Source organism: Mycobacterium persicum, from assembly GCF_002086915.1.
GTDB classification, from domain to species: domain Bacteria; phylum Actinomycetota; class Actinomycetes; order Mycobacteriales; family Mycobacteriaceae; genus Mycobacterium; species Mycobacterium persicum.
The window spans coordinates 2,330,542-2,388,212 of the sequence record NZ_MWQA01000001.1 but is presented as its reverse complement, the minus strand read 5'-3'; the positions used below and the strand labels follow the sequence as shown (position 1 = coordinate 2,388,212).

Here is a 57,671-nt window from a genome sequence, read left to right as displayed (position 1 = left end):
CGAAGCGGAGGGGTATGGCGCCGCGTGGGTTTATGACCACATGTCGGGTGCGGTGCTATCGAGTCCCCGAATGCTGGAATGCTTCTCGCTGGCCGGTGCCTTGGCGGCAGCCACGTCCGTGATAGGTATCGGCACCCTGGTGGTGAATGCCGCCAACCGGCCCCCAGGGGTGACGGTCGCTGCGGCAGCCTCAGTGCAAGAGATCAGCGGCGGCCGCTTCATGTTCGGCCTTGGCGCCGGCGCCGCCCCGGGTAGTCCCTGGGCGGTAGAGCATGAGCTGCTCGATTTCCCGCTGCACCATTCGATGCGGGAGCGCCACGATCACCTTTGCGGTGTGCTGGATCTTTGCGACGTCCTGTGGGACCCGCATCGAGCCGACAAATGGGCAGGCTTTCCGTTGCCGTCGCCCCGCCCGCCGGTGCTGCTCGGAGTCAATAGCGTCGCCCTGGCCTCGGTAGCCGGTGCGCGATGCGATGGCGTCAACGTACGCCTTGATCACCCGCGGATCGGGCAGTTCTTCGACGCGGCGCGTCGGGCCCGGGCCGGGTCCGCCAATGCCGGTGCGCCCTTCGATATCAGCGCGACGACGCCCATGAGCGAAGCCGCCCGCGATCCCGACGGGCAGGCGCAACGCCGGCTGGCAGAGCTGGGTGGCCACCGGCTCATCCTGGTTTCCTGAACGGAATTGACGCTTACTTATCGGGGCGCTGCCGCGCCTCGTATCGACGTGCATCTAGTATCACTGCGTTGATTTCGACTGCACTATCGAAAAGGTCATCCCCGCGTATCGATGATCGGAGGTAACTGGCGTTTTAATTCGCCGACTGCACGTTTCAGGCATGCCGGAGGTTATTCGCATTGACGTACCGGCCCCCGATTGAATCAAACAACTTGCGCCCCTGCGCATCCCATGGAAGGAATCAGTGAGCAAGTTATGCCGTACACCATCAAACAAACATTCCGGGTTGAAATAGGCCACCGCACCTGGAGCCATCACATGCCCACCAGTAGAGGGGGCAGTGAGTTTTACACACCGGATTTGATAGCCAATAAATGTGCAAACATTCACGGCCACACGATCTTTGTTTCCGTGACTCTGGTCGGGGACAGTCTTGACGAGCAGTATTTCCTCCTGGACACCGACCTGCTGGAGCAGGCATTCCGGCCGATCCTGGACGAGTTCGACTTCGCTTTCGTGGTCGACCGGCACGACCCGCTCTATGAGGACATCGCCGCGGTGGTGCACAAGGGGGGCCTCAAGCTATGCACGGTGGACTTTTCGCCCACATTCGAAGGTCTGGTGCGGCACTTTTATGACCGCTTGCAGGCCGTTATCGCGGAAAAGGGGTTGGCCGACCAGCTCCGAATCAAGGAAATGAAGGTGCTCGGCGAACTGACGGTGGAGGCCACCTACAGCGGCGAAGGCGAATAGTCCAGCGCACCCGGCGCGGCGCCGGCGGCGATCGTCGCTGGCGCGAGAATCCCCGTCGGACAACAGGTTTCGCCAAAACGTGAAACCAGTTCGGCGGCATATATCACGGCGCGAAGATGCTACCGGCTGGGTGCCCCCGGTATTGCCGCAGGGTGCGGCAGCAGCAGGGCAGGCGGCGGCGTGCCCAGCCTTATGGCAGTGCCGTGGCAAAAGAATTCAACTTAGTGACTGTTCCGCAGTGCCGCGGCGACGCCGCTCGCGGCGCCGCCGCGCCAACAGCCGCACTGCAGATCAGTAGCGCTCTGAGTGGCTGTTGAGATTCCGTTATGTGCCATCGACGTAAAGCATAATAGAACTCAAAAATGTGTCTCATTGAATTTAATGGTGACATGTGGCGGGGCTCCGGGGCGCTTATCGCGCATTCGCCGCAACATCAAACGAGCTGCCCAGAATCGAGCTACGATCCCGTCCTACTGATACGGATTGCATCGATGATGCCGGGCGCGGCTGCGAGGCGCCGGATGTCGCACGTACTTGTCGTGCCCCAGATCGTGGCGGCGGCGGCCGTCGATGTTGGGCGGATAGGCGCCTCGTTGGCCGCGCGGAACGCGGCAGCCGCAGCTTCGACGACTGCGCTGGTCAGTGCGGCCGGCGACCAGGTTTCGGCGGCCATCGCCGCCCTGTTTTCCCGGCACGGCCAGGGCTATCAGGCATTGGCGAAACAGGTCGCAGCGTTCCAAAACCAGTTTGTGCAAACCCTCAGCGCCGGTGCTGGCTCGTATGCCGCCGCCGAGGTCGCGAGCGCGTCGCCGCTGGAGACGCTGCTGTCTCGCCCGCTGATTGGCAACGGCGCCAACGCCACCACGCCGGGCGGCAACGGCTCCGACGGCGGCTGGTTGTTCGGCAGCGGCGGCGACGGCGCGCCCGGCGCCCCGGGCCAGCCCGGCGCCCCGGGCCAGCCCGGTGGCAACGGTGGGTCAGCCGGACTCTGGGGCAACGGCGGTCTAGGCGGCGCGGGCGGCAGCGGCGGGGCCCGGGGCGGCAACGGAGTCGGTACCGGCGGGACGGCAGGCGCCAGCGGCGTCGCGTGAGGTTGAGCCGCGAGCGCCCGCACTATCGCTGGGGGGCATGGCGGTCGAGGGCTCGACTTGGGGCCGTCGCGGGCGGTGGTCGCCGGGACCTACGTCGAGCCCGGTGTTGTGCTGTGGCACAACGCAATCGGTCGACCAGCCAGTGGTGGACGGGCACGACCGACTCCGACCACCAGGAATCGACAGTAATAGCTGGGCAGAGCGGCGGCATAGTTATGCCTCGACCCCAAATCAAGATCAAATATTCAACGGGACACGCCACTCGGGTCTATCGGTGGATTGTGGCAAACCAAATCAAGATCAAAAATTTAACCGGCACACACCCCGCGGCTCCAACGGTGGATTCAGGCTAAACCACGAAGTCAAGAATCACGGGATGCCCTGCCGCGCCACGTCGATGGATTTGACCCAAGGTCTTGGCCTTACCTGGAAGGGGATCTAATATTCACTCCGTGACGCTGACGGGAGGTCGTTTCACAGCTCGACAATCCTAGCTACGTCTTAGCTTGCGCTCCGGAGGTGTCGAACCATGAGCCATACGATCGAGAAGACTTTTAGGTTCGATGCGGGCCATCGTTCTCTAGGCTTCAACTACAAAAAAGAAGAAACCATCCACGGCCATACCTGGCAGCTAAGACTGGTCCTTGAATATGGGGACCAGTTGGATGATATGAAGACCGTTTTCGATACCAATGAGCTAGCCGTCATAGTCGAGCCGATAATCAACGACCTGGACCATTCCTTCATTATCTGGGACCAAGACCCGATATACGACGACTTCCTCAAGGTCTGTGAGCTGGCAGACGTTGCGGACAAGGTGTATACGGTCGATTTCAATCCCACTATCGAGGGGCTCGTCGAGCATATCTATCAAAGGGTGAACAGCCAGCTCAGACTTTCGGGTTGCGTCTTGAGACGGGTGGAACTCCAATGCGCGTCGACACTCAAGGCCAGCTACGGTCTCAATTAGCCAAGTCATGCGTCGATCACAGCCAGGGAGTAGTTTATGCCGTATACGATCAAACAAACCATCCGTCTGGAAATGGGTCACCGCACCTGGACTCACGACATGCGTACCAGCCGAGGCGGCAGTGAGCTTTACACTCCCGAATTGGTGGCGAACAAATGTGCCAACCTGCACGGACATACGATCTTTGTCTCGGTGACCCTCACCGGAGACAGTCTTGACGAACAATACTTCCTCCTGGACACCGATCTACTCGAGAATGCATTCCGGCCGATCCTCGACGAGGTCGACCACGCGTTCGTGGTGGACAGGAAGGACCCGCTATACGAGGACATCGCCGCGGTGGCCCGCAAGGGCGGGCTGAAATTGTGCACGGTGGACTTTTCGCCCACCTTCGAAGCGCTGGTACGGCACTTCTACGATCGCCTGCAATCGGTCATTGAGGAAAAGGGGTTGGCCGACCAGCTCCGAATCAAAGAAATGAAGGTTCTCGGCGAGCAGACGGTCGAGGCCACGTACTGCGGGGAGTAGCCTCAGCGCGCCTGGGACACGGCGCGGCAGCTGCCGCCGGTAGAGTTGGGCCCGAGCAATCGGATCTGAGGAGGAGCGCCGGTGGCGCGGGTGGTCGTGCATGTCATGCCCAAGGCGGAGATTCTCGATCCGCAGGGTCAGGCAATCGTTGGTGCGTTGCGCCGGCTCGGTCATGCCGGAATCTCGGATGTGCGGCAGGGCAAGAGGTTCGAACTCGAGGTCGACGATTCCGTCGACGACTCCACGCTGGCCGAAATCGCCGAATCGCTGCTGGCGAACACGGTCATCGAGGATTGGACGATCAGCCGGGACCCGCAGTGACAGCTCGGATCGGGGTCATCACGTTTCCGGGCACGCTCGACGACGTGGACGCCGCGCGCGCGGTACGGCAGGTGGGCGCCGAGGCCGTGAGCCTCTGGCACGCGGACGCCGACCTCAAGGGAGTCGACGCGGTCGTGGTTCCCGGCGGCTTCTCCTACGGCGATTATCTGCGCGCGGGTGCGATCGCCAGTTTCGCACCGGTGATGGGCGAGGTGGTGGCCGCTGCCGCGGGCGGTATGCCGGTTTTGGGTATTTGCAACGGATTTCAGGTGCTCTGTGAGGCGGGGTTGCTGCCGGGCGCCCTCACCCGCAATGTGGGGTTGCACTTCGTCTGCCGTGACGTGTGGCTGCGGGTCGCGTCGACGTCGACGGCCTGGACATCGCGTTTCGAACCGGATGCCGACGTACTGGTGCCGCTGAAGTCCGGTGAGGGCCGATATGTGGCACCCGAGGCAGTGCTGGACGAATTGGAAGGTGAGGGGCGGGTAGTGTTTCGGTACCACGACAACGTCAACGGCTCACTGCGCGACATTGCCGGCATCAGCTCGGCCAACGGTCGGGTGGTCGGGTTGATGCCCCACCCTGAACACGCGATCGAGGCGTTGACCGGTCCGTCCGACGACGGTCTGGGTCTGTTCTATTCGGTGCTGGACGCGGTGCTGGTGGCCTGACACCCAGGCTGAGATGCCGGCGTGCACGACGCACCTGAACCTGTTGTTGTGCATAGTGGTCCGGTCACACGACACATGCCGGCCGAAACCGAGCACGCACTGCCCGACTTGGCTCGAGCTCAAGTCGGCGGGGACCTTGATGAGGGCCCGGGTATCGGGTCGGCGGCCGTGCGGGCTTGGCCAGCCGGGGTTGATAACCCAGGTCCGGTAGCAGCGGTCAGCGCAAACTAAAGGCGTTTCCGCACCGTACGCGAGCGCACCGAAAACAGACGAATAATCGCAATAATTGACAAGTTCCCACGATCCATGAGCCTCAGCCGGTATCGAGCAGCAACGGCGGGATGGGTTCCAGCTCGCCGAAAAGATCCACCGCCGAATCCAGGACGCGGTCGACGGAATCCGCGAACTCGTTGAACCGGATAAGACCTGGAATCCATTGGGAATTAACGGCGGTCACGCCGACGCGCTGCGGATCGGAAGACGCGTGCATGGTTGCGGTCACTGCGCGATTCCGGTCGTTCCACAGGTGTGCGAACCGCGCCAGCCGGGCCTGGTCTGCGGCCGGGAAAAAGTATGCGGGAGTGACCCGGATGGTGAATACGTCCGGATGCTCGTGCGAGATCTCCAGGTGGATGTGCAATCTTCGCGGGTAAGCGTTTGCGACGAAGAAGAACTCACCGTCATGCCGGCCGCGGAAGTACCGCTTGCCGCGGCTGTACAGATAGCGTTCGATCACGCTCGTGGACAGTGGCTCACCCAGCGACGACGTCATGATGCCCATGTTGAGGCGGCTGGGTACGGAAATTCTTTGAATCAGCCCAGGCGGTTGCGAAGAATCAGTTGAGAATTCGCTGAGCGACGCTGGCAGGCGTGCCCGCGAACGCAACCAGCCGACGGTGAAAGCCGCCCGCCAAACCTTCGTGGCAAATGTCGATCGAAGATTACCCGCTGCTGCGGAGCAACAACAACTACTGCCGATGGCGGACTTTTCAACCGGGTGGCTAAGGCCTCGACGGTGGCGGCGTCATAGACGTCGGTGCGGTACTACACGACTCCACTGATGCCGGCGGGCTCACCGGCGGTGCTGAAGCTCTCATTGACGGGTTGGTGGCCTGGCCCTTCGGCGCGGCCCAGGCGACCGGTAGCCGAATCGGAAGACACCCGCCCCGGCCGCAATACCTGCGCATCGATGCGTTAGATCGTGGTGTCGGTCGGACCGTATGCGTTGATCATTGGCCGCTCGGCTGCCCACCGGTCCACCAGCTCGGCCGTGCCAAAGCCGCCGCAGCTGCAGGGGTCGGGTTCAAGACATTGACGCGTTCGGTGGTGAGCAGCGGTACGCAGTGGAGCAAGGCGCCCCATATCTCCCATAACGATATGTAGAAGCCGTTGGAATGGCAGTGGGCCACCGCTTGTCCGGCGGTGGAGTCGACAACTGTTGGTGCGCTGAGTAGATGGGCAACACTGTGGGTGGCTGGAGGCCATGTCCTTGGGCATTCCTGCGAAGGCAACGCACCAGCTCCGTTGCGTCGTACCAGCGTGCTGGTGGTCTATGCCATGTGCGCTGCAGGATCCGCAATGTCACCCGCATTCCTCCTTGAGGCGAACGTTAATCAGCATCGGAAAAAGGGTAGCACTGGTCAACACCATGTGGAGAGCGTAATCTACCGCGCCCTATCGGGTTTCGAGACGCTCCAGAAGTAGTGAACACCAGCTACGGAGTCGTTGCCAGGGTTAAACCAGCTCAACTAATCCGCTCCTACGAGGCAAAGCGCCCCGGATGATCAGCTGCGGTTGCGTGCTGTGTGCACCTATTCCCATGTCGCCGCGACACTGCGACAATCTGCATCAGTGTCCGGAGGTGCGTTGTGACGCCGCAACGACCCAGGCCCGCTCCGTGAATATCCCGCCGCCCGTGTGTATCGCCGGCAGTGTCGGCAGCGGAGCGTAACCCGTTGGTTCCTAAAAGATGTTGGTGATATTGAAGGGGAATGCGGCTCTAGAGGTCTGCCAGGAGCCCGGGACACCAGTTATGCGTGATCTGAATCTCGCCTGCGCTTGCTCGAGGAGCTGTCAAGCGCACCACGTCAGGTATCGCGTTGCGCTACAACAAATTTAATCTTGGCCAGACCCCTGTGTCGTTCGGTCTGACCATGGAACGAGCAGGTCTCAGGTTGATGACAGACGAACAACGGCTCGGGCCGCAGGGCCGAAGATGTCGGTAGCGTGTGCCTGCCCGTCCGCGGGATGTATGAGTCGTCAAGCTAGGAAAGGCGTTCGGTGAAAGACGGACTGCGTGGGGAACTCTCGCGTCGGCAATTCTCGATTGGCGCAGGGTTGTTCGGTGGTGTTGGATTTCTCGCGCCGTGGGCTACGCCGCTGATGAACACCGCCCATGCGACCGGGCCGGATTCCGGTATTGTCAACGGTTTTGATCCGCGATTTGCTCTGGACGTGCCGCTACCCTTGTGCTTGGCCGCCTACTCGGTAACAGACTGCAACAACGTGCCCCTTCCGCCGGGATTTGTTCAGACTGCGTTGATCAAGGTCGACGCCATTACCGCTGGAAAGAAAGCCGCAAAGCAACCCGAGGTGACGCAGTTGGCCTTCAATGCCAACATATTTGGGCTGATAGGCCGCAATGCATCAACCCGTACCGCCTTCGTGGCCTTCCGCGGTACCATCACGTTTGACGACGTGATCACCGACTTGGGCGCAATACCTGAACCTTACGAACCGGTAGACGGGTTCGGGTATGTACATTCGGGCTTTCAGACTGTCTACCAGCTGGTTCGCGAAAGCGTCGTCAACAACATCGCCAACGCGGCTACGGGCTGCGACAAGATTCTCGTTACGGGGCACAGCCTTGGCGCAGCGCTTGCGGTGCTTGCTGCGCCCGATATCTTCCACAACATGACGCCCAACATAAGACCCAACGCCATGACCTTCGCAGGACCTATCGCAGGGTTGCGTGACTTCGCAAAGGCTTTCAATCAGGCAGTCACGAGCTGCTATCGGGTGGTGAACTTCCTTGATCTGGTGCCATACCTGCCGCCGTTGTTCTACAAACACGTGGGCCGGGCGATTGAGGTCGACAGCGGTGGGTCGATCGACCCACTGTGGCGTCATAGTCTGTTCGCCTATAAGGCTGGGCTGGAAAGGATTATCCAAGCGAATGGCTGACTTGTGCCACGAGTCAGTGAACTATCCCGTGGTGCAACCCCAGAAGTGGCCGGATACGTGCAGCGAGGTGTGGCGCGGTTACGCTTGGTACGTATTGGGATTGCCGAGCCATCGCTGCCGGAGTCGTGGCAGGGTTCCGCTCGCCTCCAGCGCGGCCTGCGCGGCGGCGATCCGCTCAAGAAGGTCCTGATCTGCCTTGGGGACCGCGATCGCAATCTTTTCTACCGATATGCCCGTGCGCTGGACGACCTCGACGCCTGGCACCGGCTTGACCAGCTCGGTCAGCACTGGGGCTAGTTTCATGAAGGCGTCGCAGCCGCCAGTGGTCAAGTCGGTTATCGCTGAACGGACAGCGCCGTAGTCGTAGACCCGCACGGCGCCGGCTCGACCTTCGGCGACAAGGCGATTGGCGATTGGCTGGCTGGTGTTGCCCTGCTGGACGCCGATTGTCAGTCCAGACAGGTCGTCAATGGAGTGCACGTTGGGCAGCCGGGCGCTGTCGACGGCCAGTGACTGCCCCGAGATCAGGTACGGCGCAACGAATGCCGCTTGCTTCTCACGTTCGGGTGTCACGGTGGTCCCGGCCGCGACGCAGTCGTACTCACCGCCGTTGAGCGCACCGAAGATGCCGTTGAAGTCGGTACCGTCGTAGCGGATGAAGCTGGCTTCAGCGCCGAGGGCTCGGGCAATCTCGGTCATCAGGTCGATGTCGAAACCGCCACCTAGGGGCATGCCGTTGAAGGGCGGATCAGGAAACGCCGCTCCCACCCGTAGGGTCCGCTTATCGTCGGACCGACGGCCCGCGACGTCGCATCCCGCCAATCCTGCGGCGGCCGTCATGGCCACGCCGGCAACCAGAAGCTGCCGCCGCCGAGTCGACATCAAACCCGTCTCCTTCAGTTGATCATTTTGGTGTCGTCATGCGCCCGATGCCTGCCGTCGGGAGCTCGATGGCTTTCGTTAGCTGATTGAATCCCATTCGACTTCGCACCGCAGGTGGATCGGCGAGCAGGGTCGAACCGCAGCTTTCAACCGTCGCTTCGACCTGATGTGCCAAATCGATGTTCTCGGTCAACGCGGTATCGCCGTTAGGCTAGGTGTAGGGGGTACCCGCCGACCCGCACCTGATGACACCGACGTCGCTGTCAGGTTGGGCTGCGTAGCAAGCGAGACGCTCCAGCGACCCGCGTACCGTCCTTTGCGGCTGCTCCCCATGCCGATCGATAGTCTCACCGTCCTTCAGTTCAGGTGGGCTGTCGGCAAAACTTGGCGGCATGCCTGGAACCCGGTCTTGAATGCCATGGCCTACCGCCACAGAAGAATCATGCCCTGCCTGGTAATGGCGACGGCGGGCGCTGATATCAAATAGTGTGACATCCTCTTTGGCCAACTGCCCGATCTCCGCTTTAGTTGCTTGTTCCCGCGTGAAGCGACGGCGGAGCCGAGAATAAGTTGTGGCGGCATGATTAAAGTTGCCGCCCCTTGTCTCGACGCCGTTTTGTGCTTGGGCCTTACGGCCGCCTGCGCTCACGACCATGCGGCTGCAACCAGTCTGAATGGATCCACTACGCGTATGTCGACGTGTATTTCCATTCTCCCGCGTGGCGGGACATCTCGGTCGGCCGTAGCGTCAGCGGACCTTCGGTTTATTCCCGCTAAGAGCGGAATAAGCCATCGCAGGTGCCCGGACAATTCGTTGTTGTGCTGGACGCGGCACGGTTCCGCCGTCGCGCAGACACCCATTGCCGGTCTCGGGGCTGTCGTTCGTATGCGGCGTGGGCATCCATGGGCATCCATGGCTCCGTCATCTCCATGTCGATCGCTGGACGCGCCTATACCCGTAACCCCCCAAATTACCGACATGTTTACACGCGGAATGTGTGACTGGTCCAGGTTGAGGTAGCGGACGTTGCAGAAATCACATGCGTCGCAACGAACCGCGGAGCGTGGTGCAGGCTGCTGTGTAAAATGCATTGACAAATGAACGAGCGCTCACTACAGGCTCATGGGCTCTATGGACCTGCATTAGCCCTCGCGGGCCGGTCATATGGCGTCACTAATTTGCCGAATGTAATGTGGCACTCTGTCACGATCTCGGATCTCGCGGTGCAAGTTCTACACCCGTAGAAGCGAGGTATACATGAGCTGTGGGCACGTTGTCTCACATTGGCGCAGCGAATGGGTCGATTTGACTCTGGCGCGCGCCACCGGCGTGCTGTTTATTCGATGAGAAGGCGAGCGTCGACGTGGTACAGCGACCTGGATGACGTGAATCGACCGCATCAACGATCTCGTCGGGGATTGTCATCTTCCGGCAGGATCGGCAGCATCGAGGAAAGCGTGTGACCATGGCAAAAGATCCCAGACCTGATGGCTGTAACGGCCACTCGCAGGCAGGGACCGGGCTTGGTGGCGAGGGCTGCTCATTTGCCCTGAAGATCTGCGACGGCATAACAACACCTACTGCGCCTCGGGTGCTGAACCCGCCGACAGCGGAATTCTGTGGGCAACAGCCTGTGTCGGCTGGATCGGTGTCTGGACGTTGGCGATGCGCCGGCCGACGAGGCGGTGTCAGGCGTCCCGGGCGGATCATCCGGGGCCGGCTCCACGAGGCCGACGGGTGGGAGACGGGAAGTCGCTCGCGCCAGTGCACGCGCCTCGGTTGCCTCACTACGTATCGCCGGGTCCAAAGGCGGTACTGCGGCGAACCCCGGCGCCGTTCATTGGGCACGCCTGCTGCCTTTGGCGGCCAGCCGCCACGGCCGAGGCCCGAACAGGTGGACCGGCGTTCGTTTCAACGACTCTCACGGCATAAGCGGCGCCTGGGTACGCCGGCCGCTCCCATCACCGCGAAGTCATCGCGGACGAGCGCGCAAGAACACGTTCATGACGAAATCGTCGTGCCGGTCTCGGTTGACACCCTAGCGGCCAATCCCGTATCCACGTCGGCGCACAACCCGACGGCCGTTCGCTGACAGCCGGCAAGTCACGACTAACCGGACGGTCAGGCGCTGTTGGATGTTCGCGGCGATATTGACGGAAGGGTTGGCGCGCTCAAAGCCGGTGGGAACGCGGCCGGCCCGGTCGCGATAGCGCTTCAAAAGCGTTGCTGACCAACGCCTTCGGTACGTCCCGGGCGTATCAGGGGCGAGGAGGGCTCAGCGTTGATCCGTAGCGCAACCTGCAACCTGGAAATCCATTGAGAGCCATTGTCTTTGCGTGTAGATCGCGCCGACTGCGTCCTGCCTCGTCGCAGCGCCCCGCTCTTCGGTTGGTCTGACAGCCATCCAGATTCAGATCGAATTGCCACTCATACAGGCTGTGGCAATGTCCAGACGGTGTACATTTCCGATGCATATAGTTCGGACGGCGCATGAATGTCAAAATGCCCTACACCTAATGGCGACGTAATAGCCGTGTAACGAGGACATAATTGCAAAATAACGTAGCATTGTGCTATAGTTTTATCCAGAGGTTATTGCCGCACCGTATTATCTCGGTACGCAGTGACCCGGGTGGACCGTCGACGACGACGGTGGTCGTCTCGGATGCCTGATTCCCAATCTCTCGGAGGTTTTCCTCATGGTGATTCGTGTGCTCATCGACCATTGTAGCGGTGTATAGGAAAACAATTTCTAACGGCCCTAAAGGTCCAGCACCGCGGACCATGACTGCAGCGCAAAGGCGCGCCACTCGCGCTGGTGAGCATTGTTCCGCATGTAACCAGCTGAGCATCGCAATCAGCAAAGTCCGTAGTCGGTGTGGCAAATAGTTGTGCGCAATGTGGAAGGCGTTAGGTATGACTGCGTTCGCTCGGGTATCCGGCTCATCAGAAGAGGCTGCTTCGCCGCTTCATGGTGCCGCGGCGCGTCCGGTCGCGGTATGTGAGGTGCCGGCCGGCGACGGGTTTCCCGTCGAGGTGGTCGAGGCGGGGCCCAGTATTGCGGCGCGGTTGGTGGCGCTGGCGTCGCGCATGACGATCAGGCCGATGCTGACAGTGGTGGGCTTTTTCCCGCATCTTCCGCTGCCGCTGCGCCTCATCGACCCTGTCTGCGGGTTCCTGATCCCGCCTCAGCCGGGTACCACCCGGACCACAATCCGGTTGCCTAACGCCACGGCGCAGTTTGTCTGCGCGCCGGGGGTGCGGCCTACCGGGAACCCGCGCCGGGTGGTCCTGTATCTGCACGGCGGCGCCTTCGTGACCTGCGGCGCTAATTCGCATGGCGGGATCGTCAAGTCACTTTCGAGACATGGCGACGCGCCCGTCCTGGTGGTCAACTATCGGCTGCTGCCCGAGCACTCGATCGCCATGGCGCTCGACGACTGTCATGATGCCTACCGGTGGTTGCGAGCAACCGGTTATCGGTCGCAAGAGATCGTGTTGGCCGGCGATTCGGCGGGCGGCTACCTCGCACTCGCGCTCGCGCAGCGGCTGCAGCAGGACGATGAGAAGCCGGCGGCGTTGGTCGCGATGTCCCCGCTGCTGCAGCTGGCCAAGGGGCCCAAGCAGTCGCATCCCAACATCAGAACCGACGCAGTGCTTACGGCGAAGGCATTTGATGCGCTTTCTGCTTTTGTCGGCAGGTCCGCCGCAAAGCAAACGGTCGACGGCCGGCGCGAAGAACCCTATGAGCCGTTAGATCATATTCAACCAGAGTTGCCGCCCGTGCTTTTGCACGTCTCCGGTTCGGAGGTGCTGCTTTACGACGCACAGCTGGCCGCCGGCAAACTAGCGGCGGCCGGAGTGCCGGCCGAAGTACGCGTGTGGCCGGGTCAAGTTCACGTTTTCCAGCTGGCTGCGCCGCTAGTGCCAGAAGCGAACCGCTCATTGCGTCAGATTGGACGCTACATCCGCGCAATCACCGGTCATTCTAACGGATCCAGTGAATAGCAGCTGACGAACTTCGCACGGCCGTGATGCCGTTCTGAAAAGCATATTTATCGGGAGTACCATGAGACGTCTTGGACGCATATCCAGCGAGTGCACGCCGCCAATTTCTGAGTGCCATCGGCTGACTGCCACGGCCCTGTTAGCCACCTCGCGTGGGCCGCAGGGTGAACATCGCTGCATAGATTACGAATCGCCGCGCGAAAGTGTTCAACTCAACGCTGCGAAATCCGCGGGCACCGACCCAGCGGCGGTTATGCCGCGCAAATCACCCGATTCGCTTCGACGATGCGGCAACGCTTGTTGTGGCGGCACCGAGTCGTTGCTGGCTCAGGCATCGTTCTGCGGAAGGTATTCATATGGTCCACGTTGATGTTCATCCGGAGGTTGAAAGACCAAGCGCTGCAGAGCCCCAGCGCGACAACGGTCCTACGCCACGGCGACCCCGGTTAGTCCGGACGGGCAAGCGAGTCGTTGACGCTGTCCTGACACACGGCGAGAGCCAGTTCTTCGGAACCGTAGCGGGTTTCGCCGCCAGACACGCCTGGCTGGTTATCGGATGTTGGGTGTTGTTGCTGGGAGTGTTGAATCTTTCGATACCGCAACTGGAAGTGACGGTTGCCGAGGACTCCGCGCCGTTCATGCCGGCCCATCTCCGCGCAGCGCAAACGCTTCAGGATATGTCGGCCGATTTCGGCGTCCCACAATCATCAGCCATTGGCAGCATCGTGGTCGTCGACGAAGCGGGTCTGAACGAGGCGGACAAGACGTTCGCCGGTCGGCTGATCGAGGCGCTGCGGGCTGACAAGGACGATGTCGCTTATGTCCTCGATACTTTCTCCAACGCGAACCTACGCGATATCTCCATTAGTCCTGACGGCAAGGCGATCAACCTGTTCGTAGCCAGCACGGGCAAGGTTGGTTCGGCCAAGGCTAAGGCAAACATCGTCGACGTTCGCAGGATGGTGGCATCGCTACCGAAACCTCCTGGCGTACATGTCTATTACACCGGTTTTGCGCCAACACTGGCGGACCTGTTCGACGAGATTGACCGATCACTTCTGGTTATCACCGCGGTATCGATCGTGTTGATCGGGGTGCTGCTGCTGGTGGTGTATCGGTCGGTGGTGTTGGCAACGATCCCGTTATTGACGGTCGGGGTTTCGCTGGGCGTGGCTCGCCCCATCGTCTCGGTGCTCGGTCTAACGGGCAGCATGACGGTCTCCAATTTCACCATCGCCTTGATGACCGCGATGGTACTTGGTGTCGGTACGGACTATGCCATCTTCATCCTCGCGAGCTATCACGAAGGCCGGAGAGGCAAACTCCCCGTGACCCACGCGATAACCCGTTCCGGGCGGAGGATTTCGGGAATTCTGATCGCCTCCGCCGTCACGATCGCGGTCGCCTTTTCGGCGATGGTACTCACCAAGATCGGCTTGTTCCGAGCGGCGGGTCCACCCGTTGCCATCGCTGTGGCGATCACGCTCGCAGTATCGATCAGCTTGCCTTACGCTCTGCTGTCGATCGCGGGCCGACGCGGCTATGCAGAGCCGCGTGCTATCAACGAGTTTCGTTGGCGTCGCATCGGCGCTCGAATCGTCCGACGCTCCGGCTGGCTCACGGCTACATCGCTGGTTGTGCTGATATCGCTCGCCTTGGTGTTGGCGACGATCAAGATCAACTTCGACGAGAACTCGATGCAACTTCGGGAAACCGAAAGCCGCATCGGATATGAAAAGGTCGCTGCGCATTGGGGTCATAATGAAGCCGCGCCGGAGTTCGTGGTCATACGATCAGATCACGATATGCGGGACACAGACGATCTGGCTGCACTCGAGGTGGTCGCTACAAACATCGCCCGACTTCCCGACGTGGCCTTCGTACGATCGATTACCCGGCCGCTCGGAACGCCTTCCCAGCAGACCGCGATCGGCTATCAGGTCGGTCTGGTCAGCGATCGGCTTGGTGATGCTTCGCGGCGCATCGGCCAATCGGCCCCCGATCTCGATCGGCTTGGGCAGGGGGTAATGCAGTTGCTCAACGGTGCTGAGTCAGCAAAGAGCCAGTTACCGCAATTGGTCTCGGGGGTAGCGGAGGTTTCGCGGATGGCTCGCAGCATGCTGAACAGTTATGGTGCCGCCAGCTCTGCCCTGGCCACGATGACGGATGGCCGCATGGCGGTGCCCGCAGCAATCGGCGATTTGAATTCGTCGCTGCATCTGTTGGATCTGGTCTTGGATGGGTTGAGTAAGGATGATCTGGCTGTGGCGGCCATCGGTTCAGCGAACGCGGCTCTGGGCCCGATGCTGACGCCTCAGCCGACCCCGGAGTGCACCGGCAACCCGCTGTGCATGCGCGGGCGCGCCGACCTGGCGGATCTGAACGAGCTGACGAATGGCGCCGTGGGCCGAGCTCTGACCATCTTGCAAGCGGCGGCTGCGGTGCCACGCGAGGCTATCGAGAAGGTCCGGGCCTCATTGCCATTGCTCAAGACTATGTTGGGACAGCTGCAGTCGATGGCGGCGCAAGTTGGCGGTGAATCGCCGGCTGAGCTCAGCGCACGGCTAACCGCGCTATCGCAGGGCGCTGAACGGCTATCCGGCGGAATGGCCCAGCTGGTCACGGGACTGGATCAGGTCAAGACCGGGGTGGACATGGTGAGCAGCCTCACCGGTCAGCTCGGGGCAGGTTTGAAGGACGCCTCCGACTACCTCGGCGGCCTCAGCATGCATACGTCAGCCGGCAGCGGGAATGGCTTTTATCTTCCCCCGCAGGGGTTTACCGACGCTGCATTCAATGCAGGAGAGAACCTGCTGTTCTCGGCCGACGGGAAGGTCGCCCGAATGGTGGTGGTATGGAAGACGAACCCTTACGGCTCTCAGGCGCGCGACACGGCAAGGATTTTGGCGTACACGGCACAGCACGCCGCCGTCGGGACCCCGCTGCAACATGCCCGGTTCGCTACAACGGGTATCGCCTCCATATCGGCCGACATGGGTGATCAAGTGTGGCATGACTTCGCGGTCTTTGGATTCGCAGCGATCGTGGGGGTGCTGCTGGTGCTGATGGTCCTGCTGCGAAGCATCCTCGCCCCGGTCCTGCTGGTGGCCATGGTGACGTTGTCATTCACATCCGCAGCGGGACTGAGCGTGTTGGTGTGGCAGCACATCATTGGGATCGATCTCGACTTCTCCGTACTACCCGTGGCGTTCATGGCACTGATCGCGGTCTGTGCCGACTACAGCATGCTTTTCGCTTCACGGATTCGGGAAGAGTCTCGAGAGGGGATGATACGCGGGATCATTCGCGGATTTGGGAAGACCGGCAGTGTAATCACCACAGCAGGCATAGTGTTCGCACTCACCATGTTCGCGCTCATGAGCGGCAGTGTCATCCAGCTGGTACAGATCGGGTTTACAATCGGTGCTGGCCTTCTGATCGATATCTGCGTCGTCCGCTCCGTGCTGGCTCCGGCCACGATGGCCCTCATCGGTAATCGGATCTGGTGGCCCGGCAGCGCTGAACCGACGCCGCTGGAATAAGACGGCGCATACCCGCCGCTCCCACGGTGAGCCAGTGTGTCCTGATTGCCGATCGCCGGTCGTTTCCGACCGGCGTTGGTACTCTTGCCGGCTGTGTGGGCACCGACGATGTTGCCGGGCAGTGGTTTTGGGGCGCTGGAGCCCTGGTAGTTGGGTACGTGATGTGGGGGATGTGCGCATTGTCAGTGCAAGGTCATCACGTCACCGGCCCCAATCGTTACCGCCGGACTTCGATCCGACAATGTATGGCCGACCGGGCACGCGGTGATCCGCACGCTTCGGCTATCTCATTGTGGTCCCGCTTGAGCTCACCGCCCCGGCGTGCGAGCGCCCGAATCCCGTCGCAGTCGCGCGAAATCAGCGGTCGCGCCGCATCACCGCGGGCTAGTGTGGTTGCCGTACCACTCCAGCGCCTCGAGGGCCACGGCCACATGGACGTAGGACTGGGGAAGGGGACGGGGGAGCATGCGTGCGGCTGCCTCGAGTCGCCGTAACAGTGTATTGCGGTGGCTGTAGAGCAGCTTGGCGGCGCGGGACACGTTGCATTGTTGGCGAATGTAAGTCAGGAGAGTCGCGCGCAGCTCGGGACTAGCTGAGGCGAAGTCGCCTAGCGTACTGGTGATGAAATCGTCTGCTGCAGCGGCATCCTGAGTGATCAGATTGACGAGCTGAATGTCGGCGAAGAGTGCGATTCGCCGGGGTGACTGCAGGCGCGTCACCATTCGCTGCGTGGCCAGCGCGTCAAGATGGCTGCGGCGGAAGCCTTCGATCCCGGGTGCATTGGGACCGATGGCAATACGGGCTCCCGGACAGGTGGTCAGCGCTTTTTCGATGGCGTCGACATCAACGTCAACCGCGTCGGCCACCCATATCCAGCGGGTGGCAGCGGTGGCGGTCACGGTAAGCGCCCGGGTTGAACCGAGAGCGTAACCGACCGCAACGGCGGCTCCGTCGAGGAAGATGTGGTCGCCCTCGAAATCGTCGCTCCACAGAATGGCAGCGGTGTGTGGCTGATCCAGTGAGTAGCCTAATCGCGCTTCAGCATGCTCCTGACCAATCGCCGCGCCATCAAGTATGAACTCGATGATCTCACGGCGTTCAGCATGGGTGCCGCAGGCCAACTCGTTCTGCTCCAGTTTCAACTGTGCGGCGATACCCGCGAGGGTAGCACTGATGAAGTCACTGATCGACGACGATGAGACGACGAGAACTTCACGCAGCTCGTCCGGGTCGGCGGTGAGGCCGAACACGATCTCGATCCAGTGCCGCCACGCGACATCCTGCCCGACCCGGTAGATCTCGAGTGCGGTCGAATCGAGTCCGCGGCGCACCAAGTCTCGAGCAAGGGCAAGTGGCTCGGGCCCGAGGTTGGCTGCAACGGGTGCACCCGGATCACGTACGTTTGCCGCCGCCCAATGCAACAGGTTTGCGCGGCTCGCACGCCGAACGGCCGTCGCAAGGACCGGGTCTTCGGCGATGATTGCATTATTGCCGAGGGTCGCTTTGTCGAGGCTATCAAGCCACTCCTGGTTGGGATCGAGGGCGATTCGCGCACCCGCACGGATCAATTCGCGCGTCCGTGCGGATGGCCAGTCTTGCGGCGCCGAGTCGGCGGTATAGGGCTGATTGCGTGTGAGCTGGGACATTCATGTTCTCCTGCAAAGCTTTTAGCGAGGACCGAGTCGGTCTATGCTCGACGCCCACGTGAAGGCGACGAATCAACTGCGATTGGTTGGGCACCGAAACCAATTGGCACGTGGCATCGTTACGCTGCGGACGGTGCGGCCAGGCAACATCGAGCCGGGCGGTGGATCGGTCGTCGCGAAGTTGGCGCTCCTGGGACCGATGCAGCCGCTGTCCAATGGAGCCCATCCGCGCCCACCATCGATGCGACAGCGGGCCCCAAGGTTTGCGACATGCCCTTACATCCTCATCGCGAAGAATCCACGTTGGCTGGGCCGGCGCAACTCGCGATATTCGCGACCGGCCCCGGTTGAAAATCGCTGCCCGGCAAGCACTCGGCTAGGGATGTTGCCGCAGAAGCCTTGTGGGCGAAAGCATCATTGGGGCAGCACCTCATCGTATCCAACCCGCCTGAACCATTGTGCACCAGTTGGGGATACCCCGGTATCGTACGGATGGTGGACCGCGCGGGGCGAAATGCTTCCCCCAGTCGCGGGAATCGCTTGTACGCCGAATGGGGGACAGCATGGTATCGACGCAACCGCAATGGGTCGCGGTCGGGCGATACGGCCGCAGGCCCACTGGATACTTGGCGTTGCGCTTGCGTTTCAGTGCTGATGGTGGTCTCGGCCCGGTGGCGGTGCGCACTGTCAACGCTCGGATCGAAAGATGTTATCCGCGTGGCGTACTGATTCGCAGTTCGGCGATGCTGCGGCAATCTTATTTGTAGTGCCTTCGGCGCGAATATCGGTCCAGCTCTTGTAGTGGCTCTCCGGAATGCATCGGGAGGATCCGGACCGGAGACTGCCTGGCCAGGATGCGGCGACATCGGCGAAAGTTGACCACAGCCAGTACTGCTTCCTGCGGTTGACCAATGACGAGAATGCAGCACCCTCGTTGTCAAAAGGATTGACACACATGTTGTTACCCCTAGCATGATGGCGTCGCCGCATGAACCGGTATCGGTATTGCACCGCCGGCCCGTAGCGCAGATTGCCCCCGGAGGGCTGTCTGAACATCGTCGACGTCGCCCCGTTGATGATTAGAGCGAAATTATGACCGCAACGGGGCTCATCCCCACGAACAATCGCGAGGGCCAACAGCTGCTGCCTCGGTGCGAGATTCAAATCGGAATGAGCTGAACGGTTTATCGATCCGACCGGCGCGACGTTGAGCTTGTAGATCCACCTTGACAGTCGTGTGACGCTACCCAGCAGAAAGATCCGTTGGTGATGCACCGTGAGGTGGTGCATTGTGGCGAATAGTCAACTCATTGCGCGGCATTTTGTACTTGTCGCTTCCGCTGTGGCGGATCCTGGTCGCAGTTTGACCCGTTTCGAACCACTGATTGGGATGCCTTGCCCCTGGTAACTTCGGCGCCGCCGGCCATGATTGTCCATGGATCGTGGTTGCGGTGCAGTTCCGCACGAGGATGCTGATCCACAAAGTTACTGCGGCGGGCTTGGTCGGGGTCTGGCGGGCGTCGGTCCGTTAAAAGGAGGAATGCGCGTGACATTGCCAGTGGTGCCTGAACGCTCGGCGCAGCCAGCGCGCGCGTGGCAGCACTGACCGCTCGGCTGGCTGCCTCACATGATTCGAGAGTCGGCTGGATGCGCTACCTTCGGCCACAGCTCGAGATAGTCGCGCTGATCCTCGTAACCAGCAGTTTCTCAGACCGCAAGCCGGGCTCAGCTAACTCACTTTCGGCGGGCGGATGGACACAGGTGAGCACGGTGGGCCCAAGCTTGCGTTGACCGCTGGGGCCGGCGCGACCGAATTCCCGACGGCGGTCGCGGAAAGACCACCGATATCAGGAGTTACGGCGCCGAATAACAATTACGGGTGCCACTCGAGGGCTTGCAGCCCGCCCTCATCCTGGCGCGCGTTATATGTCCAGTCGTTTTACATCGCAACCACTGATCAAAAATATCAGATCGGCGTCCAAAGATTTTACACGGCTCTGCGTGCAACCTAAACACCAGGTCACGCCGTATAAGGACAGGCTACAACGTCGAAATTCAGTCAAGTCCGAACTAAATCGGCTGGTTGATCAAACCAATCAGGGGAACCCAAAATCGGGCGATCGGGGGATATATCGAATTCGGGCGACCAAGGTAACCTGGGAGCAGAAACGTGGCCGGGCGTAGTCCGATGGCGCGCCAGACAATTGAGAAGGAAATTTCGGCTTGTCCGACCGGTGCATGAGATGAATGACATTAAGGAAGTCGGTTACGAACCGGTTGGAGGTGCTTGTCTGCCCAATCCGCACGGTGGTCGGCAGGGGGGCGTCTCCGGGTTGCGGGGCATTGACGCGGCCGAGCGAGCTTGGCGACTGCGGATTCGGACGCGGCGACACGGCCCGCCGCTTCCCGGCCAGCGATGCGCTCCGGGCCGCCGCGAGCGTCTGGCCCACCATTGCCGGCAGTCGGCCGAGGCCGGACTTCCCGCCGCGTCTGGCGGGTTGGGTTGGCGTCTTTTCCTTATCGGTGGATCCGCGGGGACCCTCTTCGGATACTCCATCGCGGTCAGCAACGACGCCATCGGGCCAATCCGGCAGCAATACTCACTGTCCGGATTAGCCGTCGGAACGGTTGTCAGCAGCCTGATCGCCGGCGCTTTGGTCGGGTGCCTCATCGCCGGTGGCGCCGTCGAACGCAACGGTCACCGGCTCGTTCTCGGGGTCGCTGGGGTCGTCGCAGCGTTCGGTTCGGTCATAGCAGCAACAGCGAACGGCACCCCGATGATAGTGATTGGACGATTCATTCTCGGTGTCGCAGTGGGCGTAACAACTGCGGTCACGCCCGGCTACATTGGGGAACTAGCTAACGTTGACAAGCGGGGGCCGATGATGGCCGCCTACCAATTCTCCATCGCCAGCGGCTTTCTGTTGGCGTTCACGGTGGGCGCCCTGCTTAGCTTTGGTGGCCACGAGTGGCGAATCATGTTTCTTGCCAACGCAATACCGGCAACCGTGCAAACCGTGACGATGACCAGAGTTCCATCCAGCCCGTACTCGCTAGTTGCCCGTGGCCGACTACACCAGGCGCGCGACGTCCTGATGGCGATTCGCCGTCGCGACGAGGTCGCCGCCGAGTTGCGCAGCATCATTGCTGCGCATCGAGAACGGGACCGGCCCGCCTCAGTCATCGGCGATCCGTCACTGTTTCGGCCCATCATGCTAGCCATGGGGGCGTCGTTGATGGATGTGCTCGTTGGCATCTGCGCTGTTGTCTACTACTCCACTGCGGTGTTCGCCATGGCTGGCATTGGTGGCCATGCTGGCGCCGAAGTTGCTTCATTTTCAGTTGGATTGATTGACGTCGTCTTTACCGTGATAGCGGTGAGCCTGATCAACAGGCATGGCCGGCGCCCGCTACTTACGGTTGGGCTGACGGGAATGATTCTGGCGCTCACCGCGACAAGCTTCGGGCTGCGGTCACCGTCCGCGGTATCCGGTGCGATAACGATCGCCGCAATGCTTGCCTTTACGGCTTGCCATGCGTTCTCAGCCGGACCAATTGGGTGGCTACTGGTAGCCGAAGTGCTGCCTACCCGCATCAGGTCTCGTGGGAGCGCAGTCGCAATCGCGCTCAACTGGCTAGCCAACTTGGTAGTAGCCCTGCTGTTTCCGATTCTGGTGGGCAGTCCCGGCCAACCATCGCGTGCCGCGATCGGATTTTTGATCTTCGCTGGAATCTCCCTTGGGTTTCTGGTATTCGTCCGCGTCTGCGTCCCGGAAACCAAGGGTCTGACCCTCGCCGAAGTGGAAGCGAGGCTGACCGGTCGCAACATCAATGTGAGGCACGATGATCCGCACGCAGATTGACGATGCCCCGTCCGCAATGAGTTGGGTGAAGGCCGGTCCCATCGCCCCTGGTTCAGAGCTCCGCCACCGGACCGGCCCAATCCGGGAACCGCAAGAGATTGTGGAGATGGCGTCAGAGGTGCCAGCGGCGGGCGGCGGTAACTCGGGTAACAGGACGGCGGTTACCGCCGGTGATCTCGTCTTGTTCGACCGGTTGCCTGCGGTGCTGGCGATTGATCCGCTGCGGATGAGCGGATATGTCAATGCCGGCAAGCGATACGGCGAACCGACGTCGAAGTTGTACCGCAGTAGCTTGGCCGTCGAGAAGCTCAGCTCGACGACATACATCTCGGTGGCCGACGCATTCTTCAGCGGAGTGCATGAACCAGGAAACCGTGATGAATTGCTGTCCGGCGCGGTCACCTCCGTTGCGGCGGTGCACAGTTCGGTTACAGCGGAGAAGGGGGAATTGCGATGCAATCTCTGACGATAGAGCCGGGCCGCAAGGGATCAATGCAAGTGGTCGATCTGCCCGAGCCCATCGCGGCTGCCGAAGAACTCTTGGTCGACGGGTTGGCGCTGGGTGTCTGCGGCACAGACAAGGAACTTGCCGCCGGCGATATCGGATTGCCCCCGAGTGGGTCATCGTGGATGGTGCTCGGTCATGAATCGCTCGGCCGGGTGCGGCAGGCGCCGCCAGGCAGTAGCTTCTCGGCCGGTGATCTGGTGGTGGGTGTGGTACGTCGGCCCGATCCGGTGCCCTGTGGGGCATGCGCCCGCGCCGAATTCGACAACTGCCGCAACGGCCGCTACACGGAACGCGGCATCAAGGAACTACACGGCTACGGCAGCCAAACGTGGTGCGTTGAAGAAAAATACGCGGTGCGGCTGGACCCGGCACTGAAGCATGTTGGTGTCTTGACTGAGCCCACGTCGGTCGTAGTCAAGGCGTGGGAGCAGATAGACCGGATCGGTGCTCGGGGCTGGTTCGAGCCGGAGCGAGTGTTGGTCACCGGCGCCGGGCCGATCGGATTGCTGGCCGCCTTGACGGCTACCCAGCGGGGCCTGGAAACCCATGTGGTGGATCGGGTGACCAGTGGCCCCAAGCCCGAAGCGGTGCGGGCGCTGGGCGCCACTTATTACCACGACGACGTCGAGTCTGTCGCGAAGAAGATTCGTCCGGACGTGGTAATCGAGGCCACCGGGGTAGGCGCCGTGGTTGTCGATGCGATCCGCAATACCAACTTTTACGCAATCACCTGCCTACTCGGCCTGCTGTCTAGCGGGCACCACGTCGACGTCGACGCCGGCACCCTGAACCGAGACATTGTGCTGAAAAACGACGTGGTCGTCGGGTCGGTCAACTCCAACATGCGTCACTTTCGAGGGGCTGCTGACGTTCTGGCCCGTGCTGATGAAGCTTGGCTGCAACGGCTGATCACCCGCCGCATTCCGCTTGCAAGGGCCGGCGAGGCCTTCGAACACCGCGAGGCAGATATCAAGGTGGTCATCGATCTCGACGAGGCCGGATGATCAGTCCTTGGTACCAGTTGGTTTCTGCGAGCCCTACCGATACCAATACGGGGTATATCGACTACGAATCACGGGCTGTCGTGAGAGGCGGTACCAGTTCCACGGTTCATTGAAGTCGGTTCGGTGGCAGTTAGTTTAGTTCATTGCTGAAATCAGCCGCGCGCATTGCGCCCATGTGAGATACACCATTACGGGGTATATGACCAGCCGCGGTACGGTATTAGCACGGCAGCTGGAAGGGGGGCTGCTCGGCCACCGCATCACGCATGGACGCACCGGTAGCGAGGTCGCGCCGACTCGGTTGCCACGCAACGGCGGGATTGGGGACACGTGATGAAGCAGCGATGATTGGAGCAACGAGCTTGAAGACACGGCGACGCGCAGACCAGATTTCGGACTCACGGTGTTTGTCTGCCGACCGTGAGCCGGCGGCCAGGGAATTCCAAATTGATGTCAGCCGTCACGGGGTTAATTTGGATGTTTTTGGCGCCCAGCGGTATCGATGGAATGGGCGTGCATCATGACCGCCAGAATGTGGTTCCACAATGTCTTCGTGCCGCGGGACAACAAGCCCATCACCCGGCCGGTGTTACTCGGTGTCGTCACGATGGCCAATCTTATGGGTATCGGTGTGGTGTTGCTGCTGGTGACCGTCGCGATCCCAGCACCCAATGTGTTCGATCCGCACGTTGTGTGGATTTCGGAAGAGGTTGTCCCACTTTATGTTGCCGCTTCGATTGGGCTGGGCTGGGTTTGGGTTACCAAACGCATCCTTGACCAACTGCGTTGGAAGAACGACGACCGGCCGTTGACGGCCAAAGATCAACGCAACGCCTTCCTGGCGCCATGGCGGTTGGCGTTGGTTCCGATGGTGCTGTGGACGATCGGTGCCGTCTTGTTCGCGCTGCTCTACGGAAGTGTGAGCCCAGGTTATATCCCAAAGTTTGTCTTTGGCTTTAGCTTCAGCGGAATCGTATTGTCGGTGAGCTGCTACTTTTTTGCCGAGTTGATGCTTCGGCCCGCGGCTGCGGTCGCCCTTGAAGCGGGACGCCCAGCGCGGCGTCTTTCCCCTGGTGTGATGGGTCGGGCCACAGCATCGTGGTTGTTTGGTTCCGGTGTTCCATTGATCGCCATCATCTTGGCGGTGGCGTTCGCGCTGCTGGAAAGAAACATGAACGTCACCGAGCTCGGCGCTGCAGTGCTATTGCTGACGATGACAGCCTTTGTCTTCGGTTTGGCGTCGAACCTCATCGCTGCATGGCTCACCGCAACGTCGGTGCGAGATGTGCATTCTGCATTGCAACGCGTGGAGGCCGGCGACCTCGAATGCCAGCTTGAGGTGTTCGACGGAACGGAACTCGGCGAGCTGCAGCGCGGGTTCAATGCAATGGTCGAGGGCCTTCGGCAACGCGAGCGCATCCGTGATCTGTTCGGCCGCCATGTGGGACGCGACGTGGCGGCTGCTGCCGAAGGACAACAGATCGAACTCGGTGGTGAAGAGCGCTATGTGGCGGTACTTTTCGTGGATATCATCGGCTCCACCCGTTTGGTAACGGCCCGGCCGGCGGCCGAGGTCGTCCGACTGCTCAACTGTTTTTTCGCCGTCATTGTGGAGGAAGTCGGCCGCCGCCACGGCCTGATAAACAAGTTCCAGGGCGACGGTACCTTGGTGGTCTTTGGCGCACCGGCGGGTGTCTGTTCACCGGAAACCGACGCGCTGGCCACCGCACGAGCCATTGCACACCGACTCGCCGCCGAAGTACCCGAATGCCAGGCCGGTATCGGCGTGGCCGCCGGAATAGTCCTGGCGGGCAACGTAGGTGCCTACGAACGATTCGAATACACCGTCATCGGCGAGCCAGTCAACATCGCTGCCCGCCTGTGTGAATTGGCAAAAACTGAGCCGCACGGCATCCTGGCTTCAGCCCACATTGTGCAGGCCAGTGAGCCCTACGAACAGACAATGTGGGATCTGGGCAGGCAGGTAGTGCTGCGCGGCCACGGCAAGCGGACCAGATTGGCCAGGCCAAGGCGGGCGCCGCACGACCGGGTCGCAGCGCTATGTGCCGGGACAAACCGAAAATGATCGGATCGTCTTGGTCATCAGTCAATCCGCTGTGCGGCAGCGCTAGCTGAAATTGTCGAGCATCGCCGCAACGGGCTCTCACTTCGAAGGTCTGGCAAACCTGACCAGGCTTCACCATGATGGCAGAAATCGTGAAGAGCCAGGCAATTTTGCTTCGTTAGTCGCCGCGCGATCATAGTGCGCCAAAGGGTGGCACCGACGTTGGGTGTCGGGCATTTAACGAGCGTACGATCGCGCCTTCAATTTAGATGTGCGTAAGGGTTCACGCTTCACCGAACCGGTGCTACGAAAGATGCGGTGATCGACAACTGATTCGAATGGTACGAACGCGCCAGTGCACTCATATCTGGAGTTTTCTTGAGCATCCCAGCAGCGCTCACCGGGCATGCGGGATGCACCTTGCTGGGTGCTAACAAGCAACCGTAGCAACGAAACTCGTGCGTCTATGGCCGGCTGGTTGCTGTTACGCTCGATGCAATGCTTAAACGGTGCAACTGTTCAGGTCAACAGTATGCACAAGAACATCGATCTAGGAAAGGTTGCGAATGGGTTCAGGAACTGAGCTCTGCGACAAGACGACGAAATTCATTTCTGGGATACTCTTGTCCATGGGACCGGGAGTTCCCGACCCTGGTGACATCTTCACCACTGGATCGTCTTTGTTGAGGCAAGTCAGCGACAAGATGGGATTAGCCATACCTGGTGCCAACTGGATTGGCGCGTCGGCGGCAGCATATTCGAGTCAAAACCTCGCTCAGCAACTCCGCACGAAGGCGATGAGCGATATCGATAAGCTGGCGGGCAATCTGGTCTCGAACCAGGCCAGGCACATCCGCGATGCACGTAAGGTTTTGTCAGCAATGATCACTATGGTCAATGGTGTGCGAAAGGCCTGCAAGAAGCTTGAAAAGGTTCCGCTTGTCGGCAAAGGCTTATCGCTCGCGCTCGCGGTACCACCATGCGGCACTGCGATGTCTGTGGTCGGTGGGGCGCTGCTCTATCTGACGCTCGCGACGATGAACAACGTGATGAACCTCAAGGGATTGCTTGGCAAGCTGATCGAGATACTGACCGCGCTGCCGAAGTTCGCCGGGCTACCGACGCTACCGATCCCGGGTCTGCCGGAGGTTGCGTGGCCGCCGAAACTGCCCGAAATTCCGATCCCCGGCCCTCCGAGCATCCCGGGGCTTCCCGAGTTCAACTGGCCACCAATCCCAGGCGCTCCCGACTTCACGTTGCCGATCCCTGGGCTGCCCGAATTCCAATGGCCGTCTATGCCAGGTTTTCCCCAGTTCAACTGGCCGCGCCCCGGACTTCCTATCCCCGGGTTTCCGAAGTTACCCGGGCTTCCGACGATTCCCGATATCTTCCCCGGACTGCCGGGGTTGGACGACTTGCTCTCGGGCGTCGGAATTTTGGGCAAGTTGCCCAGCTGGGTGGAGGTGGCTAGCTTGCCAGAATTTCTGGCCGGCTTCCCCGGTCTGCCCAGCTTGGATTTTGGCGAGCTGCAGAGTTTTGCGCAACTGCCCACAGTGGGTCAGCTCACGGAAACCATGAATCAGCTGGCTCAGCTGGCTTCGGCCGGTGGCCACCCCAGCAATATCGCCAACTCGGCAGGTCGACAAATACCGATGATCTCGTCGCTGGCGCGGCAAAGCGGGCCACCGCAGCACATGCCGGTCGTCGATACCGATAACAAAGTCGGAAGCGATGTCGCCTCTGTAAGCCCGCCGGAACTATCGCCACAGGCGTGAATCGATCGACGCCCAGCTGACGATCGTGTTCGCCGCGACGGCCCTGATGCACTGGATCCGGCACAGCGGTTTGGCTAGGGAAGGAGGTGTCCATGCCCCTTGACGTTCCGCTTCGCTAGGAAGGGGGTCGGCGTACTCGGGTCCGTTCTTCACTGCTGGTCGCATCGCGAAGCGAGCGTTATTCCGGGCTGCCGGCCTTGAGGGTCGTCTGGTGACGTAACGGCTGATTCGGTGGGGGGCTCCAGATTGTCGCTCAGCTCGAGGCGCTGAGGATCTTGATCGCGAAGATGAGCGTGTCGCCCGGCCGGATTCCAGCGCTGGGCTGCCCGTTGGGGTAGCCGTCCGCGGATGTCATTGCGACGGCCACGGTGGAACCCACGGTTTGCCCCGCAATGGCCTTCTGGAAGCCCGGTACGACTCCGCCAAGCGGGAAGTCGACCGGGGCGCCCCGTTCATAGCTGCTGTCGAACACGGACCCGTCACGTCCATTGACGCCCATGTAGCAAACGGAAACCTTGGCCGTGCCCGGGACCACCGGTCCGTCTCCGGCGTGGAGCGTGTGCACCTGCGTCTGGGTCACGCTGAACGGTGTCGTCACTTTCACTTGCGGAGCTGCATCCATGGATCCGGTGACCGCGATGCTGCCGGTGGTCCCAGCCAGCGTCCGGTCCGGTGCTGCGCTGTTCGGCGGTGCGGCGGTTGGACACGATGCGGCTGCGGTTGCCTTGCCCGATGCACTGATCGTCAGGGTCATTGCCGCAACACAGGCCGCCAGCGCGACCGCGGAATTCACCAAGGAGGACTTCACCGGTGTCACACTACAGCCACTGACACAGCCGCCGATCCCATCCCAGACTACCGACATCGCCGCCGTTGGTACCGCATACCCGTACGTGGTATTCATGCCCCATGGGTTGCAACCGAACATTGTGCACGTAGCTGACACTACTTCTGGCAACGAAGCATGGATATTGCCCAACTGCCAAGCTACGGCTACTTACTCCAGCGGGTGGCGGCCGGCCGACTCCGCCTCGTTCTGCTCCTATCGCCGCCGCGGACCGGCTCGACGGTGCTCGCCAACGCGCTAGCACGGCACTATCAGGTTGATGCGGTGCTGACCGAGCCAGCGGGGCAATACCATCTGCTGGCCGACACCCGGGTGGCCGAGACATTCGGGCTCATCGCCGACGCGGTTGCCGCGGCTAGCCCACGCCCAACCTCCCGGCCGGCGGTAGTGCTGATCAAGGAGACTGCCCAACACATCGGGCCCGATCGCGAGTGGCAGGCATGGTGCGCGATCATCGATCGGACTCTGGTGTTGGTACGCCAGCCCGCATTGGCCTTGGAGTCGCTGATCCTGATGACACTCGGCCTGGCGGAGCTGTTGTCGGGCGGTGCCGAGGCCAGCCCCCAGCTGTGGATGACCGCCTCGGCGCAGGCGGGCTGCCCGCCCGCCGCGTTGGCATCCTGGGATGCCTTCTTGGCCGATCTGCGTGAGGAACGCGACTTCAGCGGACTCGACGAATGCCGTCTGCATGCCCATTGGCATAAGAGCGCGCTGTTCGGTATGCCCAGTCTGCAGCGCGAAGTCTGGGCCAACGAGGCTCGTCAGAACAGGCTGGGCGGCATCGGTGACTTCGGGCCTTACCTGGGCACCCCGCCCTGCGCCCTTGCCGCGCTGCCGGAGGCACTGGCGCGGCCGTTCAGCGATCGTCACTTCGCGTGGTCCGCGCTGGACGACCTACGGAACAACACCCTGGCCGGCGACGAAGGGATGGCCCTGGTCGATTTTGCTGCGGTGCAGGCCGATCCGGCCGCCCGGCTTGGCGCGCTCGGCGCGTTTCTCGGGCTATCCCCTCGCGATCCCGGCGCCGCGCCTGCTATCGCGCGCTCAGGCTACGACACTCGTTGTCCGAAACTGCATGATGTGTTGTTCCGCGAGGCCCGGGCGCGGCCAGATATTGCGCCGCACCAACGTCAGCCGCTATCGATCGAACGCTTTCCTACCTCCCTGCACCGCCAGTTGCGCAGGGCACAGACGATTTATGAGAATCTTCGTCGAGATCTACGCCAGCCGTGAGCATGCGGATCGCTGCGTTGCGTCAGATCGTAACCGAGCAACGTCGCATGCGTTCGGACGAGCCACGCAGGTTCTCGGATAGGGTCACCGCAAATAACTGCCGCACAGCCGCTTTCGAAAAATGAGCAGGGAACTCAAAGACAGTAGCGGCGATCCGAACGGGCTTCGTCAACAGCATGGCTGACAGGCTCATTTCCATCCGCAACAGCGAGTCGATGATAGTGCAGATTACCCGCAACGTGGTGCGAAATGCTATGTACCATCATACATTAGGTCACTAGAGTGGTCATCGTGAGGTATCAGTCGTATCAACATACCTGGCAACGCAAGGTGTTCCCAGGCTTTTTGCGAGATCCACCGCACATGAAGGTATGACGCGCAGACTGAGGACGAGGCGCCGTTTGTTGCAGACGAGCAGGTTTCCATGGACATCGGTGGTCGCTGAACCGATAACGCGATATTGCCGACGACCTCCTCGATCGGTGGGCCGGGTTCTCGAAGTTTCGGCCGCTCCTGAGTTCACCGGCTCCACGGATCTCGTCAGTGTTCTGAATCGTGGCCGTCATCAGGCATTCCGCCCGTAGCGATCTCCCCTCGGCGATGGCGACGAAGATTGGTTGTTCGATTCGACAGGCAATAAATACCCCTGGGGCAAGGCATTTATGCAGATCGGCACATGATGGCGTCCGGACACACTCGCCGTACGACGGTGTCGCGAGTTTGCAGATGATGGCGAAACTGATTCTGCCCAGGCGGATTCGTTTGCCGGACCGGTGTTAGAAAAGGAGGTGATCCCATGTCATACGAACTTCTGTTCACCGAGCAGGAGGCTTCCTACTCGGCCTATATGCCCGCCATGTTCAGTTCAGACAACTTCGACCAGTAAAACCAGTCGTTCGGCGGGGCTTCATTAGACGATATAACTCTAGTCGTGAGGCCCCGCCGACCCGTGGCAAGGAGCATTGTGGCCGTGGCGCCGTCGGGTGGTTCCGACGCGGGAAACGTGTTGGGTCCGGATTGGTCTTATTGGCCGGTAAGGGTATTGGGTCATGCCGACCCGACGACCATTGGGCATCGGGCAGGTACTCACCGGATCATCTCTCCCGAGCAGACCTGGCGAGCTCTGCAACCGGTGTATGAGCGGGCCGGTATCACCCGGGTTGCCGATCTAACCTGGCTGGATGATCTCGGAATCCCGACCGTGCAGGCGGTGCGCCCGGCGTCTTTGACGTTGTCGGTCAGTCAGGGAAAGGCCGCCACCTACCGCGCGGCCCAAGTCTCTGCCGTCATGGAATCCCTGGAGAATTGGCACGCCGAGAATGTCACACCCGATTTGTTCGCCACGACCACTACGGGTTTACCGTCCGCTCTGACGTACGATCCGGCGCAGCTACGTCGTCCAGCTGGCAGCCTCTACCATCCTGGAGCCAACCTTGATTGGATGATCGCTACCACGTTGTTGACTGGCCGCCGGACCTGGGTTCCCTGGTTATCCGTGGTTGTGAACGTCGCGGTTGCCGATAGCTGGGATCCGCCGATGTTCTCAATGGAGACTACGGGATTGGCGTCGGGCAACAGTTATTACGAAGCGTGTCTGCATGGGTTGTACGAGATCATGGAACGACACGCCCTGGCTACCGCTGAACCGGGACTGACGTTGTTCGAGGTGCCTCTCGACGCCGTTTTGATGAGCTCGGATTGCGCCGAGCTGGTCGAGAAGATTTGCCGAGCCGGAAGTCAAGTGCAGATCGCCATGGTTACCACGTGGGACGACTTTTACTGTTTCAGCGCTGATTTGAGGTCGCCTTTGGCCGAATTGCCATTCAGTGGTTACGGGTTGCATCACGACCCCAATGTTGCGTTGTCACGGGCGATTACGGAAGCCGCGCAATCGCGCCTGACGGCCATCAGCGGTGCCCGTGAGGATCTGCCCGCCGCCATCTACCATCGCTTCGCCAGGGTGCACACCTACGCACCGATGCAGCGATCGAAGCGGCGCCTACCTCCTACCGGCCCAATATCGTGGGATGTCTCCGGCACCGCCGCGCTTGAGACGTTGGTGTCCTCGGCGGCAACAGCTGTGGCGGCGGCAGCCGGCTACGAGCCGTTGGCGGTGGTCTGCGATTTCGCCGACGCCTGCGTTCCCGTGGTGAAGGTGATAGCTCCCGGGCTTAAGGCGTCGATTGCCTCGCCGATCCGCGTTCCATTGCAGGAGCCGGCATGACAACCAGCCCACGTATCGTGGTCACAGCCGGGCCCACCATAGACGCCGAAGGTATCCGAGCGGTGGTGCCCGATGCCGAAGTGATGCCGCCAATCTCCCTCGGCCAGGCTCTCGGGTACGGATTGCGGCCGGGCGACACGCTGCTGATCATCGACGGATTGTTTTTTCAGCACCCGTCGGTTCGGCACAAGGAGCTACTGACTCTGATCGCCGACGGAATCCGGGTTGTTGGATCTTCCAGCATGGGGGCGTTGCGCGCTGCCGAGTTGCATCCCTTTGGCATGAAGGGCTACGGCTGGGTCTTCGAGAGTTATCGAAGTGGGCTGTCGGACGCTGACGACCAAGACTGCCGAAAGTCGCTCACTGCCGGCCGTGCAGCATTTCCTCGAGCTGCTGCGCGACGATCCGAGGCTGCCCGAGTGGCGGAACGCGGTGGCCTGCGCACTGGTTAAGCGTGACGAATTAGCCTGCCAGAAACCACATCTGAATCTGAACCGGCCTGATCCCATCCAACTCAAGCACCTTTTCGGCAGTCGATGGGGTAGACCGGTGGATCCCATCGAAATGGCCCGGCGCGGCCTCATGACCGAAGACGCTTTCTATTCCGCCGCCACCCTATTCGCCGTAGCGGCCGCCGCCGACCAGTTACCGAACATTGAAGTCGGCACCCTCGGTCCACATCCAGCCACCTCCGACGACCTCGCCAGGCGCTAGCCGAGGAAATCACCCATGCGAGTGATGAGTGCGAACCCAGGACCGGCTTTTGCCGGCGCGTCACCGCTTCCCGGCGAGGACCGGCCCACAGTTCGTCGTCATCGGCGACTTTAGCGTGAAAGTCATTGGACTCCAAGGCATTCAACACTGCCCGTGCGACTCGTGCATACCATTGGGCGACGTCGGCCGGGTAGTCGGCGTAGCTGCCGTTTTCCCGCAGGATGGGACCCTCCACCGTGGCAATGTCGGTGACGCCGTCGAAGTCGCGTCGGTAGGGTTTGCCCAGCCGCGCCGCCGTCGTCGCGTCGATGGTGGCGTCCAGCTTGACCCATCGGTTGCCGAGATAGGCTTCGCCGAGGGAGTGCCACGGCAACGGCCTGCCGGATCTGCCTCCCCACAGGGCACGGACCTCCGGGGAGAGAAACTCCTTGTCCGGGGAACTCAACGTCTGGAAGGCGATACGGGCCGGCACGCCCACTGCTCGGCATAGCGCGACGAACAGGCTCGCCTTTCCCATGCAGAAGGCGACGCCGTGCCGGAGCGCGTCGCTGGCCCGGTATTCGCCCCGGTCGAGGTAGCGGAATGCGGCAAGGATGTCGTAGGGCAGATCACGCACGTAGTGGTAGATGCGTCCGACCCGCTCGATATCGGATGCGGCACCGGGCACCAGCGCGGTTGCCGTCGCCCGGACCAGCGGATGGTCGGCGTCGATGTAGTCGGTCGGTTCTAGAAACCGCCCCATATCGCGGGCAACAGTCACGAAGCCGTGACCCCCGATTTGAGCGGCGGGACGATGTCGCGACCGATGACGTGCAGATAATCGGACTCCACCACCCGCGGAACCGTGAAGAGGAAGTGGGTGACCCCGCCGTCCAAATACTCGCGGATGCGCTCCGCGCAGCGATCCGGGTGCCCGACGATGAGGCCGGACTCCGGAATAGCGGCGAATTCCAAGCGAATTCGCGCCTCGTCCGCAGCGGAATCGGTAGGTGCCAGCAGCACCGTCACCGACAGCTGCAGACTGGCCGGGTCACGCCCGGCCGACTCGCAGGCCCGGGTCAGGAAACCCCGGCGCTGGGCCACCCGCTGCGGTGACCACCACCGCACGTTCAGACCTTGCGCCAGCTTGGCCGCGATGCGGTGTACCCGGTCGCCTTCACCCCCGATCCACAACGGCGGGTGCGGCCGCTGGATGGGAGGCGGATCGCAGATCGCGCCGTTCAACGTGTAGAACCGGCCGGCAAACGTGGGGTTCGGCTCGGTCCAGACCGTCCGGATCACCTCCAGAGCCTCCGCCAGTGCCGAGACTCGGTCACCCACGGGCGGAAACGGAATGCCGTAGGCCTCGAACTCGCGCTGAAACCAGCCTGCGCCCAACCCCAGATCGAGGCGTCCCTCGGAGATCACATCGAGAGTGGCGGCCATTTTGGCCAGCACCGAGGGATGGCGATATGAGTTGCACAGCACACTGGTACCCAAGCGCAGCCGGGTGGTGTCGCGGGCCAGCGCCGTCAACGCCGTCCAGCCTTCCAGTAGGGGAAGCGATGTCGGCCGTGGGTCCCGGCCGGTTTCACTGGAGTGGCTGCCGATGCCGGCGTCTTTGACGTAGTCGTCCGGGCTGACGGTCAGGAAGTGATCGCAGAGCCAGACGGAGTCGAATCCGTAGTGCTCTGCGGCTCGCGAGACGGTGACCATATCGGGGTAGCTGCTCACCGCGAGCCCGTTGACCGTCAGCGCCAGGACAAGTCCGAAGTGGGGGTCATTCGATCCGGCAATGTTCATGTGAATTCCGACCTTTCGACGATTCCGGCGCCCGGCTCGGGCAGCGTTCGCGGCAGTGTGACGGAGAACCGGTACCGATCGGGGCGGTAGTGGAACACCACCACCTCGAGCGCGTGGCCGTCTGCGCCGTAGCTGGTGCGGTCGAGCACCAGCACCGGTGCGCCCACCGGTAGCTCCAACGCCGCGGCGACTTCGGCGGATGCGCCGGCCGCCGAAATGTCGTGGGTGGCCTTGGCAATTCGGATGCCCAGTCGTTGTTCCCACATCGTGTAGGTGGTTTCGGTATCGAGGGCACCGGACAGCAGTGGTTCCACAGCGTCGCCCACACTCGGCGGTAGGTAGGCGGTGACCAGCGCCAGGGGTTCGTCGCCCGCACTGAAGCGCCGGCGAATACACAAGACCTCCGGCAATGCCAGCGCCGCGGCTATGGGTTGCGGTGGCGCGCACACGCTGTGGGACAACACCTGCACCCGCGGGGTGACACCGGAGCTCAGCAGCACCTCGGTGATGGTGCGCACCCCCGAACCGAGCTCTTGCCTGACCGGATCGGCGACGAAGGTGCCCAGTCCCTGCCGACGCACCAGCCACCCCTGACGTTCGAGGATCCCCACCGCGGACCGCACCGTCACCCGGCTCAGCCCCGACTTGTCGATCAGTTCCCGTTCGCTGGGCAGCCGCCCACCGCTGGGCAGCCGTTGCTTGATGATCTGCGTCTTGAGTGCCTCGGCAAGCTGAGCGCTCGCCGGCACACTGCCGCGTGATATCCGCAACTCGGCGGCATCCAGGTCCAGCTTGACACTCGTCATAGGACGTATTAATACGTTTTATCACGTTAGCTGTCAAGGGCTGACGGCACACCTGCCCGGAAGGTCGTCACATGTCGTCGTCAATCGCGGTCATCGCCCGGTTCACCCCCCGCCCGGAATCGAGGGACGCGCTACGTGTCCTGCTGGCGGGAATGACCGGGCCCACCCGCGCCGAAGACGGGTGTCGCACCTATGACCTCTACGAAAGCGCCGACGGCGCCGAGCTGGTGCTGTTCGAGCGTTATCGCGACCGCAGCGCGCTCGACGAGCACCGGGGCTCCGCGCATTACCGGAATTACCGCGAACAGCTGCCCGCCCTGCTGAATGAGCCGATCGCGGTCACCGTGCTCAGCCCACTCGACGAGGCGGCCGGATCAGCGCGGATACAGCCGCGGTAGGTCGACCACGATCGGCTCCTGGGTGCTGCGCGCGATGACCACCTCCGCGGGCGTGGTCGGGTCGGGGTTCTCTTCCCGGTGCGGCAGATACGGCGGGATGAAGATGTAATCACCGGGCTGGGCGCAGATGCGCACTTCCTGGACGCCGTCGTGAAACACGAACTCGGGGTGGCCACTTCGTACATAGATTGCGGTTTCGGAGTCGCCGTGGTGGTGGTTGGCCGACGCCGTTTCGGGCGCGACATGCGTCTCGCCCATCCACAGCTTCTCGGTGCCGACGGAACATCCGCTGAGCGCTGCAAATCGCCGCATTCCCTCTGATTGTGCTGTGTCGGAACTGATTTCGGATGATCTGACGTGGTGTACCCGATTGCGCGCGGCCACGCCCGGCGTTGCGTCGCTGTGGAATTCCGGGTGAAATGCGTCCGAGGTCACCATGAGCACTCCCTTGCCAATTCATGTCCGACCACCCCTACGCGCAGTTCCGGCAACCTGCGGCGCTCCGGGACGTTCTGCCCGACCGGGCCGGCGCCGAGCACCACGTCGCCGTGGGAATCGTCGGGCATCTCCCAGTCCTTTCGCCAGCCCTGGTGTCGACGCTACGCCTCCAGCAACCACACTGGTCGCGAATTGACGCCAGATCGGCACGCCGGCAACGGGTTTGCTGATTTGCTGATTATCGCCGCCCGGCGAGACTAAGTTTGGTTGATCCACTCCTGGCGAGTAGAGGAGTCATGATGTCGCCAAATTTTGCGTTGTTGCCGCCGGAAGTCAATTCGGCACTGATGTTCGCCGGCGCGGGCCCGGCGCCGTTGCTGACGGCGGCCGGTGCCTGGGATGCGCTGGCCGAGGAGCTGAGCCTGTCGGCGGCCTCGTTCTCTGCGGTGACGGCGGGCCTGACCGCCGGATCGTGGCAGGGTCCGGCGGCGGCGGCGATGGCGGCCGCGGCGGCCCCGTATGCGGCATGGCTTGACGCAACTGCCGCGCAGGCCGCCGGGGTGGCAGGTGGGGCCCGAGCGGTCGTCGGGGTGTTCGAGGCGGCGCAGGCCCTCATCGTGCACCCCGCGGCGGTGGCGGCCAATCGCTCTCGAGTGGTGTCGCTGGTGTTGTCGAACCTGTTCGGGCAGAATTTCCCGGCGATTGCGGCTGTCGAAGGCGCCTATGAGGAGATGTGGGCCCAGGATGTGGGCGTGATGGCCGGCTACCACGCCGGTGCCTCGGCGGCAGCCGCGCAGCTGACGTCCTGGCAGCAGTCGCTGTCCAGCGCACTGGGGCTCCCGCAGAACATCGGCGTCGGCAACAACGGCAGCGGCAACGTGGGCAACGGAAACCACGGTGACGCCAACGTGGGCAATGGAAACATCGGCAATTCCAACGTGGGCAGCGGCAACACCGGTAGCTCCAACCTGGGCAGCGGCAATACCGGCAGTTCCAACCTGGGCGGCGGCAATCGCGGCGACAGCAACGTGGGCGGCGGCAACTCGGGCACCAGCAACGTCGGCGGCGGCAACAGCGGCACCCAGAATGTGGGCTTCGGCAACGAAGGAAACGGGAATATTGGCGGGGGCAACAAGGGCGATGGGAATGTCGGTTTCGGCAACGTGGGCCCTACGAACAGCCCCGCGCACAACAACATCGGTAGCGGAAACACCGGCAGCTTCAACCGGGGTTCGGGCAATACCGGGGATTCGAACTGGGGCTTCGGCAACACCGGCAATGGCAATATCGGCTTCGGCAACACCGGGAACGGGAATATCGGCTTCGGGCTCACCGGAGACAATCAGATCGGTATCGGCGGGCTCAACACGGGAAGCGGGAACATCGGGTTGGGCAATTCGGGCACCGGAAACATCGGCTTTTTCAATTCCGGCACCAACAACGTCGGCTTCTTCAACTCGGGCTTTGCCAACGTCGGCTTCGAGATATCGGGGACAAACAATACCGGATTTCAAACCACGGGCGGCACCGTCACCGGTTTCTGGAATACCGGGCTGCAAGATACCGGCTTCGGCAACACCGCCGGGGAAGCCACGGGTGCGTTCAACTCCGGCCGCAATGCGACCGGTTTCTTCAACTCGGCGAACGAGAATACGGGCATGTTCAACTCGGGCCGGGGGAACACCGGCTTTTTCAACTCGGGTGAGCGTAACACCGGCTTCTTCAATGCCGGCGCCACCAACACCGGGTTCGGCAATTCGGGCAATATCAACACCGGTGGTTTCAATTCCGGCAACCTGAACACGGCCATCGGGCAGGTGGGCGACGGGCCCGGTCAGAGTTCCGGCTTCGGAAATCTGGGCACCGGCACCTCAGGCTTTTTCAATCAGGGCGACGACACCTCAGGTTTCACCAACGCCGCGGAGAAGTCATCTGGCGCGCGTAACTTGGGGCCGTTAGGTTCCGGCTTCAACAACTTTGGCTTCGGCGGCTCGGGCTTCTATAACTCAAGCGATAGAGGCTCAGGCTTCTTCAATGGTGTCAACAATGGCGTGGGATTCCAGAACTCGGGCTTCTTCAACATCGGTATCCGCAACTCGGGCGTCGGAAACATCAGTGAATTCCCCGGCACCGATAGCGGGCACTCGGGCTTCTTCCACCGCTGAGCTGCCATCGGCACGGATCGCGTTCCGGGCGAGCGGGAGCTAATACCAGCCCGGCTCTTTGACCGGGAACATGCCGGGGTCGAAATCCAGCTTCGACCTGGCGACCGCACCGAGCTCACCCAGCAGCCTGATCAGTTCGTCGCGGCCGTCGTCACCGAGGCGTTTGCGGATCGCCCGGTCTAGGGCAGCCGCTTTGCGCAGGCGCGCAGAGACGTACTCGATGGCCTTCGGTGCCAGCTCGACAACCTTCTCGCGCTGGTCGGTGGTCGACGGAGTGACGTGCACGTAGCCGCGGCGGCGCAAGTCGGCGACCACCTTGCTGGCTGCCTGGCGACTGACGCTGAACTGCCGTCCCATCTGGGAGATCGTCATGGGCTCCGGCTGCGAATACAGGGCGAAGACGTAGATCATCGGGAACTGTAGATCCGGAAAACCAGCGGCCTCCATTTCGACATCAATTCGCCGGGAATAGCTCCACCAGGCAATCCGCAATGCTAGGCCGAGTTCTGTCTGCGGTGCTCGGGTGCTGGGTCTGGCCGCCACGATCGACAGCATAGGCGATGGGCTTAGCCGACGGCCGTCGTCACCCGCGCTGGAGCCACTACGGCGGCCCGGACGTGACCGGGCGACGCGACGGCGACCAACCGCACCGGGGCTCCTTCGCGACTTCACGGTAACACTTCTGTCAATCTAGATTGACAATGCAGGGTCGCGGTCCTAGTATCTCATATTGTCAACCGCTGAAGACAAATCGTGGGGGGAGTAAACCGCGTGGAGGCAGCTGCCGCCGGAAACGGCGAGCAGGCCGGGGCGACGATGCCGCCGGGAGGGGAGCCGTCCTCGCCGCCACTGTGAATCACAGTGTGTCACGGACGTTTCAGCGTCGACGCTCGCAAGGTTGTAGTGAGGCTCGTTTCGGCCAACCTCGAAAGGTGTTCGGAATGTCGAAGATCCGTGTCATATCGGCCGGTGTTCTCTGCGCCGTTGGCGTGTCGCTGGCGGCAGGCCCGCTGGGTAGCGCGGTAGCTTCCGCCGACCCCGGCCCGCCGCTTCCGCACCCGACGCAGGATGTCGGGCCCGGGCCGGGGGGCGGCGGCCCTCCGGGTCAGCATCCCGGCCCTCCAGGTCAGCATCCCGGCCCTCCAGGTCAGCAAACCGGCCCTCCAGGTCAGCAAACCGGCCCTCCGGGTCGACACGCCGGACCTCCGGGTCAACTGGGCGGCCCACAGCCGGGAGTCGGCGGGCTGCCGGGAGCGGGCGGGCCGCCGGGAGCCGGCGGGCCGCCACACTGACACGCCGGCGCGCGGCGCCGCGGCACCCAGAGGCTTACAACTTGTCTGCAGAGCCCGCGCCGAGTAAGCCGGGCTCACAAAATTTGAAAGGGAAGGTCGATCGATGTTGACAGAACAATCCATGGCGGTCGCAGACGTGGGTGGCGTGAACTTCGACGCCGCAGATCGACTGGCAATCATGAACTTGTTCGGCGCTTACGCCTACACCTACGACCAAGACAGGCTTGATGACTTTCGTGCCTTGTTCACCGATTCGCCGGAACTTGTCTTGCTGCACGACAACCGCGAGCTTACGGCGGACATCGAAACCGTGATGCGGTTGCTCTCGGTGCGGAAATCGGGTTTCCGGGCCGCCGGAAACAAACGGCGTCACGCCTTGAACTCGTTGTGGTTCACCGGTCAAAGCGCCGATGAAGCTACCGGGCACTGCTATGTCCAAGTATTCTCGATCCGGCAAGGCGGTTCGCCCGTCGCCGACCTCACCGGCTGTTACGACTTCACCGTGGTCAAGCAGCAGGGGGTGTGGAGGATCAGTCGATGGGTGGTGACCGCCGACCAGACCGAAACCGGACTCCCGAGTGAGGCCGGCTCGGCAAGCGTGAGCACGGTGTCGTCAGTCGCCTAGCCGGCGGGGCGGCGGGGTGCCCAATGGCAGCGAGAGGATGCGCATGGCCCCCACCGACGAAATCATCACGTCCGGCGAAGATCTCGAAGCCGTCGTAAGCCGCATCATTCGTAACGAGCCGCCGGCCGCGGAGGTCATCGATCGCGTTGCCGTGCAGATTCACCGGAACGTCGTGGTTACCACCTTGTGTAATCCGCAGGCGCACAACGCATTGAACCTGGCGGCCTGGCGCCGGCTGAAGCTGCTGTTCGACGACCTGGCGCGGGAATCAGACCTGCGGGCGGTTGTCGTTCGCGGCGCGGGCGATGCGGCGTTCGCCGCAGGCGCCGACATCAGCGAGTTTTCGCGGACCCGGATGACCGCTGTGGACGCGGCGAACTACAACGAGAGCGTCGCGGCCTGCCTCCGAGCCGTGACCGCCCTACCGGTTCCGGTGATCGCGGCGGTGCGTGGTCTTGCCGTCGGTGGCGGCTGCGAACTGATCGCCGCGTGCGATGTCCGTATCGCGGCCGACGACGCGCGCTTTGGCATCCCGATCGGCAAGCTCGGCGTCACGCTCGGTCTCACCGAGTCCGATACCGTTGCGGGCCTTATCGGTCCGGCGGCCCTGAAGTATCTGTTGTTCAGCGCAGAGCTGGTCGACGTCGAGCAGGCCGCGCGGTGGGGATTGGTGCAGAAGGTCGTCGCGGCAGCCGAATTGCCGGACGCGACAGCCAAACTGGTCGGTCAGATCTGCCGGCAGTCGGCGGTGACCATGCGCGCGACGAAGGTGGTTGCCAATATGCACGGCCGGGCGCTGACCGCGGCCGATACCGATGCCCTGATCCGATTCGGTGTCGAAGCCTACGAAGGAGCCGATGTCCGAGAAGGGGTGGCCGCCTTCAGCCAGCGGCGGCCGCCGAGATTCGGTGACAGCCAGGAGATCTGAGGTTTCCGCGCAACTGGACGACGATGAGATCTGGAAGCTCGAACTGACCGAGGTCGCCGAGCTGATTCGCACTCGGCAGGTCAGCTCGGCGGAACTGACCCACGCGACGCTGCGCCGAATCGAGAAGCTCGATGCGGGGCTGAAAAGCCACGTGTTCGTCATGGCGGACTCCGCGGTCGAGGCCGCTCGCGCTGCCGACGCTGAACTCGCCCGGGGGCACCGCCGGGGAGTCCTGCATGGTGTGCCCATCGGTGTGAAAGATCTCTGCTACACCGCCGATGCCCCCACGGGCGCAGGCACCGTCATCCATCGCGAATTCCGGTCGTCGTATGACGCCACGGTCGTGGCGAGGCTGCGCGCAGCCGGTGCCGTGATCACCGGCAAGCTGGCCATGACCGAGGGCGCATACCTCGCATACCATCCCGACCTTCCGGCGCCGGTCAATCCGTGGGACCCGGCGACCTGGGCGGGAGTGTCCTCGAGTGGCTGCGCCGTGGCCACCGCGGCGGGATTGTGCTTCGGCTCGATCGGGTCGGACACCGGAGGGTCAATCAGATTCCCGACGAGCATGTGCGGGCTTACCGGAATCAAGCCAACCTGGGGCCGGGTGAGCCGGTATGGAATCGTCGAGCTGGCAGCAAGTTTCGACCACGTCGGACCTATCGCGCGAAGCGCTATAGACGCCGCGGTGTTACTGAGCGTCATTGCCGGATTCGACGTCCGCGACCCGACGTCATCGCGGACGCCGGTGCCCAACTATGCGGCCGACCTCGCGCTGACCCGGGTGCCCCGAGCCGGCGTGGACTGGTCACAACTGTCCGGATTCGATGAGGACACCAAATCCATGATGGCCCAGGTCGTCACGACACTCGAAGGAATCGGTTGGTCGATCGTCGAGATCACACTGCCCCCGCTGGATCGGATCGTCGACGTATTCGCCACGATGCGCGGGTTCGAGACGGCGATCGCGCATGCCGAGACCTATCCGGCACGTGCCGACGAGTACGGGCCCGTGCTGCGTCGGCTCATCGACAACGGACGCGAACTGAGTGCCGTTGAGTACCAAGGGCTGATCGCGCAGCGGCAGGAATTCACCGACGCGCTGCAGCGGGTGTTTGCGGATGTGGATCTGGTGTTGATGCCCAGTGCCGGCCTGGCGTCGCCGAGCCTGGACAGCATCGGGACGCTCGGTACGGACCCGGTGCTGACCGCCACGCTGGCAAGACCGACCGCCCCATTCAATGTCAGTGGTAACCCGGCGATATGCCTGCCGACGGGAGTCACCGCGCGCGGTACGCCGCTGGGAGTCCAGTTCGTCGGCCGTCATTTCGCCGAGCAGTTCCTAATCCAATGCGGTCACGCGTTCCAGCAGGCCACCACGTTCCACCGGCGCCGGCCGCAACTGTCCCGCGTGATCCCGGCTAATCCGAAGGCGGGCTGAGCGCGACCGAAGCCTCGGCGGTGTAGCACAGGAAGGTCAGGGTTTCCTGCAGATAGAGCTGCACGGTGTCGGCGTCGTGGGTGATGTACCCGATCGCGACGTCGGTGCCCAGCTGCAGGTCGAAGTCACCCCCGCGGGTGGTCAGCACGAAAGCGCCGTCGATGGCCGGCGCCCAGATGATGTCGCCGTCGACCAGCCGGTTCAGGTGTTCGCGGATGGGGTAGCCGTGCTCGGTGGTTTCGCTGACCTTGGTGTAGACGTCGGCGGCGAGCAGCACCGAATACGGCCCGTCGACACCGGCCAGGCGCAGCTCGGTGAGCGCCTGCGAGATGACATCCGGAATTTCGCGCGGGTCCTCGGGCAAGGTCAGCGGGCGGTTCGAGCTGGCGCTGCGGATGCCCTCGATCGACGCGGCCGCGTAGCCCTCGAAGATGGTGCGGTCCTCGACGAAGGCCAGCTTCTTGGCGGCCGCCTTCACCGGGTCCCAGTCCGAGTCCTGGGAACCACGCTCGACGTCGTCGATCTCGTTGCGCGACAAGGTAAACGGGACACGCAGCCGAACCAGGGGCTTGCTGGCACGCAGGTGGGCGATGACGCCGTCGGTGGGCGCGGTCACGTCGAGCAACCGACCGGTGCTGACCGCCGCGGCGACCGGTCCGCCGGGACCGCTGACGTCGACCACCCGGCGCCCGGCGATATGCCGCTTGAACGTCCGGGTGGCCTCCAATTCGATTTCGGCCCAAGCGGCTTCGGTGACCGGAGCCAATTCGCGGTACAGGTTGTTCATCGGGAGGGTCCTTTCAGGCTGCCGATCGAGAGTGAACCGTCGGGGGCCGGCACGGCCGCCGCCGCGGGCGCCGGTGATCGGGGCAGCGGCGGCGGATCGTCGAGGAAGTCGGCGGTGGGGGAGAAGAACAGCCCGCCGGTGACTGCCGTGGAAAAATCCAGAATGCGGTCGGTGTTTCCGGGGGGATCGCCGAGAAACATGTTGTGCAGCATCTGTTCGGTGACTTCGGGCGCGCGTGAATAGCCGATGAAGTACGTGCCGTACTCGCCCTTGCCGACCTCGCCGAACGGCATGTTGTGCCGGACGATCTTCAACTCGGTGCCGTCGTCGTCGGTGACGACGTTGAGCGCGATATGCGAGTTGGCCGGCTTCAGGTCATCGCCGAGCTCGATGTCTTCCAGTTTGGTGCGCCCGATCACCCGCTCCTGCTCGGTGACCGACAGCGAATCCCAGGACCGCATGTCGTGTACATACTTCTGCACGTGCACATAGCAGCCGCCGGCAAACTCCGGATCCTCGTCACCGACGGCGGTTGCGCTGACAGCGATTGGGCCGCTTGGATTTTCGGTGCCATCGACGAAACCCAGCAGATCGCGGTTGTCGAAGAAGCGGAATCCGTGCACCTCGTCGACAACGGCGACGGCGCGGGCCATCGCGCTGAGAATGCGCCCGGCCAATTCGAAGCACACGTCCATGCTCTCGGCGCGAATGTGGAACAGCAGGTCCCCCGGAGTGGCCGGCGCGGTGTGCCGCGGCCCGTGCAGCGCGACGAACGGATGCAGCTTCGCCGGCCGCGGGCCGGCAAACAACCGGTCCCAGGCGTCTGAGCCGATCGAGGTCACCACCGACAGATTCTTGCTCGGGTCGCGAAACCCTATCGCGCGCACCAATCCCGAGATGTCGGCCAGTGCGTCGTGCACTGCCGCCGCACCGCCGTCATCGATGGTGGCCACGAGAAAGATCGCGGCCGGCGTCAGCGGCGCGAGGATGGGTTGTGGCTGAACCGGAGGCACTCTGCCGACCCTAGCGTGAACCACCTGGCCCCCGACAGCCATGATGGTGAGCATGTCCGGCGGGCCCCCACCCACAGCCAGCGCGCGAGGCCTCGGCGAGTTCATCGACGCCTCGCCGTCGCCGTTTCACGTCTGCGCCACCGCGGCCCGGCGGTTGCTGGACGCCGGATACACCGAACTCGGCGAAACCGACCGCTGGCCGCAGCAGCCGGGCCGCTACTTCACCGTCCGGGCCGGCTCGCTGGTCGCCTGGAGCAGCAATCACGCCTTGACACCGTTTCGGATCGTCGGCGCGCACACCGACAGTCCTAATTTGCGGGTCAAGCAGCACCCGGACCGGCTGGTCGCCGGCTGGCGGGTGGTGGCGCTGGAGCCGTACGGGGGAGCGTGGCTCAACTCCTGGTTGGACCGCGACCTCGGCATCAGCGGGCGGCTGTCGGTGCGAGACGGCTCCGGGGTGCGCCACCGGCTGGTCCGCATCGACGAGCCGATTCTTCGGGTTCCGCAGCTGGCCATCCATCTGGCCGAGGACCGCAAGTCGCTGACGCTGGATCCCCAACGGCATGTCAACGCGGTCTGGAGCGTTGGCGAGACGCCCGGTTCGTTCGTCGAGTACGTCGCTGACCGCGCCGGCGTGACCGCGTCCGACGTGCTGGCCGCAGACCTGATGACCCATGACCTGACCCCGACGGCGCTGATCGGGGCCGACAGTGGCCTGCTGAGCGCGCCGCGGCTGGACAACCAAGCCAGTTGCTATGCCGGGCTGGAAGCATTGCTTTCCGCGCAGCCGCGCGATGTGCTGCCGGTTTTGGTGATGTTCGACCATGAGGAGGTCGGCTCGTCCTCGGACCGCGGCGCGCAGTCCAACCTGCTGGGTTCCGTATTGGAACGGATCGTGCTGGCCGCCGGCGGCAACCGGGAGGACTTCCTGCGGCTGCTGCCGGCGTCGCTGCTGGCGTCCGCCGATATGGCCCATGCCACCCACCCCAATTACCCCGATCGGCACGAGCCGGGCCACCTCATCGAAGTCAACGCCGGGCCGGTGCTCAAGGTGCACCCGAATCTGCGATACGCCACCGACGGACGCACCGCTGCGGCGTTCGCCATGGCCTGCCGGCAGGCCGGTGTGCCGCTGCAGCGGTATGAGCATCGGGCCGACCTGCCGTGCGGGTCGACCATCGGGCCGCTGGCGTCGGCCCGGACCGGCATCCCCACCGTCGACGTGGGTGCTGCCCAGCTTGCGATGCATTCGGCACGGGAGCTGATGGGCGCCCACGACGTCGCCGCGTATGCAGCCGCGTTGCAAGCGTTTTTGTCACCCGGGGCATAGGGTCTTGGGGTATGGCGCTCAGCGTGGAGATGGTCACTTTCGACTGCGAAGACCCGGTGCGGCTGGCCGGCTGGTGGGCCGAGCACTTCGGCGGTAAGACACGCGAGTTGCTGCCGGGCGAATTCATCGTGGTGACCCGCTCCGACGGGCCGCGGCTGGGGTTTCAGAAGGTGCCCGATCCCACACCCGGGAAGAACCGGGTGCATCTGGATTTCACCGCCGAGGACGTGGATGCCGAAGTGGCGCGGTTGACCGCCGGCGGTGCCACCGAGGTGGAGCGGCACCAGTTTGGTGAGAACTTCCGCTGGGTGGTGCTGGCCGACCCGGAGGGCAACCTGTTCTGTGTGGCGGGACGGTGACTCGAGCGTCTCGCCGAGCGTGACGTGGCTGTGAGAATCTGGCGAAATACTCGCGCTGACGTCACGCTCGGCGACAACGATCGCCCGACCTAGACTGTCTGGCGTGACGAGCGCGCAGACCCACGTGAGTGACACCGTCGAACATGCCGCCACCACCCCCGACCAACCGCAACCCTTCCACGAGCTGGGCCTCAAAGACGACGAGTACCAGCGGATCCGTGACATCCTCGGTCGTCGGCCCACCGATACCGAGCTGGCCATGTACTCGGTGATGTGGAGCGAACACTGCTCGTACAAGTCCTCCAAGGTGCACCTGCGCTACTTTGGCGAGACCACCACCGACGAGATGCGCGCCGCGATGCTGGCCGGCATCGGTGAGAACGCCGGCGTGGTTGACATCGGCGACGGCTGGGCCGTCACGTTCAAAGTGGAATCACACAACCACCCGTCCTACGTCGAGCCCTACCAGGGCGCTGCCACCGGGGTCGGCGGCATCGTGCGCGACATCATGGCCATGGGAGCGCGTCCGGTCGCGGTGATGGACCAGTTGCGGTTCGGTGCGGTCGATGCCCCCGATACCCGCCGCGTCGTCGACGGCGTGGTCCGCGGTATCGGCGGCTACGGCAACTCGCTGGGCCTGCCGAACATCGGCGGCGAGACCGTCTTCGACCCGTGCTATGCCGGAAATCCGTTGGTGAACGCGTTATGCGTCGGCGTATTGCGTCAGGAGGACCTGCATCTCGCGTTCGCCTCGGGCACCGGCAACAAGATCATCCTGTTCGGCGCGCGCACCGGGCTCGACGGCATCGGCGGGGTGTCGGTGCTGGCGTCGGACACCTTTAGTGCTGATGGCGCCGACGGCGCCGCGCGGAAGAAGTTGCCCTCGGTTCAGGTCGGCGACCCGTTCACCGAGAAGGTGCTCATCGAGTGCTGCCTCGAGCTATACGCGGGCGGGCTGGTGATCGGCATCCAGGACCTCGGTGGAGCCGGGTTAGCTTGTGCCACTTCGGAATTAGCTTCTGCCGGCGACGGTGGTATGACGATCCGGCTCGATGCCGTCCCGCTGCGCGCCAAGGACATGACCTCCGCCGAGGTGCTCTGCAGCGAGTCGCAGGAACGCATGTGCGCGGTGGTCGCCCCGGAGAACGTGGACGCCTTCATGGCGGTGTGCCGCAAGTGGGAGGTGCTGGCCACCGTGATCGGCGAAGTCACCGACGGTGACCGGTTGCGGATCAGCTGGCGCGGCGAGACCGTCGTCGATGTCCCGCCCCGCACTGTGGCCCACGAGGGGCCGGTGTACCACCGCCCGGTCGCCCGCCCCGAGTCGCAGGAGGCCCTCAACGCCGACACCTCGGCCAAGCTGCCGCGCCCGGTCACCGGGGCCGAGCTGCGCGCGACTTTGCTTGCGCTGCTGGGCAGTCCGCACCTGTGCAGCCGGGCGTTCATCACCGAGCAGTACGACCGATACGTGCGCGGCAATACCGTGCTGGCCGAGCACGCCGACGGCGGCGTGCTGCGCATCGACGAGTCGACCGGTCGCGGCATCGCGGTCGCGACCGACGCGTCGGGGCGCTACACCATGCTGGACCCCTACGCCGGCGCCCAGCTCGCGCTGGCCGAGGCGTACCGCAACGTCGCCGTCACCGGCGCCACCCCGGTTGCGGTGACCGACTGCCTCAACTTCGGCTCGCCCGAAGATCCCGGCGTGATGTGGCAGTTCGCCCAGGCGGTCCGCGGACTGGCCGATGGCTGTGCGGCCCTGGGCATTCCGGTGACCGGCGGCAATGTCAGCTTCTACAACCAAACCGGGTCCACAGCGATCATGCCCACGCCGGTGGTCGGGGTGCTCGGCGTCTTGGACGATGTAAGTCGACGACTTCCCACCGCGCTCGGCCGTGAGCCCGGTGAAACGCTGATGCTGCTGGGCGACACCCGCGACGAGTTCGACGGATCCGTCTGGGCCCAGGTGACCGCCGACCACCTGGGCGGCCTGCCGCCCAGAGTCGACCTGGCCCGCGAGCGGCTGCTGGCCGAGGTGCTGCGCTCGGCCTCGCGCGACGACCTGGTGTCCGCGGCGCACGACCTGTCCGAAGGCGGGCTGGCCCAGGCCGTCGTCGAAGCAGCGCTGGCGGGTGAAACCGGTTGCCGGATCGTGCTTCCCGAAGGAACCGATCCTTTCGTGATGCTGTTCTCCGAGTCGGCGGGCCGGGCATTGGTCGCGGTGCCGCGCACTGAAGAGAGCCGGTTCCGGGCGATGTGCGAGGCGCGCGGCCTGCCCGCGGTTCGCATCGGCGTCGTCGATCAGGCCTCGGAGGTCATCGACTTCCACGGATTGTTCACGGTGTCGCTGGCCGAGCTGCGCCAGACTTCCGAGGCGGTGCTCCCGCGATTCTTCGGGTAAGTCGTTTTCGCGCAGCGTCTTTGGCCGCCGGCCTGGTCGGCTGGAGTTTTGTCGCCCCGCGGCTGCCCACTGCCTGGCGGGTACCGCTGCAGGCGGGTCTGGGGTGGCTGCTGGTGTGGCTGACCCGGGCGCCATTAGGTCTTCGTCCGCCGCGGTTGTGGGCGGGGTTGCGGCTGGGCTCGACGGCCGCGGCCGCGGCGACGACGGCGATCGCGGCGACGACACCGGTGCCCGCGGTGCGCTTGTCGATGTCCGAACGCGATTTGCCGTCGTCGGTGCCGGGTTGGCTGGTACTGCACATACCCATCGGCACGGTGTGGGCCGAGGAGGCCGCGTTTCGCGCGGCGCTGGCCACCGCCGGGACTCAGGCATTCGGCACGGCGGGTGGGCGGCTGCTGCAGGCCGGCGCCTTCGGACTTTCCCACATTGCCGACGCGCGCGCGACGGGCGCGCCGCTGGCGCCCACGGTGCTGGTCACCGGCCTGGCGGGGTGGGTGTTCGGATGGCTCGCCGAGCGTTGTGGCAGCCTGGCGGCGCCGATGCTGACGCACTTGGCGATCAATGAGGCCGGCGCGGTCGCGGCGCTGACCGTCCAGCGGCGCCGGCGGGCGAGCGCTGCGGGCACGCTGGCACGCCGTTATACTTGACGGGCTGTGCTTTTCCAGCGATCACCAGACCGAGAGGGTTGGCACCTCAGGTGCACAGACTTAGGGCCGCGGAGCATCCGCGGCCGGAATACATTCTTCTGCATATCAGCGACACGCATCTCGTCGGCGGGGATGGTCCGCTATACGGCGCTGTGGATGCCGACGGCCGGCTGGGTGAGCTGCTCGACCAGCTGACCCACTCCGGAATGAGCCCGGATGCCATCGTCTTTACCGGCGACCTGGCCGACACCGGCGAGGCGCAGGCGTATCGCAAGCTGCGAGCAGTGGTGGAACCGTTCGCGACCGAGCTTGGCGCCGAACTCATCTGGGTGATGGGCAACCATGACGACCGGGCAGCGCTGCGCAGCTTCCTGCTCGACGAGGCGCCGTCGATGGCGCCGCTGGACCGGGTGCACATGATCGACGGCTTGCGGATCATCACCCTGGACACCTCGGTACCCGGATGCCATCACGGCGAACTGCGACGTTCCCAATTGAGTTGGCTGGCCACGCAATTGGCGACTCCGGCGCCGCATGGCACCATCTTGGCGCTGCATCATCCGCCGATCCCCAGTGTCTTGGATTTGGCGGTCACGGTGGAACTCCGGGATCAGGCCGCCCTGGGCCGGGTGCTCGAGGGCAGCGACGTGCGGTCCATTCTGGCCGGGCACCTGCACTACTCGACGAACGCCACCTTCGTCGGGATCCCGGTGTCGGTAGCGTCGGCCACCTGCTACACCCAGGACCTCACCGTTGCCGCAGGCGCAACCCGCGGCAGGGACGGCGCGCAGGGATGCAACCTGGTGCACGTCTACCAAGACACCGTGGTGCATTCGGTGATCCCGCTCGGCAGCGGAAAAACCGTGGGCACCTTTGTCTCTCCCGCCCAGGCGAAACGTCAGATCGCCGAAAGCGGGATGTTCATCGAGCCGTCACGGCGCGATTCGCTGTTCAGCCAGCCTCCAATGGTGCTGACGCCAGCGGCGCGGCCGGGTCCGGCCCGCTGACGTCCGCGGCGACCTTCTCCCACGGCGCGGGGATCGGAAAGTACCGCTCCAAGAAACTGACCACCCGTTGTGCCCGCTCGGCCGGGTCGACTTCGGGGAAGCTGCCGTCGTTCAGGCAGAAGAAGTGGTACTGGCGGTGCTTCCGCAATTCCTCCAGCAGGTCCAGGCCCGCACGGGTGGTGGTGTCGACGTAGCGGACCTTGGCATTTTCCTGTTGGACGGCACGGCCGGTCATCAGCGCGTAGTAGTGGTACAGCGAGTTGGTTACCGAGATGTCGGTGGCCGACCGGAACGCGCTGGCCCGGGTGCACGCGAACTCCTCCGGGAACTCCCTTTCCATCTCGATGAGCACGCTTTTGCGCAGCGGGACCGCGGTGTGCTCGAGATGGCGCGTGATCAACTGCCCGAACCGCTCGAACAGCAGCCGCCGGTTGACTCGGGCCGCGTTCTCGTGACCGCTGCGGGCCGGATCGTTGGTGCCCAGCCCTATCCGGGTCGTGGCCTCGATGAACTTCGTCACGCCGCCGGGGGAGAAGAACATGCTGGCCTTGACCGGCCGTCCGAAAAACATGTCGTCGTTGGAATACAGGAAATGCTCGCTCAGCCCCGGAATGTGGTGCAGCTGGCTCTCCACCGCATGCGAATTGTAGGTAGGCAATGCGGCACGATCCGAGAAGTGGTCCTCGGCCCGAACGATCGTGATTTTCGGATGGTCGGCCAACCACCGCGGCGGGGCTGAATCGGTCGCAATGAAGATGCGACGGATCCACGGGGCAAACATGTTCACCGACCGCAGCGCGTATTTCAACTCGTCAATTTGCCTGATTCGCGCTTCGGCGTCGTCGCCTTCGCCCACCACGTACTGCGACATTTGCGCGGCGCGCCGCGCCCGGAAAACCGGGTCACTGCCGTCGACCCAGGAGAACACCAGATCAATGTCGAATGTCACGTCGCTGGCATGGGGCGTGAACATTCCCTCCAGCGTCGGCCACTTGTACCCGTACAACTTGACGGTCGCCGGGACCAGCTCATTGCGGGGCAACACTTTGCGGGTCAGTGAGTTCTCCACCGGACAACGGATCACCGTTTCGTCGAAAACCCAGAATTGAAGCTCAACTCCGAACGCCGGACCATACCGGAATCCGCCCGGCGCAATCCGTTGCCGATACAGCCTGAGGATCCGCGGGTCACCCATTGCGGAAAGCCGGCCATTGGCCAGCAACACCGCAGGAACGCCCTTCTGATCGATTGTCTTCGCGTACATCGGCTCGGTGATGCACGCCGCAGCGAGGGCATGCTCGACCGCGGGACGCCGTCGGATGTCGACGGCCAGGATCGGCCTGTTCTTGTGGTTGCGAACCAACAGAAACGGAATATTGGCCCGGTTCAATGCCTTTCGCACGAAAACCAGGTCCTCGAGCTGTGCCTCGTGCGGGGTAAGGCTGGATTCCAGGCGGGCGATTTTGCCGCGCCGGGTGACGATGATGGGAGCCAGGCTACGCTCGGCGGGCCGGCCGCCATCGCACGAAGGGATTCTGGGCATCGGAACACCGCCTTAGGTATGAGGTGATTACGGCACGGAGAGGATCTCACACTTTGTGCGCCGGTGCAGAGTGAGAGCGCTGCCCGCTATCGAAGCGCAGGAATGCGTTGTGAGCCAAGTCTACAACGCTTGGGCGACAGCCGATTTAGCACCGCCTGGCTACCCGCTGGCAATCTGCTTGGGTGCGGCTGCGTATCACCGAGTTCAGTTTCAGTGGACCCGGTCCTGCTGGTCGGGCAACACGGTGCCGTTGGCTTGGCGAAGCGGCGCCTGGCCGCCGCCGGGCTCGTCGAATCCCCGGGTTGCGCACGGGTAGGGCGGGCTCATCGGCAGGGGATCGATAAAGACCGGGTTGACCATCCATTTGCCGTCGGCATTGGCGTAGGCCCAGCACATCAACTCGATCTGGTTGCGATTCAGCACGAGGCGCAGCGCGGTCGCGTCCGTGACGAACGACACGTCTCCGTCCGAGTCGCCCGCGGCGAACACCTGCCGACGCTGCTCCGGAGACTGCTGGAACGCGGCTGCGCCCTGGACACCGAACAGTTGCTCGTTGATCCGGCACCGTTTGCCCTCGTTGAAGGGCATCGACGGTTCGCCGCCGCACCACCCAAGCCGGGGCGTCAGGATGTCACCGTCATGGTCGGTGCGCACGCCCATCACGTGGTCGGCCGGGATGCCGATGGCGGCCGCCCACACCCGGACCACCGGCTCGGCCGACGCGGAGATGATCCGCACGTCGAACCCGTTGGCCAGCAGCGTGCCGACGAGGTCACGCATCTGTGTGTGGTAGCGCACCCATCCGGTCTGTCGGGTACTGCCCACGGTCTGCTCAGATCCCTGGGTGGCGTCGAGGTTCTGCTTCCTGGCTTCGGTAGCGAAATCGGTGATCTCGGCCTCGGTCCAGCCGGCGAGCAGCTGGGCCGCCCAGGCGTCGGCGGGTTGTATGCGGCGGCGGTTGTAACCGGTGAACGCCGAAGCCCCCGAACGGGTTTCGTGCTTGGTATAAACGGCCACCAGCTCATCAGCGCAGCCCCTGTTGGAGCCGGTGGGCAGCGGTTGTCCGGGGTCCGCGAGGCCGCCGCAGGCGGCGGCCAACGCCGCTGCCGCTTCAGTGGTGAGGTATGCGCTGGTGGTGGACCAGTTGCCGGCGGCGGGTTGACGGATTTTGGAGTTGTTGATCATCCAATAGAACGTGGCGTTGCCGACGTCGTTTCGGACCATGGTGTTGTCCCAGTCGAACAACGCCAGGGGAGCGCCGGCGGTGCCCGATTCGGCCTTGCCGCAGCTGCCCAGCCGGTCGATCATCGCGTCGATGCGCTCGCGGTTGTCGCCATACCAACCCGGGTCGGCGGCCAAGGTGCGGCAGTTGTGCGCGACCGCGTCCGAATGTCGCCCGGCGTTGCTACAACCGGTGAGCGCTAGCACCGGTGCCAGCGCAGCGGCAAGCAGCCGCAACGGCCAGAGCCCCATCGATTTTCCCGCCTCCGGTCTCCGTCAGGGGTTTATCGTGTACTCGCCGAACTGACGTCCCCAGACATATTCGGTGAACATCGGCTGGCCGAGTTCGACATGGTTGTAGGGCGCCACGCTGGCGCCGACGTCCATCACCAGAAACGGGGCGGGCCACAGGTCATGAGTGATCGGTTGCCAGCACCCCGGTTTCCCGCCGGGTCCTCCCCGGGCGTTGACCCGCGGCAGGTTCTCCGGATAGATGTAGGGGCTGGGTGCGCCGGTAATGCTGCCGGAAGCGGCCCCCAGCGAGTAGCCGGTGAAGCCGAGCGCAGCGCGGATTTTGGGCCCGACTTCGTTGTAGTTGCGGATGGTACAGAAGATTTCGGGGCTGTACTCGTCGAGCAGTTGGCTAGGGATGACCAGATCGGCGGCCCCCCGGGCCAGGTAGGGTCCGCCGCGACCGAACACGTCAGAACCGTTGTTGCCCAACCCAACCGCCGCCAGCAATGCCGCATCAAGGCCGGCCTGCTCGTGGTTCATGGTTCGCGCGGTGGTGACTGCCTGGTCCAGTGCAGTCCACAGGTCCGGCGCCGCGTCGGCGTAGACGTCGCCCAGGGCCGCCAGGCCCTGTATGTCGGCCCGGACCATCGGCAGCCGCAGGTTCACGTCGTCGAGGATCGCGTTGCCGTTGACCAGTGCGGTGCCGAACTTGTCCCCGAGGCCGCTCAGGGCCTGAGCGGCCGCGCCCAGCGTCAGGTTGAGTTTGACCGGGTCGACCTTTTCGGCAATGGCCGTCAGCGTCTGGAACAGCGTGTTGAATTCCGTCGTCACCGCCGTCGCGTTGATCACCATGGACGGGGTGATGTGTTGTGGGTCAGCGATTTTCGGTGACATCAGCGACACGTACTTGTTGCCGAAGACCGTCGTCGCCTTGATTTCGCCGCCCACATTGGCCGGAATCGAGTCGATGTACTTCGGATCGACATCCAGTACCAGCTTGGCCGCCGGAACGCCGTCCCGCGTGACCTCCGAGATGCTGGCCACCCGCCCGATCTGCACACCGTTGTAGGTGACCTTGGCGCCCGGGTCGGTCACCAGACCCGCGCGCGGTGCCAGCATCGTCAACTTGGTCTTCGGGATGAAAGCTCCGCGAAACTGGGCGTAGAGCCCGGTGCCGACGAGCGCCAACACCATCAGCCCCAGCAGACCGATGATCTTGTACGGTGGCCGCGTTCGCGGATCCATGATTCTGAGACCCTAGAGCATGGCCACTCGCGGTAAAGCCGATCCGGCTAAGACTCGGCAGGCTGTGTTGGCCGTTGCGGACTGGCTGCGCGACGAGACGCGCCCGGCACCTGACCGGGATGCGCTGGCGACGGCGGTTCGGCTCACCGCGCGCACCTTGTCCGCATTGGCTCCCGGCGCCAGCGTCGAGGTCCGGATCCCGCCGTTCGCGGCGGTGCAATGTGTTTCGGGGCCTAGGCACACCCGCGGCACCCCGCCCAATGTCGTGGAAACGGCTCCGCGCACCTGGCTGCTGCTGGTCACCGGACTATTGACGATCGAGGACGCGGCGGCCAACGGAGGGCTGATCCTGTCAGGTCCGCGGGCGCGCGACATCGCGTCGTGGCTGCCGCTGGTGAATCTGTCGGCCTGAATATCGGCCTCATTCCGCCGCTGCGCCGGCATACCGGCAAGACTTGCGGGCCCCGGACACGCCACGTCGATTCGGCGACACGCGCGGATTACCCGTAGACTCCCTATACGTCACCATTCGCGCCCCAGGGAGTCGCCTAACCGTGACCGTCCAGCAGCCCGAGCAAGACCTGAACTCGCCCCGTGAAGAGTGTGGTGTATTCGGGGTTTGGGCACCCGGGGAAGACGTCGCCAAACTCACGTACTACGGCCTGTACGCGTTGCAGCATCGCGGCCAGGAGGCCGCGGGGATCGCGGTAGCCGATGGCTCGCAAGTGCTGGTCTTCAAGGACCTCGGCCTGGTCAGCCAGGTATTCGACGAGCAGACGTTGGCGGCCATGCAGGGCCACGTCGCCATCGGGCACTGCCGCTACTCCACTACGGGCGACACGACCTGGGAAAACGCCCAACCGGTGTTCCGTAATACCGCGGCCGGCACCGGGGTCGCCCTGGGACACAATGGGAACCTCGTCAATACCGCAGCCCTTGCCGCTCGCGCCCGCGAAGCGGGATTGATCGGTGGCCGCTGCTGCCCCGCTCCGGCGACAACCGACTCCGACATCCTGGGCGCGCTGCTGGCGCACGGTTCGGCCGATTCCACCCTGGAACAGGCTGCGCTCGAACTGCTGCCGACCGTGCGCGGCGCGTTCTGTCTGACGTTCATGGACGAGAACACGCTGTATGCCTGCCGAGACCCGCACGGTGTGCGGCCGCTGTCGCTCGGGCGGTTGGATCGCGGCTGGGTGGTGGCCTCGGAAACCGCTGCGCTCGACATCGTCGGCGCATCCTTCGTGCGCGACATCGAACCGGGCGAATTGCTGGCGATCGACGCCGACGGCGTGCGGTCCAGCCGCTTCGCCAACCCCACGCCGAAAGGCTGCATCTTCGAATACGTCTACCTGGCACGGCCCGACAGCACGCTGGCCGGCCGGTCGGTGCACGCCACCCGGCTGGAGATCGGTCGTCGGCTGGCCCGCGAATGCCCGGTGGACGCGGACCTGGTCATCGGGGTGCCGGAGTCGGGAACTCCCGCCGCCGTGGGATACGCCCAGGGGTCCGGCATCCCGTACGGGCAGGGGCTGATGAAGAACGCCTACGTCGGGCGCACCTTCATCCAGCCGTCGCAGACCATCCGCCAGCTCGGCATCCGGTTGAAGCTGAACCCGCTCAAAGAGGTGATCCGCGGCAAGCGGCTCATCGTCGTCGACGACTCGATCGTGCGGGGCAACACCCAGCGTGCGCTGGTGCGCATGCTGCGGGAGGCCGGCGCCGTGGAAGTCCACGTGCGCATCGCCTCACCGCCGGTGAAGTGGCCGTGCTTCTACGGAATTGACTTCCCCTCGCCGGCGGAGCTGATCGCCAACGCCGTCGAGGCCGAGGCCGAGATGCTCGAAGCGGTCCGGCATGCCATCAACGCCGACACGCTCGGATACATTTCACTGCGCGGGCTGATCGCCGCGACCGAGCAACCCGCCTCCCGGCTGTGCACCGCCTGTTTCGATGGCGTCTACCCCATCGAACTGCCCAGCGAGACCGCGCTGGGCAAAAACGTCATCGAGCAAATGCTCGCCAACGCGGCACGCGGAGCCGGACTTGGTGACTTTGCCGCCGATGAAGTTCCGATCGGTCGCTGACCAAGCAACCCCCTTACCGATTCCGATAGGCGGTCGGCCGAAGAGCGCCGGTCGCCGATACCGGTGGTGCGTGCCGCCCGGTAGCCTTTATCGCGATGACGGAACCGCCGCAAAGTCCAGAAAGCTCCCTCACAGGCCTGACCAACCAGGGCATCACCTACGCCTCGGCGGGGGTGGACATTGACGCCGGTGACCGCGCCGTCGAGATGTTCAAGCCACTGGCAACGAAGGCCACCAGACCCGAGGTGCGTGGCGGACTAGGCGGTTTCGCCGGATTGTTCGCGCTGCGCGGCGGCTACCGCGAACCGGTGCTGGCCGCCTCCACCGACGGTGTCGGCACCAAGCTGGCGGTTGCGCAGGCAATGGACAAACACGACACCGTTGGCCTCGACCTGGTCGCGATGGTGGTCGATGACCTGGTGGTTTGCGGAGCCGAGCCGCTGTTTCTACAGGACTACATCGCGGTCGGTCGCACGGTGCCGGAACGGGTGCGCGCGATCGTCAGCGGCATCGCGGAGGGCTGCGTGCGCGCTGGCTGCGCACTGCTGGGTGGCGAGACCGCGGAACATCCCGGGTTGATGGAACCCGATCACTACGACATCTCGGCCACCGGTGTCGGTGTGGTGGAGGCCGACGACGTGCTGGGTCCCGAGCGGGTGAAACCTGGCGACGTGATCATCGCGATGGGGTCGTCGGGTCTGCACTCCAACGGATACTCGCTGGCCCGCGCGGTCCTGCTGGAGATAGACCGGATGAACCTCGCCGGTTACGTGGAGGAGTTCGGTCGGACTCTGGGCGAAGAATTGCTGGAGCCCACCCTGATTTACGCCAAGGACTGCTTGGCGCTCGCCGCCGAAACGCATGTCCGCACGTTCTGCCATGTCACCGGCGGCGGGCTGGCCGGCAACCTGGAACGGGTCATTCCGCACGGTCTGGTCGCCGAAGTAGACCGAGGCACCTGGACACCCGCACCGGTGTTCGCCATGATCGCCCAGCGTGGCCGGGTAGTGCGGCAAGAGATGGAAAAGACGTTCAACATGGGCGTCGGGATGATCGCCGTCGTGGGTCCCGAAGACACCGACCGGGCGTTGGCCATACTGACGGCCCGGCATCTGAACTGCTGGGTTTTGGGAACCGTGCGCAAAGGCGGGAAAGATGGTCCACGTGCCACATTAGTTGGCCGGCATCCGAGGTTTTAGACACCGGCCCCATTCTGTTTGCGCTGATACCCGCCTCGCACTCGGCCGCGGACGGCAGGCGGAAAAAGATCCGCAGACTGTGCTTGGCGCGGGCGACCGGGCTAGCCGGAGGCCCCGTTTAGCCCGGCAGCGCCCGGGTCGCCGCTGTGTCCGGGTGCGCCCGCATTTCCGGCCGCAGCCGATCCTCCTGTTCCACTCGTACCACCTGTCCCGCCGGC

General features: G+C 63.4%; 45 protein-coding genes and 3 pseudogenes (1 of these 48 running past the window's edge). 31 read left to right on the top strand and 17 right to left on the bottom strand.

Features of this window, described 5'->3' with window-relative positions:
- The 7 genes from B4U45_RS10750 to purQ form a co-directional block, all read left to right on the top strand.
- On the top strand, positions 1-679 hold the 3' portion of the coding sequence (locus B4U45_RS10750; RefSeq protein ID WP_075547447.1) for an LLM class flavin-dependent oxidoreductase. 74 nt of this gene lie to the left of the window's left edge; 679 of the gene's 753 nt are visible here — the last part of the coding sequence; its start codon lies off the left edge, out of view; its stop codon occupies positions 677-679.
- Positions 680-910: 231 nt separating this feature from the next.
- Positions 911-1,432, top strand: coding sequence for a 6-pyruvoyl trahydropterin synthase family protein (locus B4U45_RS10745; RefSeq protein WP_023368109.1), 522 nt, complete (start codon positions 911-913; stop codon positions 1,430-1,432).
- A 521-nt stretch (positions 1,433-1,953) separates the two neighbouring features.
- The gene (locus B4U45_RS10740) at positions 1,954-2,523 is read left to right on the top strand and encodes a PE family protein (RefSeq protein WP_075547449.1); all 570 of its coding nucleotides are present in this window, start codon (positions 1,954-1,956) and stop codon (positions 2,521-2,523) included.
- Positions 2,524-3,052: 529 nt separating this feature from the next.
- Complete coding sequence (locus B4U45_RS10735) at positions 3,053-3,493, top strand: 6-pyruvoyl trahydropterin synthase family protein (RefSeq protein ID WP_075547450.1); 441 nt, start codon at positions 3,053-3,055, stop codon at positions 3,491-3,493.
- A 36-nt stretch (positions 3,494-3,529) separates the two neighbouring features.
- Positions 3,530-4,021 (top strand): 6-pyruvoyl trahydropterin synthase family protein, encoded by a 492-nt coding sequence (locus tag B4U45_RS10730; RefSeq protein ID WP_075547451.1) that lies wholly within the window; start codon positions 3,530-3,532, stop codon positions 4,019-4,021.
- Between the two features lie 81 nt (positions 4,022-4,102).
- On the top strand, positions 4,103-4,342 hold the full coding sequence (purS, locus tag B4U45_RS10725) for a phosphoribosylformylglycinamidine synthase subunit PurS (protein ID WP_075547452.1): 240 nt from the start codon (positions 4,103-4,105) through the stop codon (positions 4,340-4,342).
- On the top strand, positions 4,339-5,013 hold the full coding sequence (gene purQ, locus B4U45_RS10720; RefSeq protein ID WP_083154892.1) for a phosphoribosylformylglycinamidine synthase subunit PurQ: 675 nt from the start codon (positions 4,339-4,341) through the stop codon (positions 5,011-5,013). The genes purS and purQ overlap by 4 nt, the downstream gene beginning before the upstream one ends.
- A 313-nt stretch (positions 5,014-5,326) precedes the next feature.
- On the opposite strand, the gene B4U45_RS10715 is transcribed toward purQ, so the two are convergent.
- Positions 5,327-5,785 carry a hypothetical protein gene (locus B4U45_RS10715; protein ID WP_089025188.1) on the bottom strand — a complete coding sequence of 153 codons (459 nt, stop codon included), beginning with the start codon at positions 5,783-5,785 and terminating at the stop codon, positions 5,327-5,329.
- A 1,508-nt stretch (positions 5,786-7,293) separates the two neighbouring features.
- Here B4U45_RS10715 and B4U45_RS10710 point away from each other — a divergent pair.
- Positions 7,294-8,196 (top strand): lipase family protein, encoded by a 903-nt coding sequence (locus B4U45_RS10710; protein WP_240316513.1) that lies wholly within the window; start codon positions 7,294-7,296, stop codon positions 8,194-8,196.
- Positions 8,197-8,274: 78 nt separating this feature from the next.
- Here the strand turns inward: B4U45_RS10710 and B4U45_RS10705 are convergent, their stop codons facing one another.
- Both B4U45_RS10705 and B4U45_RS10700 read right to left on the bottom strand, forming a co-directional pair.
- A complete protein-coding gene (locus tag B4U45_RS10705; RefSeq protein ID WP_082275445.1) occupies positions 8,275-9,036 on the bottom strand; it encodes an ABC transporter substrate-binding protein in 762 nt (253 codons plus the stop codon).
- Between the two features lie 64 nt (positions 9,037-9,100).
- Positions 9,101-9,271 (bottom strand): hypothetical protein, encoded by a 171-nt coding sequence (locus B4U45_RS10700; protein WP_158006347.1) that lies wholly within the window; start codon positions 9,269-9,271, stop codon positions 9,101-9,103.
- Between the two features lie 2,724 nt (positions 9,272-11,995).
- Between B4U45_RS10700 and B4U45_RS10695 the strand changes: the two genes are divergently transcribed.
- On the top strand, positions 11,996-13,087 hold the full coding sequence (locus tag B4U45_RS10695) for an alpha/beta hydrolase fold domain-containing protein (RefSeq protein WP_075547485.1): 1,092 nt from the start codon (positions 11,996-11,998) through the stop codon (positions 13,085-13,087).
- A 482-nt stretch (positions 13,088-13,569) separates the two neighbouring features.
- The gene (locus tag B4U45_RS10690; RefSeq protein ID WP_075547486.1) at positions 13,570-16,629 is read left to right on the top strand and encodes an MMPL family transporter; all 3,060 of its coding nucleotides are present in this window, start codon (positions 13,570-13,572) and stop codon (positions 16,627-16,629) included.
- 374 nt (positions 16,630-17,003) lie between these two features.
- Here the strand turns inward: B4U45_RS10690 and B4U45_RS10685 are convergent, their stop codons facing one another.
- Together B4U45_RS10685 and B4U45_RS30375 are read right to left on the bottom strand one after the other, a co-directional pair.
- Complete coding sequence (locus B4U45_RS10685) at positions 17,004-18,275, bottom strand: Rv1453 family transcriptional regulator (protein ID WP_075547456.1); 1,272 nt, start codon at positions 18,273-18,275, stop codon at positions 17,004-17,006.
- 687 nt (positions 18,276-18,962) lie between these two features.
- Positions 18,963-19,232, bottom strand: a complete 270-nt coding sequence (locus B4U45_RS30375) for an MbtH family NRPS accessory protein (RefSeq protein WP_162877649.1) — start codon at positions 19,230-19,232, stop codon at positions 18,963-18,965.
- Between the two features lie 1,286 nt (positions 19,233-20,518).
- Between B4U45_RS30375 and B4U45_RS10675 the strand changes: the two genes are divergently transcribed.
- From B4U45_RS10675 to B4U45_RS10655, 5 genes are all read left to right on the top strand, one after another.
- Positions 20,519-22,138: a sugar porter family MFS transporter gene (locus tag B4U45_RS10675; protein ID WP_082275440.1), complete on the top strand. Its 1,620-nt coding sequence runs from the start codon at positions 20,519-20,521 to the stop codon at positions 22,136-22,138.
- Positions 22,139-22,244: 106 nt separating this feature from the next.
- A complete protein-coding gene (locus B4U45_RS10670) occupies positions 22,245-22,604 on the top strand; it encodes an FAD-binding oxidoreductase (protein WP_131808304.1) in 360 nt (119 codons plus the stop codon).
- Positions 22,592-23,650, top strand: coding sequence for a glucose 1-dehydrogenase (locus tag B4U45_RS10665; RefSeq protein WP_075547459.1), 1,059 nt, complete (start codon positions 22,592-22,594; stop codon positions 23,648-23,650). Before B4U45_RS10670 ends, B4U45_RS10665 begins: the two co-directional genes overlap by 13 nt.
- A gap of 520 nt (positions 23,651-24,170) precedes the next feature.
- Positions 24,171-25,736 (top strand): adenylate/guanylate cyclase domain-containing protein, encoded by a 1,566-nt coding sequence (locus B4U45_RS10660; RefSeq protein ID WP_240316511.1) that lies wholly within the window; start codon positions 24,171-24,173, stop codon positions 25,734-25,736.
- A gap of 545 nt (positions 25,737-26,281) precedes the next feature.
- Positions 26,282-27,490, top strand: coding sequence for an EspA/EspE family type VII secretion system effector (locus B4U45_RS10655; protein ID WP_075547460.1), 1,209 nt, complete (start codon positions 26,282-26,284; stop codon positions 27,488-27,490).
- Between the two features lie 253 nt (positions 27,491-27,743).
- Here the strand turns inward: B4U45_RS10655 and B4U45_RS10650 are convergent, their stop codons facing one another.
- Positions 27,744-28,244 carry an FKBP-type peptidyl-prolyl cis-trans isomerase gene (locus tag B4U45_RS10650; RefSeq protein ID WP_241780263.1) on the bottom strand — a complete coding sequence of 167 codons (501 nt, stop codon included), beginning with the start codon at positions 28,242-28,244 and terminating at the stop codon, positions 27,744-27,746.
- 210 nt (positions 28,245-28,454) lie between these two features.
- On the opposite strand from B4U45_RS10650, the gene B4U45_RS10645 reads away from it, so the two are divergent.
- The 3 genes and pseudogenes from B4U45_RS10645 (at position 28,455) to B4U45_RS29140 (ending at position 32,508) form a co-directional block, all read left to right on the top strand.
- Entirely contained in the window at positions 28,455-29,570 is a 1,116-nt protein-coding gene (locus B4U45_RS10645) for a hypothetical protein (protein WP_075547462.1), read from the top strand.
- Positions 29,571-30,540: 970 nt separating this feature from the next.
- Entirely contained in the window at positions 30,541-31,794 is a 1,254-nt protein-coding gene (locus tag B4U45_RS10640) for a YcaO-like family protein (protein ID WP_082275447.1), read from the top strand.
- Positions 31,791-32,508, top strand: a pseudogene (locus B4U45_RS29140) (TfuA-like protein). Before B4U45_RS10640 ends, B4U45_RS29140 begins: the two are co-directional and overlap by 4 nt.
- Before the next feature lie 76 nt (positions 32,509-32,584).
- Here B4U45_RS29140 and B4U45_RS10630 read toward each other — a convergent pair.
- From B4U45_RS10630 to B4U45_RS10620, 3 genes and pseudogenes are all read right to left on the bottom strand, one after another.
- Positions 32,585-33,250, bottom strand: a pseudogene (locus B4U45_RS10630) (transglutaminase-like domain-containing protein); the annotation flags it as partial.
- 14 nt (positions 33,251-33,264) lie between these two features.
- Entirely contained in the window at positions 33,265-34,290 is a 1,026-nt protein-coding gene (locus tag B4U45_RS10625; protein WP_075547464.1) for a TIGR03560 family F420-dependent LLM class oxidoreductase, read from the bottom strand.
- On the bottom strand, positions 34,287-35,096 hold the full coding sequence (locus B4U45_RS10620) for an Rv0792c family HTH-type transcriptional regulator (RefSeq protein ID WP_075547465.1): 810 nt from the start codon (positions 35,094-35,096) through the stop codon (positions 34,287-34,289). The genes B4U45_RS10625 and B4U45_RS10620 overlap by 4 nt, the downstream gene beginning before the upstream one ends.
- A gap of 71 nt (positions 35,097-35,167) precedes the next feature.
- On the opposite strand from B4U45_RS10620, the gene B4U45_RS10615 reads away from it, so the two are divergent.
- The gene (locus B4U45_RS10615; protein WP_075547466.1) at positions 35,168-35,494 is read left to right on the top strand and encodes a putative quinol monooxygenase; all 327 of its coding nucleotides are present in this window, start codon (positions 35,168-35,170) and stop codon (positions 35,492-35,494) included.
- Here the strand turns inward: B4U45_RS10615 and B4U45_RS10610 are convergent.
- Both B4U45_RS10610 and B4U45_RS29835 read right to left on the bottom strand, forming a co-directional pair.
- Complete coding sequence (locus B4U45_RS10610; RefSeq protein ID WP_083155330.1) at positions 35,471-35,932, bottom strand: cupin domain-containing protein; 462 nt, start codon at positions 35,930-35,932, stop codon at positions 35,471-35,473. The two genes, B4U45_RS10615 and B4U45_RS10610, sit on opposite strands and share 24 nt — an antisense overlap.
- Positions 35,929-36,060, bottom strand: a pseudogene (locus tag B4U45_RS29835) (hypothetical protein); the annotation flags it as partial. The pseudogene B4U45_RS29835 and the gene B4U45_RS10610, both read right to left, overlap by 4 nt.
- Before the next feature lie 171 nt (positions 36,061-36,231).
- On the opposite strand from B4U45_RS29835, the gene B4U45_RS10605 reads away from it, so the two are divergent.
- Positions 36,232-38,097, top strand: coding sequence for a PPE family protein (locus B4U45_RS10605; RefSeq protein ID WP_075547489.1), 1,866 nt, complete (start codon positions 36,232-36,234; stop codon positions 38,095-38,097).
- Between the two features lie 39 nt (positions 38,098-38,136).
- Here the strand turns inward: B4U45_RS10605 and B4U45_RS10600 are convergent, their stop codons facing one another.
- On the bottom strand, positions 38,137-38,640 hold the full coding sequence (locus B4U45_RS10600; protein WP_240316510.1) for a MarR family winged helix-turn-helix transcriptional regulator: 504 nt from the start codon (positions 38,638-38,640) through the stop codon (positions 38,137-38,139).
- 852 nt (positions 38,641-39,492) lie between these two features.
- On the opposite strand from B4U45_RS10600, the gene B4U45_RS10595 reads away from it, so the two are divergent.
- The 3 genes from B4U45_RS10595 to B4U45_RS10585 are packed head-to-tail and all read left to right on the top strand — an operon-like array spanning position 39,493 to position 42,383.
- Positions 39,493-40,014 carry a nuclear transport factor 2 family protein gene (locus B4U45_RS10595; protein WP_082275442.1) on the top strand — a complete coding sequence of 174 codons (522 nt, stop codon included), beginning with the start codon at positions 39,493-39,495 and terminating at the stop codon, positions 40,012-40,014.
- Positions 40,015-40,057: 43 nt separating this feature from the next.
- Positions 40,058-40,942 carry an enoyl-CoA hydratase/isomerase family protein gene (locus B4U45_RS10590; RefSeq protein WP_075547491.1) on the top strand — a complete coding sequence of 295 codons (885 nt, stop codon included), beginning with the start codon at positions 40,058-40,060 and terminating at the stop codon, positions 40,940-40,942.
- Positions 40,872-42,383 carry an amidase gene (locus tag B4U45_RS10585; RefSeq protein WP_089025243.1) on the top strand — a complete coding sequence of 504 codons (1,512 nt, stop codon included), beginning with the start codon at positions 40,872-40,874 and terminating at the stop codon, positions 42,381-42,383. Before B4U45_RS10590 ends, B4U45_RS10585 begins: the two co-directional genes overlap by 71 nt.
- Here B4U45_RS10585 and B4U45_RS10580 read toward each other — a convergent pair.
- Together B4U45_RS10580 and B4U45_RS10575 are read right to left on the bottom strand one after the other, a co-directional pair.
- Positions 42,364-43,170 carry a family 1 encapsulin nanocompartment shell protein gene (locus tag B4U45_RS10580; RefSeq protein ID WP_075547470.1) on the bottom strand — a complete coding sequence of 269 codons (807 nt, stop codon included), beginning with the start codon at positions 43,168-43,170 and terminating at the stop codon, positions 42,364-42,366. The two genes, B4U45_RS10585 and B4U45_RS10580, sit on opposite strands and share 20 nt — an antisense overlap.
- Positions 43,167-44,225 carry a Dyp-type peroxidase gene (locus B4U45_RS10575; protein ID WP_176357836.1) on the bottom strand — a complete coding sequence of 353 codons (1,059 nt, stop codon included), beginning with the start codon at positions 44,223-44,225 and terminating at the stop codon, positions 43,167-43,169. Before B4U45_RS10575 ends, B4U45_RS10580 begins: the two co-directional genes overlap by 4 nt.
- A gap of 1 nt (position 44,226) precedes the next feature.
- Here B4U45_RS10575 and B4U45_RS10570 point away from each other — a divergent pair, with 1 nt between their 5' ends.
- The 5 genes from B4U45_RS10570 to cpdA all read left to right on the top strand — a co-directional run bounded on the left by B4U45_RS10570 (position 44,227) and on the right by cpdA (position 49,927).
- On the top strand, positions 44,227-45,513 hold the full coding sequence (locus B4U45_RS10570; RefSeq protein WP_089025247.1) for a M18 family aminopeptidase: 1,287 nt from the start codon (positions 44,227-44,229) through the stop codon (positions 45,511-45,513).
- Positions 45,514-45,524: 11 nt separating this feature from the next.
- Positions 45,525-45,872 (top strand): VOC family protein, encoded by a 348-nt coding sequence (locus B4U45_RS10565; protein ID WP_075547472.1) that lies wholly within the window; start codon positions 45,525-45,527, stop codon positions 45,870-45,872.
- Positions 45,873-45,996: 124 nt separating this feature from the next.
- Positions 45,997-48,273 (top strand): phosphoribosylformylglycinamidine synthase subunit PurL, encoded by a 2,277-nt coding sequence (gene purL / locus B4U45_RS10560; RefSeq protein WP_089025245.1) that lies wholly within the window; start codon positions 45,997-45,999, stop codon positions 48,271-48,273.
- Positions 48,261-48,920 carry an Rv0804 family intramembrane glutamic endopeptidase gene (locus B4U45_RS10555; RefSeq protein WP_089025246.1) on the top strand — a complete coding sequence of 220 codons (660 nt, stop codon included), beginning with the start codon at positions 48,261-48,263 and terminating at the stop codon, positions 48,918-48,920. Before purL ends, B4U45_RS10555 begins: the two co-directional genes overlap by 13 nt.
- A gap of 50 nt (positions 48,921-48,970) precedes the next feature.
- A complete protein-coding gene (cpdA, locus tag B4U45_RS10550) occupies positions 48,971-49,927 on the top strand; it encodes a 3',5'-cyclic adenosine monophosphate phosphodiesterase CpdA (protein WP_075547475.1) in 957 nt (318 codons plus the stop codon).
- On the opposite strand, the gene B4U45_RS10545 is transcribed toward cpdA, so the two are convergent.
- From B4U45_RS10545 to B4U45_RS10535, 3 genes are all read right to left on the bottom strand, one after another.
- The gene (locus B4U45_RS10545) at positions 49,872-51,470 is read right to left on the bottom strand and encodes a stealth family protein (protein WP_075547476.1); all 1,599 of its coding nucleotides are present in this window, start codon (positions 51,468-51,470) and stop codon (positions 49,872-49,874) included. The genes cpdA and B4U45_RS10545 overlap by 56 nt on opposite strands.
- Before the next feature lie 210 nt (positions 51,471-51,680).
- Complete coding sequence (locus B4U45_RS10540; protein WP_183155050.1) at positions 51,681-52,943, bottom strand: haloacid dehalogenase-like hydrolase; 1,263 nt, start codon at positions 52,941-52,943, stop codon at positions 51,681-51,683.
- Between the two features lie 24 nt (positions 52,944-52,967).
- Positions 52,968-54,170, bottom strand: a complete 1,203-nt coding sequence (locus B4U45_RS10535) for an MCE family protein (RefSeq protein WP_075547477.1) — start codon at positions 54,168-54,170, stop codon at positions 52,968-52,970.
- Positions 54,171-54,189: 19 nt separating this feature from the next.
- Between B4U45_RS10535 and B4U45_RS10530 the strand changes: the two genes are divergently transcribed.
- The 3 genes from B4U45_RS10530 (at position 54,190) to purM (ending at position 57,453) form a co-directional block, all read left to right on the top strand.
- Positions 54,190-54,582 carry a sterol carrier family protein gene (locus tag B4U45_RS10530; RefSeq protein WP_075547478.1) on the top strand — a complete coding sequence of 131 codons (393 nt, stop codon included), beginning with the start codon at positions 54,190-54,192 and terminating at the stop codon, positions 54,580-54,582.
- A 142-nt stretch (positions 54,583-54,724) separates the two neighbouring features.
- A complete protein-coding gene (purF, locus tag B4U45_RS10525; protein ID WP_075547479.1) occupies positions 54,725-56,254 on the top strand; it encodes an amidophosphoribosyltransferase in 1,530 nt (509 codons plus the stop codon).
- Between the two features lie 95 nt (positions 56,255-56,349).
- Positions 56,350-57,453 (top strand): phosphoribosylformylglycinamidine cyclo-ligase, encoded by a 1,104-nt coding sequence (gene purM, locus B4U45_RS10520; RefSeq protein WP_075547480.1) that lies wholly within the window; start codon positions 56,350-56,352, stop codon positions 57,451-57,453.
- Positions 57,454-57,671: the final 218 nt, after the last annotated feature.

Excerpts from the sequence above, each read along its gene's own strand:
- B4U45_RS10745 (WP_023368109.1), top strand. The coding sequence starts at position 911 with ATGGAAGGAATCAGTGAGCAAGTTATGCCGTACACCATCAAACAAACA.
- B4U45_RS10740 (WP_075547449.1), top strand. The coding sequence starts at position 1,954 with ATGTCGCACGTACTTGTCGTGCCCCAGATCGTGGCGGCGGCGGCCGTC.
- B4U45_RS10735 (WP_075547450.1), top strand. The coding sequence starts at position 3,053 with ATGAGCCATACGATCGAGAAGACTTTTAGGTTCGATGCGGGCCATCGT.
- B4U45_RS10730 (WP_075547451.1), top strand. The coding sequence starts at position 3,530 with ATGCCGTATACGATCAAACAAACCATCCGTCTGGAAATGGGTCACCGC.
- B4U45_RS10715 (WP_089025188.1), bottom strand. The coding sequence starts at position 5,785 with ATGACGTCGTCGCTGGGTGAGCCACTGTCCACGAGCGTGATCGAACGC.
- B4U45_RS10705 (WP_082275445.1), bottom strand. The coding sequence starts at position 9,036 with ATGACGGCCGCCGCAGGATTGGCGGGATGCGACGTCGCGGGCCGTCGG.
- B4U45_RS10695 (WP_075547485.1), top strand. The coding sequence starts at position 11,996 with ATGACTGCGTTCGCTCGGGTATCCGGCTCATCAGAAGAGGCTGCTTCG.
- B4U45_RS10685 (WP_075547456.1), bottom strand. The coding sequence starts at position 18,275 with ATGTCCCAGCTCACACGCAATCAGCCCTATACCGCCGACTCGGCGCCG.
- B4U45_RS30375 (WP_162877649.1), bottom strand. The coding sequence starts at position 19,232 with ATGTGTGTCAATCCTTTTGACAACGAGGGTGCTGCATTCTCGTCATTG.
- B4U45_RS10675 (WP_082275440.1), top strand. The coding sequence starts at position 20,519 with ATGAATGACATTAAGGAAGTCGGTTACGAACCGGTTGGAGGTGCTTGT.
- B4U45_RS10670 (WP_131808304.1), top strand. The coding sequence starts at position 22,245 with ATGGCGTCAGAGGTGCCAGCGGCGGGCGGCGGTAACTCGGGTAACAGG.
- B4U45_RS10665 (WP_075547459.1), top strand. The coding sequence starts at position 22,592 with ATGCAATCTCTGACGATAGAGCCGGGCCGCAAGGGATCAATGCAAGTG.
- B4U45_RS10660 (WP_240316511.1), top strand. The coding sequence starts at position 24,171 with ATGACCGCCAGAATGTGGTTCCACAATGTCTTCGTGCCGCGGGACAAC.
- B4U45_RS10655 (WP_075547460.1), top strand. The coding sequence starts at position 26,282 with ATGGGTTCAGGAACTGAGCTCTGCGACAAGACGACGAAATTCATTTCT.
- B4U45_RS10650 (WP_241780263.1), bottom strand. The coding sequence starts at position 28,244 with ATGACCCTGACGATCAGTGCATCGGGCAAGGCAACCGCAGCCGCATCG.
- B4U45_RS10645 (WP_075547462.1), top strand. The coding sequence starts at position 28,455 with ATGGATATTGCCCAACTGCCAAGCTACGGCTACTTACTCCAGCGGGTG.
- B4U45_RS10625 (WP_075547464.1), bottom strand. The coding sequence starts at position 34,290 with ATGAACATTGCCGGATCGAATGACCCCCACTTCGGACTTGTCCTGGCG.
- B4U45_RS10620 (WP_075547465.1), bottom strand. The coding sequence starts at position 35,096 with ATGACGAGTGTCAAGCTGGACCTGGATGCCGCCGAGTTGCGGATATCA.
- B4U45_RS10615 (WP_075547466.1), top strand. The coding sequence starts at position 35,168 with ATGTCGTCGTCAATCGCGGTCATCGCCCGGTTCACCCCCCGCCCGGAA.
- B4U45_RS10610 (WP_083155330.1), bottom strand. The coding sequence starts at position 35,932 with ATGGTGACCTCGGACGCATTTCACCCGGAATTCCACAGCGACGCAACG.
- B4U45_RS10605 (WP_075547489.1), top strand. The coding sequence starts at position 36,232 with ATGTCGCCAAATTTTGCGTTGTTGCCGCCGGAAGTCAATTCGGCACTG.
- B4U45_RS10595 (WP_082275442.1), top strand. The coding sequence starts at position 39,493 with ATGTTGACAGAACAATCCATGGCGGTCGCAGACGTGGGTGGCGTGAAC.
- B4U45_RS10590 (WP_075547491.1), top strand. The coding sequence starts at position 40,058 with ATGGCCCCCACCGACGAAATCATCACGTCCGGCGAAGATCTCGAAGCC.
- B4U45_RS10585 (WP_089025243.1), top strand. The coding sequence starts at position 40,872 with ATGTCCGAGAAGGGGTGGCCGCCTTCAGCCAGCGGCGGCCGCCGAGAT.
- B4U45_RS10580 (WP_075547470.1), bottom strand. The coding sequence starts at position 43,170 with ATGAACAACCTGTACCGCGAATTGGCTCCGGTCACCGAAGCCGCTTGG.
- B4U45_RS10575 (WP_176357836.1), bottom strand. The coding sequence starts at position 44,225 with ATGGCTGTCGGGGGCCAGGTGGTTCACGCTAGGGTCGGCAGAGTGCCT.
- B4U45_RS10570 (WP_089025247.1), top strand. The coding sequence starts at position 44,227 with ATGGTGAGCATGTCCGGCGGGCCCCCACCCACAGCCAGCGCGCGAGGC.
- B4U45_RS10565 (WP_075547472.1), top strand. The coding sequence starts at position 45,525 with ATGGCGCTCAGCGTGGAGATGGTCACTTTCGACTGCGAAGACCCGGTG.
- B4U45_RS10545 (WP_075547476.1), bottom strand. The coding sequence starts at position 51,470 with ATGCCCAGAATCCCTTCGTGCGATGGCGGCCGGCCCGCCGAGCGTAGC.
- B4U45_RS10540 (WP_183155050.1), bottom strand. The coding sequence starts at position 52,943 with ATGGGGCTCTGGCCGTTGCGGCTGCTTGCCGCTGCGCTGGCACCGGTG.
- B4U45_RS10535 (WP_075547477.1), bottom strand. The coding sequence starts at position 54,170 with ATGGATCCGCGAACGCGGCCACCGTACAAGATCATCGGTCTGCTGGGG.
- B4U45_RS10530 (WP_075547478.1), top strand. The coding sequence starts at position 54,190 with ATGGCCACTCGCGGTAAAGCCGATCCGGCTAAGACTCGGCAGGCTGTG.
- purM (WP_075547480.1), top strand. The coding sequence starts at position 56,350 with ATGACGGAACCGCCGCAAAGTCCAGAAAGCTCCCTCACAGGCCTGACC.